This window comes from Devosia pacifica (assembly GCF_014652635.1).
In the GTDB taxonomy this organism is placed as follows: Bacteria; Pseudomonadota; Alphaproteobacteria; order Rhizobiales; family Devosiaceae; genus Devosia; species Devosia pacifica.
Genome location: NZ_BMZE01000002.1, coordinates 735,223 through 792,442 on the forward strand (window position 1 = coordinate 735,223; position 57,220 = coordinate 792,442).

51 protein-coding genes, 1 tRNA gene and 2 pseudogenes (2 of these 54 running past the window's edge) are annotated in these 57,220 nt (G+C 61.3%); 34 read left to right on the forward strand and 20 right to left on the reverse strand.

All coding sequences use genetic code 11. From position 1 onward, the window contains the following. From treS to IE127_RS10710, 6 genes are all read left to right on the forward strand, one after another. On the forward strand, window positions 1-3,138 hold the 3' portion of the coding sequence (gene treS, locus IE127_RS10685) for a maltose alpha-D-glucosyltransferase (protein WP_210310501.1). It extends 129 nt beyond the left edge of the window; the window shows 3,138 of its 3,267 coding nt (coding positions 130-3,267); its start codon lies beyond the left edge, outside the window; its stop codon occupies window positions 3,136-3,138. Then, window positions 3,135-5,351, forward strand: coding sequence for a 1,4-alpha-glucan branching protein GlgB (glgB, locus tag IE127_RS10690; protein ID WP_189425658.1), 2,217 nt, complete (start codon window positions 3,135-3,137; stop codon window positions 5,349-5,351). The genes treS and glgB overlap by 4 nt, the downstream gene beginning before the upstream one ends. A gap of 84 nt (window positions 5,352-5,435) precedes the next feature. After that, a complete protein-coding gene (gene malQ / locus IE127_RS10695; protein ID WP_189425659.1) occupies window positions 5,436-7,301 on the forward strand; it encodes a 4-alpha-glucanotransferase in 1,866 nt (621 codons plus the stop codon). Window positions 7,302-7,381: 80 nt separating this feature from the next. Further along, window positions 7,382-8,473, forward strand: a complete 1,092-nt coding sequence (locus IE127_RS10700) for a DNA topoisomerase IB (protein ID WP_189425660.1) — start codon at window positions 7,382-7,384, stop codon at window positions 8,471-8,473. A gap of 74 nt (window positions 8,474-8,547) precedes the next feature. Beyond that, a complete protein-coding gene (locus tag IE127_RS10705; RefSeq protein ID WP_189425661.1) occupies window positions 8,548-8,811 on the forward strand; it encodes a spike base protein, RCAP_Rcc01079 family in 264 nt (87 codons plus the stop codon). After that, window positions 8,811-9,788, forward strand: a complete 978-nt coding sequence (locus IE127_RS10710; protein ID WP_189425662.1) for a phage head spike fiber domain-containing protein — start codon at window positions 8,811-8,813, stop codon at window positions 9,786-9,788. Before IE127_RS10705 ends, IE127_RS10710 begins: the two co-directional genes overlap by 1 nt. Here the strand turns inward: IE127_RS10710 and IE127_RS10715 are convergent. From IE127_RS10715 to IE127_RS10740, 6 genes are all read right to left on the reverse strand, one after another. Further along, a complete protein-coding gene (locus IE127_RS10715; protein ID WP_189425663.1) occupies window positions 9,728-11,086 on the reverse strand; it encodes a hypothetical protein in 1,359 nt (452 codons plus the stop codon). The genes IE127_RS10710 and IE127_RS10715 overlap by 61 nt on opposite strands. Next, window positions 11,083-11,892, reverse strand: a complete 810-nt coding sequence (locus IE127_RS10720) for a glycosyltransferase (RefSeq protein WP_189425664.1) — start codon at window positions 11,890-11,892, stop codon at window positions 11,083-11,085. The genes IE127_RS10715 and IE127_RS10720 overlap by 4 nt, the downstream gene beginning before the upstream one ends. Further along, window positions 11,889-12,950: a glycosyltransferase gene (locus tag IE127_RS10725; RefSeq protein WP_189425665.1), complete on the reverse strand. Its 1,062-nt coding sequence runs from the start codon at window positions 12,948-12,950 to the stop codon at window positions 11,889-11,891. The genes IE127_RS10720 and IE127_RS10725 overlap by 4 nt, the downstream gene beginning before the upstream one ends. Before the next feature lies 1 nt (window position 12,951). Continuing rightward, on the reverse strand, window positions 12,952-13,977 hold the full coding sequence (locus tag IE127_RS10730; RefSeq protein WP_189425666.1) for an SDR family NAD(P)-dependent oxidoreductase: 1,026 nt from the start codon (window positions 13,975-13,977) through the stop codon (window positions 12,952-12,954). Beyond that, window positions 13,974-15,302: a UDP-glucose dehydrogenase family protein gene (locus IE127_RS10735; RefSeq protein WP_189425667.1), complete on the reverse strand. Its 1,329-nt coding sequence runs from the start codon at window positions 15,300-15,302 to the stop codon at window positions 13,974-13,976. The genes IE127_RS10730 and IE127_RS10735 overlap by 4 nt, the downstream gene beginning before the upstream one ends. Window positions 15,303-15,363: 61 nt before the next feature. Beyond that, complete coding sequence (locus IE127_RS10740; RefSeq protein ID WP_189425668.1) at window positions 15,364-16,242, reverse strand: EamA family transporter; 879 nt, start codon at window positions 16,240-16,242, stop codon at window positions 15,364-15,366. Between the two features lie 103 nt (window positions 16,243-16,345). On the opposite strand from IE127_RS10740, the gene IE127_RS10745 reads away from it, so the two are divergent. From IE127_RS10745 to IE127_RS10770, 6 genes and pseudogenes are all read left to right on the forward strand, one after another. After that, window positions 16,346-17,407 (forward strand): aldo/keto reductase, encoded by a 1,062-nt coding sequence (locus IE127_RS10745; RefSeq protein ID WP_189425669.1) that lies wholly within the window; start codon window positions 16,346-16,348, stop codon window positions 17,405-17,407. Continuing rightward, window positions 17,400-18,086, forward strand: coding sequence for a fumarylacetoacetate hydrolase family protein (locus IE127_RS10750; protein ID WP_189425670.1), 687 nt, complete (start codon window positions 17,400-17,402; stop codon window positions 18,084-18,086). Before IE127_RS10745 ends, IE127_RS10750 begins: the two co-directional genes overlap by 8 nt. Further along, window positions 18,086-19,174, forward strand: a complete 1,089-nt coding sequence (locus IE127_RS10755) for an ATP-dependent DNA helicase (protein ID WP_189425671.1) — start codon at window positions 18,086-18,088, stop codon at window positions 19,172-19,174. The genes IE127_RS10750 and IE127_RS10755 overlap by 1 nt, the downstream gene beginning before the upstream one ends. Window positions 19,175-19,363: 189 nt before the next feature. Continuing rightward, window positions 19,364-21,163: pseudogene (locus IE127_RS10760) on the forward strand (cation:proton antiporter domain-containing protein); the annotation flags it as partial. 657 nt (window positions 21,164-21,820) lie between these two features. Next, window positions 21,821-22,249 carry an RrF2 family transcriptional regulator gene (locus IE127_RS10765; protein ID WP_189425673.1) on the forward strand — a complete coding sequence of 143 codons (429 nt, stop codon included), beginning with the start codon at window positions 21,821-21,823 and terminating at the stop codon, window positions 22,247-22,249. Between the two features lie 217 nt (window positions 22,250-22,466). Further along, window positions 22,467-22,607: a hypothetical protein gene (locus IE127_RS10770; protein ID WP_189425674.1), complete on the forward strand. Its 141-nt coding sequence runs from the start codon at window positions 22,467-22,469 to the stop codon at window positions 22,605-22,607. 7 nt (window positions 22,608-22,614) lie between these two features. Here the strand turns inward: IE127_RS10770 and purU are convergent, their stop codons facing one another. The 5 genes from purU to IE127_RS10795 form a co-directional block, all read right to left on the reverse strand. After that, window positions 22,615-23,463 (reverse strand): formyltetrahydrofolate deformylase, encoded by an 849-nt coding sequence (purU, locus tag IE127_RS10775; protein ID WP_189425675.1) that lies wholly within the window; start codon window positions 23,461-23,463, stop codon window positions 22,615-22,617. A gap of 372 nt (window positions 23,464-23,835) precedes the next feature. Next, window positions 23,836-24,642 (reverse strand): ABC transporter permease subunit, encoded by an 807-nt coding sequence (locus IE127_RS10780; RefSeq protein ID WP_189425676.1) that lies wholly within the window; start codon window positions 24,640-24,642, stop codon window positions 23,836-23,838. Then, on the reverse strand, window positions 24,639-25,580 hold the full coding sequence (locus IE127_RS10785; RefSeq protein WP_244640114.1) for an ABC transporter permease subunit: 942 nt from the start codon (window positions 25,578-25,580) through the stop codon (window positions 24,639-24,641). Before IE127_RS10785 ends, IE127_RS10780 begins: the two co-directional genes overlap by 4 nt. Further along, the gene (locus IE127_RS10790; protein ID WP_189425677.1) at window positions 25,577-26,719 is read right to left on the reverse strand and encodes an ABC transporter ATP-binding protein; all 1,143 of its coding nucleotides are present in this window, start codon (window positions 26,717-26,719) and stop codon (window positions 25,577-25,579) included. Before IE127_RS10790 ends, IE127_RS10785 begins: the two co-directional genes overlap by 4 nt. A 57-nt stretch (window positions 26,720-26,776) precedes the next feature. Further along, complete coding sequence (locus tag IE127_RS10795; RefSeq protein ID WP_189425678.1) at window positions 26,777-27,865, reverse strand: polyamine ABC transporter substrate-binding protein; 1,089 nt, start codon at window positions 27,863-27,865, stop codon at window positions 26,777-26,779. Window positions 27,866-28,311: 446 nt separating this feature from the next. Here IE127_RS10795 and IE127_RS10800 point away from each other — a divergent pair, with 446 nt between their 5' ends. Genes IE127_RS10800 through IE127_RS10810 form a run of 3 tightly spaced genes read left to right on the forward strand, consistent with a single transcriptional unit; the run spans window position 28,312 to window position 30,560 of the window. Further along, window positions 28,312-29,247 (forward strand): pseudouridine-5'-phosphate glycosidase, encoded by a 936-nt coding sequence (locus tag IE127_RS10800; RefSeq protein ID WP_189425679.1) that lies wholly within the window; start codon window positions 28,312-28,314, stop codon window positions 29,245-29,247. Next, on the forward strand, window positions 29,247-30,143 hold the full coding sequence (locus tag IE127_RS10805; RefSeq protein ID WP_189425680.1) for a carbohydrate kinase family protein: 897 nt from the start codon (window positions 29,247-29,249) through the stop codon (window positions 30,141-30,143). Before IE127_RS10800 ends, IE127_RS10805 begins: the two co-directional genes overlap by 1 nt. A 36-nt stretch (window positions 30,144-30,179) precedes the next feature. After that, window positions 30,180-30,560 carry a hypothetical protein gene (locus tag IE127_RS10810; protein WP_189425681.1) on the forward strand — a complete coding sequence of 127 codons (381 nt, stop codon included), beginning with the start codon at window positions 30,180-30,182 and terminating at the stop codon, window positions 30,558-30,560. Here the strand turns inward: IE127_RS10810 and IE127_RS10815 are convergent. Then, window positions 30,561-31,976: pseudogene (locus IE127_RS10815) on the reverse strand (M20/M25/M40 family metallo-hydrolase); the annotation flags it as partial. It lies immediately after the preceding gene. Window positions 31,977-32,095: 119 nt separating this feature from the next. Here IE127_RS10815 and IE127_RS10820 point away from each other — a divergent pair. Beyond that, the gene (locus IE127_RS10820; RefSeq protein WP_189425683.1) at window positions 32,096-33,217 is read left to right on the forward strand and encodes a THUMP domain-containing class I SAM-dependent RNA methyltransferase; all 1,122 of its coding nucleotides are present in this window, start codon (window positions 32,096-32,098) and stop codon (window positions 33,215-33,217) included. Window positions 33,218-33,235: 18 nt separating this feature from the next. Here the strand turns inward: IE127_RS10820 and IE127_RS10825 are convergent, their stop codons facing one another. Then, window positions 33,236-34,087 carry an SDR family oxidoreductase gene (locus IE127_RS10825; RefSeq protein WP_189425684.1) on the reverse strand — a complete coding sequence of 284 codons (852 nt, stop codon included), beginning with the start codon at window positions 34,085-34,087 and terminating at the stop codon, window positions 33,236-33,238. Window positions 34,088-34,196: 109 nt separating this feature from the next. Then, window positions 34,197-35,135 carry a CAP domain-containing protein gene (locus IE127_RS10830; protein ID WP_189425685.1) on the reverse strand — a complete coding sequence of 313 codons (939 nt, stop codon included), beginning with the start codon at window positions 35,133-35,135 and terminating at the stop codon, window positions 34,197-34,199. A 186-nt stretch (window positions 35,136-35,321) separates the two neighbouring features. Between IE127_RS10830 and IE127_RS10835 the strand changes: the two genes are divergently transcribed. The 6 genes from IE127_RS10835 (at window position 35,322) to IE127_RS10860 (ending at window position 41,060) form a co-directional block, all read left to right on the forward strand. Beyond that, window positions 35,322-36,581 (forward strand): ABC transporter substrate-binding protein, encoded by a 1,260-nt coding sequence (locus tag IE127_RS10835; protein WP_189425686.1) that lies wholly within the window; start codon window positions 35,322-35,324, stop codon window positions 36,579-36,581. Window positions 36,582-36,646: 65 nt separating this feature from the next. Next, window positions 36,647-37,516, forward strand: a complete 870-nt coding sequence (locus IE127_RS10840) for a carbohydrate ABC transporter permease (protein WP_189425687.1) — start codon at window positions 36,647-36,649, stop codon at window positions 37,514-37,516. After that, window positions 37,506-38,315, forward strand: a complete 810-nt coding sequence (locus tag IE127_RS10845) for a carbohydrate ABC transporter permease (RefSeq protein ID WP_189425688.1) — start codon at window positions 37,506-37,508, stop codon at window positions 38,313-38,315. Before IE127_RS10840 ends, IE127_RS10845 begins: the two co-directional genes overlap by 11 nt. 22 nt (window positions 38,316-38,337) lie before the next feature. Beyond that, the gene (locus IE127_RS10850) at window positions 38,338-39,096 is read left to right on the forward strand and encodes a glycerophosphodiester phosphodiesterase family protein (protein WP_210310475.1); all 759 of its coding nucleotides are present in this window, start codon (window positions 38,338-38,340) and stop codon (window positions 39,094-39,096) included. After that, window positions 39,093-40,124, forward strand: coding sequence for an ABC transporter ATP-binding protein (locus IE127_RS10855; protein WP_189425690.1), 1,032 nt, complete (start codon window positions 39,093-39,095; stop codon window positions 40,122-40,124). The genes IE127_RS10850 and IE127_RS10855 overlap by 4 nt, the downstream gene beginning before the upstream one ends. 48 nt (window positions 40,125-40,172) lie before the next feature. After that, window positions 40,173-41,060 (forward strand): MurR/RpiR family transcriptional regulator, encoded by an 888-nt coding sequence (locus IE127_RS10860; protein ID WP_189425691.1) that lies wholly within the window; start codon window positions 40,173-40,175, stop codon window positions 41,058-41,060. A 7-nt stretch (window positions 41,061-41,067) separates the two neighbouring features. Here IE127_RS10860 and IE127_RS10865 read toward each other — a convergent pair whose 3' ends face one another. From IE127_RS10865 to IE127_RS10880, 4 genes are all read right to left on the reverse strand, one after another. Then, entirely contained in the window at window positions 41,068-42,735 is a 1,668-nt protein-coding gene (locus tag IE127_RS10865; protein WP_189425692.1) for a CehA/McbA family metallohydrolase, read from the reverse strand. Between the two features lie 45 nt (window positions 42,736-42,780). Further along, window positions 42,781-42,856 (reverse strand) — tRNA-Ala (locus IE127_RS10870). 107 nt (window positions 42,857-42,963) lie between these two features. After that, on the reverse strand, window positions 42,964-43,725 hold the full coding sequence (locus tag IE127_RS10875; protein ID WP_189425693.1) for a hypothetical protein: 762 nt from the start codon (window positions 43,723-43,725) through the stop codon (window positions 42,964-42,966). Between the two features lie 132 nt (window positions 43,726-43,857). Beyond that, complete coding sequence (locus tag IE127_RS10880; RefSeq protein ID WP_244640116.1) at window positions 43,858-44,670, reverse strand: siderophore-interacting protein; 813 nt, start codon at window positions 44,668-44,670, stop codon at window positions 43,858-43,860. Between the two features lie 122 nt (window positions 44,671-44,792). On the opposite strand from IE127_RS10880, the gene IE127_RS10885 reads away from it, so the two are divergent. Continuing rightward, entirely contained in the window at window positions 44,793-45,299 is a 507-nt protein-coding gene (locus IE127_RS10885) for an HPP family protein (protein ID WP_189425694.1), read from the forward strand. Here IE127_RS10885 and IE127_RS10890 read toward each other — a convergent pair. Further along, window positions 45,296-46,618, reverse strand: coding sequence for an NAD(P)H-dependent oxidoreductase (locus IE127_RS10890; RefSeq protein ID WP_189425695.1), 1,323 nt, complete (start codon window positions 46,616-46,618; stop codon window positions 45,296-45,298). The two genes, IE127_RS10885 and IE127_RS10890, sit on opposite strands and share 4 nt — an antisense overlap. Window positions 46,619-46,747: 129 nt before the next feature. Between IE127_RS10890 and IE127_RS10895 the strand changes: the two genes are divergently transcribed. The 4 genes from IE127_RS10895 to IE127_RS10910 are packed head-to-tail and all read left to right on the forward strand — an operon-like array spanning window position 46,748 to window position 50,202. Beyond that, on the forward strand, window positions 46,748-47,047 hold the full coding sequence (locus IE127_RS10895; protein ID WP_189425696.1) for an STAS domain-containing protein: 300 nt from the start codon (window positions 46,748-46,750) through the stop codon (window positions 47,045-47,047). Window positions 47,048-47,049: 2 nt separating this feature from the next. Then, the gene (locus IE127_RS10900) at window positions 47,050-47,418 is read left to right on the forward strand and encodes a response regulator (RefSeq protein WP_189425697.1); all 369 of its coding nucleotides are present in this window, start codon (window positions 47,050-47,052) and stop codon (window positions 47,416-47,418) included. A gap of 22 nt (window positions 47,419-47,440) precedes the next feature. Beyond that, window positions 47,441-49,666, forward strand: a complete 2,226-nt coding sequence (locus IE127_RS10905) for a chemotaxis protein CheA (protein ID WP_189425698.1) — start codon at window positions 47,441-47,443, stop codon at window positions 49,664-49,666. Window positions 49,667-49,710: 44 nt separating this feature from the next. Next, complete coding sequence (locus IE127_RS10910) at window positions 49,711-50,202, forward strand: chemotaxis protein CheW (protein WP_189425699.1); 492 nt, start codon at window positions 49,711-49,713, stop codon at window positions 50,200-50,202. A 164-nt stretch (window positions 50,203-50,366) separates the two neighbouring features. On the opposite strand, the gene IE127_RS10915 is transcribed toward IE127_RS10910, so the two are convergent. After that, complete coding sequence (locus IE127_RS10915; RefSeq protein ID WP_189425700.1) at window positions 50,367-50,693, reverse strand: hypothetical protein; 327 nt, start codon at window positions 50,691-50,693, stop codon at window positions 50,367-50,369. Window positions 50,694-50,874: 181 nt separating this feature from the next. On the opposite strand from IE127_RS10915, the gene IE127_RS10920 reads away from it, so the two are divergent. From IE127_RS10920 to IE127_RS19815, 7 genes are all read left to right on the forward strand, one after another. Then, window positions 50,875-51,465 (forward strand): chemotaxis protein CheD, encoded by a 591-nt coding sequence (locus IE127_RS10920; RefSeq protein WP_189425701.1) that lies wholly within the window; start codon window positions 50,875-50,877, stop codon window positions 51,463-51,465. A 71-nt stretch (window positions 51,466-51,536) separates the two neighbouring features. Then, a complete protein-coding gene (locus IE127_RS10925) occupies window positions 51,537-52,382 on the forward strand; it encodes a CheR family methyltransferase (protein WP_189425702.1) in 846 nt (281 codons plus the stop codon). Then, window positions 52,379-53,425, forward strand: a complete 1,047-nt coding sequence (locus tag IE127_RS10930; protein ID WP_189425703.1) for a protein-glutamate methylesterase/protein-glutamine glutaminase — start codon at window positions 52,379-52,381, stop codon at window positions 53,423-53,425. The genes IE127_RS10925 and IE127_RS10930 overlap by 4 nt, the downstream gene beginning before the upstream one ends. 101 nt (window positions 53,426-53,526) lie before the next feature. After that, window positions 53,527-53,916: a response regulator gene (locus tag IE127_RS10935; protein WP_189425704.1), complete on the forward strand. Its 390-nt coding sequence runs from the start codon at window positions 53,527-53,529 to the stop codon at window positions 53,914-53,916. Window positions 53,917-54,092: 176 nt separating this feature from the next. After that, on the forward strand, window positions 54,093-54,695 hold the full coding sequence (locus IE127_RS10940; protein WP_210310477.1) for a hypothetical protein: 603 nt from the start codon (window positions 54,093-54,095) through the stop codon (window positions 54,693-54,695). Window positions 54,696-54,710: 15 nt separating this feature from the next. Continuing rightward, window positions 54,711-56,672, forward strand: coding sequence for a methyl-accepting chemotaxis protein (locus IE127_RS10945; RefSeq protein ID WP_244640119.1), 1,962 nt, complete (start codon window positions 54,711-54,713; stop codon window positions 56,670-56,672). Between the two features lie 89 nt (window positions 56,673-56,761). Further along, window positions 56,762-57,220, forward strand: the 5' end (the start) of a protein-coding gene (locus IE127_RS19815) for a methyl-accepting chemotaxis protein (protein ID WP_189425705.1). It continues 1,248 nt past the right edge of the window; 459 of the gene's 1,707 nt are visible here — the first part of the coding sequence; its start codon is at window positions 56,762-56,764; its stop codon lies off the right edge, out of view.

Genomic DNA, 57,220 nt, shown 5'->3' on the forward strand with positions numbered 1-57,220 from the left:
GTGCAGGAGCTCGGCGTCACCGCCATCTGGCTGCTGCCGTTCTACCCTTCGCCCCTGCGTGACGATGGGTACGACATCTCGAGCTATCGTGAGGTCAATCAATCTTACGGCACCATGCGCGACTTCAAGGCGTTCGTCGCAGAAGCGCACCGCCGCGGTTTGCGGGTGATTACCGAACTCGTCATCAACCACACCTCGGACCAGCACCCGTGGTTCCAAAAGGCCCGCCACGCCAAGAAAGGCTCGGCGGCCAGGGATTTTTACGTCTGGAGCGATACCGACGAGAAATTCCCGGAAACGCGGATCATTTTCACCGATACGGAAAAGTCCAACTGGACCTGGGATCCGGTCGCGGGCCAATTTTTCTGGCACCGTTTTTATTCGCACCAGCCAGACCTCAACTTCGATAATCCCCGCGTGCTGCAGGAAGTGCTCAAGGTCATGCGCTTCTGGCTCGATATGGGCGTTGACGGGCTGCGGCTCGATGCGATCCCTTATCTGATTGAGCGTGAAGGCACGAACAACGAGAATCTTCCCGAGACGCACGACGTCTTGAAGAAGATCCGCGCCGAGCTCGACAAGCATTATCCCGATCGTATGCTGCTGGCCGAGGCCAATCAGTGGCCGGAAGATACGCGTCCTTATTTCGGCGATGGCGACGAATGCCACATGGGGTTTCACTTCCCGCTAATGCCGCGCATGTACATGTCGCTGGCCCAGGAAGACCGTCACCCGATCACCGATATCATCAGGCAGACGCCCGACATTCCGGAAGGCTGCCAGTGGGGCATTTTCCTGCGCAACCATGACGAGTTGACGCTGGAAATGGTGACCGATCAGGAGCGCGACTATCTGTGGCGCACCTATGCTGAGGACCGGCGCGCCCGGATCAATCTGGGGATCCGTCGGCGTCTTGCTCCCTTGATGCAGAACGACCGCCGCAAGATTGAGCTCTTGCATTCGTTGCTGCTGTCGATGCCCGGCACGCCAATTCTCTATTATGGCGACGAAATCGGCATGGGAGACAACTATTATCTCGGCGACCGGGACGGCGTTCGCACGCCGATGCAGTGGTCTGCCGACCGCAACGGCGATTTCTCGCGCGCCAACCCGCAGCAATTGTACCTACCGGCAATTCTTGACCCGGTTTATGGCTATCAGGCGATCAATGTCGAAAGCCAGCAGGCTGATCCGTCGTCGCGTCTGAACTGGACACGCCGCATGGTCGCGGTGCGCAAGCAGCACCAGGCCTTCGGTCGTGGGACGATGACCCTGCTCTATCCGCGCAACCGCAAGGTCCTGGCCTATGTGCGCGAGTATGAGGGTGAGCGCCTGCTGTGCGTTGCGAACCTGTCGCGTACGGCGCAGGCGGTCGAGATCGACCTGTCGCGGTTCAAGGGCGCGGTCCCGATCGAGCTGACCGGCCGGTCGCCATTTCCGCCGATCGGCGATCTGCCATATCTCATTACAATGCCAGCCTATGGCTTTTACTGGTTCCTTCTCGCCGAAGAGGCGGAAGCGCCGCTCTGGCATGAGCAGATGCCTGAGATCCTGCCGGAATTCCTGACGCTGACAACGCGAGACGGCAAGCTGATGACAGCGCTCAATGGCCGCGAGAAAACACAGCTTGAGCGCGATGTGCTGCCGAACTTCCTGCCGCTGCAGCGTTGGTTCGGTGCCAAGGATGACGCGATCGGTCAGGTCTCGATGACACCGCTGGCCGAACTTGCGGATGGCGAGCACGCTCTGGTGGTCATCGATGTCGAGACGGGCGGAGAAACCCAGCGTTACTTCCTGCCGATGAGCGCGCGTTGGGGCGAGGAAAACCTGCAGCAGGGCGCGGCCAAGCTTTCCTATACGCTTGCGAAAGTGAGGCGTGGCCCGCGCGTCGGCGCTCTGGTCGATGGCGTGTTCGACGAGCGCTTCGCCGAAACAATGCTTGACGCGATGCGCGCCGCACGCAGCTTCAAGGCGCCGGATGGCGAGATTACCTTCCATGGCGGCGAACTGCTCTCGCAGATAGAAGAATTGGGCGAGCCGCGCCCGCTCGCTGTCGAGCAGAGCAATGTCTCGATCGCCTATGGCGATAGACTGATCCTCAAGCTCTACCGGCGGCTTCGCGCCGGGGAACAGCCCGATGTTGAAGTGGCGCGGTTCCTCACTGAGGTGGCCAAGTTCGAGAACACGCCGGCATTTATGGGGTCTATCGAACACCGGCCTGACAGCGGCGAGCCAACGACGCTCGCGGCGGCGTTCGCTTTCGTGCCGAACCAGGGCGATGCCTGGAGTGTCGTCACCGACGCGCTGCTGCGTGATCTCGAGGAGCACGCACTTCATACCGAGCACGAGGAAGAGGACGAAGGCGGTGTCTTTGGCGTCTCGCTCGATATCGGTGCGCTCTTGGGCCGGCGAACGGCGGAGATGCACCAGGCCCTCGCGACGCCAAGCGATGATCCGGCCTTTGCGACATCCGCGATCGGCAAAGGCGAAGTCGATGCCTGGACATCAGAAGCAGTCGATGAGGCCGAGGCCATGCTCAAGCGGCTCTCGTCTCTAAAGAGTGGCCTCGACGAAGAAACGCGCGATCTCGCGCAACGTGTTGTTGATGGCCGCGATGCGCTGTTGTCTCGCCTGAAAGCCGGCGCCGGCATGCAGCCTTCCGGTGAGATTTCGCGCATTCATGGCGATTATCACCTGGGCCAGGTGCTGGTGGCGCAAGATGATCTGATGATCATCGATTTCGAGGGCGAACCGAAGCGCTCGCTGGAGGAACGGCGTACACGCTCGACACCTTTGCGTGACGTTGCGGGCATGATCCGCTCCTTCCACTACGCTTCGGTGACGGCGCTCAATAGCCACGAAGCGGCTGCGGGCGTGATGTCGGAAGAGGTTCGTGAACGCGCCGAGCGCTGGCGGCAGGATACAACCCGTGAGTTCCTCGAGGCCTACCGTGAACAGATCTCCGGTTCGGCGGGTTACCCCACTGATCCAGCCTTCGCCAAGGCACTGACCGATCTGTTCACGCTCCACAAGGCGATTTACGAGATCGGCTATGAACTCGCCAACAGGCCGGACTGGCTGCGGATTCCGTTGAGCGGCGTCCTCGCAATCCTCGAGGAAGAAAGTTCTGAATCATGAGTACTATCGACACACTACGGCCGGCCGCCTATCCGGCCGATATCGAAGCGATCGTACGCGGTCGTCATGGCAATCCGTTTGTCACCCTCGGCATGCATGGCGGTGATGGAGAACCGGTTGCTGTCAACGTCTTTGCGCCGCAGGCCGGTGAGGTCACCGTCATCGATACCGCGACTGGTGAATCGGCCGGTACCCTCGAGCGGGTCCATCCGGAAGGCTTCTTTTCGGCCTTTTTGCCAAAGCGCACCGAGCGATTCCGTTATCGCCTTCATATGCAGGCCGGCGAGTTCTCCTGGGACCACGAGGACCCTTACAGGTTCGGTCCGGTTCTCGGCGAGCTCGATGACTATCTGATGGGCGAAGGGCGCCATCTCGAGCAATACAAGAAGCTCGGCGCTCACCCGATGGAAATTGACGGCGTCGAAGGTGTCAGCTTTGCCGTGTGGGCACCGAACGCGCAGCGCGTCAGCGTTGTCGGGGAATTTAACGCGTGGGACGGTCGTCGGCACCCGATGCGCCGCCGCCTCGGCACGGGTGTCTGGGAATTGTTTATTCCAGAACTGGAGCGCGGTACCGTCTATAAGTATGAGCTGCTTGGCGCCCATGGTGAACGTTTGCCTTTAAAGGCCGACCCGTTTGCCTTCTCTCAGGAGAAGCCACCCGCGACGGCGTCTATCGTCACCGGTCTTGTCGAACATGATTGGCAGGATGGCGACTGGATGGACAGGCGCGCACAGCATCAAGCGCTTGATGCGCCGGTCTCGATATACGAGATGCATCTTGGCTCCTGGCGGACTGGCGGCGATGGCGAATTGCTGGACTACGACTCCATCGCTGATCAGCTGGTACCCTATCTTCAGGAACTTGGCTTCACCCACGTCGAACTGATGCCGGTAACAGAGCATCCGTTTACCGGGTCTTGGGGATATCAGCCGATTGGCATGTTTGCGCCGACATCGCGCTTCGGCGACCCCAACGCTTTTGCGCGCTTCGTCGACCGGCTGCACGCCGCCGGCATTGGCGTTCTTGTCGACTGGGTCCCTGCGCACTTTCCATCGGACGCGCATGGCCTGGTGCAGTTCGACGGGACCGCGCTTTATGAACATTCGGATCCGCGGCTCGGCTTCCATAAGGACTGGAACACGCTAATCTACAATTTCGGGCGCAACGAGGTCGCCAACTTCCTGCTTTCGAGTGCGTTGTTCTGGCTCGAGCGTTTTCACATCGATGCCTTGCGGGTCGATGCCGTGGCCTCGATGCTCTATCTCGACTATAGCCGTCAGCCGGGCGAGTGGGTTCCAAACCGGAACGGCGGTAATGAGAACCTCGAGGCAATCAGCTTCCTGCGGGAAATGAATATCCGCGTGTTCGAGCGCAATCCTGGCGCTCAGACGATCGCCGAGGAATCCACTTCATGGCCGCAAGTCAGTCGTCCAGTCGACATGGGCGGGCTGGGGTTCGGCTATAAGTGGAACATGGGCTGGATGCACGACACGTTGAGCTATATGAGCCTCGACCCCATCCATCGCCAGCACCATCAGTCGCAGATGACGTTCGGGCTGCACTACGCGTTCTCGGAAAACTTCGTACTCCCCCTCAGCCACGACGAAGTGGTGCATGGCAAGGGTTCGATGATCGGCAAGATGCCTGGGGATCGCTGGCAGAAATTCGCCAATCTGCGGGCATATTACGCGTTCATGTGGACGCATCCCGGCAAGAAGCTGCTGTTCATGGGCTGCGAGTTCGGTCAGGAGCGGGAGTGGAACCACGATCAGTCGCTCGATTGGCACCTGCTCGATGACCCACTGCACAAGGGTGTGCAGTCATTGATCGGCGATCTCAACCGGATCTATCGCGATCTTCCGGCTCTCCATCAGCTTGATTGTGACCCGGACGGATTCGAGTGGATCGATGCCAGCGATACGGCCAACAGCGTGTTTCTTTACATGCGCAAGGGCCGCGATGGTGTGCCGCCGGTCGTTGTTGCCTGCAACATGACGCCAGTCGTGCGCCCTGACTACAGGGTTGGCGTGCCGAGTGGTGGCCGCTGGCGCGAAGTGTTCAATTCCGATGCCGAGCATTATGGGGGTTCGAACGTTGGTAATGGTGGGTATCTGAACGCCGAGGATCAGTCCTGGCATGGCCGTGAAGCGTCCCTGCGACTGACCCTTCCACCGCTTGCCACGATCCTTCTTGTGCCTGACGACGCCTGAAAGGATAACGGGGACGCGGCGACGAGTGGTTGCCGCGCCTCGATTGAGAACCACCCCGTCGCGCCTTCCAGCCGGACTACAGCAATGACGCAACTCGACGAACTTTGTCACCGGCACGGTGTTATGGTGCGCTATCACGGGCTTGACGGCACGCCACATGAGGTGCCGGACGAGACCAAGCGTGTCGTTCTGCGCGCCATGGGTGTCGCCGCAGACGATGATGCTGCGATTTCACTCAGTCTCGAGCACGCACCGCATCGCGGCGAGACCCGCATGGAGGCGCCGCAAGGGACGCATTGCCATCTGCCACACTGGCTGCAGCACAGCCGCGCCTGGGGCATTTCCGTACAGGTCTATTCCCTGCGCTCGCGTCGCAACTGGGGCATGGGCGATTTTGCGGATCTCGCGGCCTTTGCGACGATCGCTGCTGAAGCTGGCGCGGATTTCGTCGGCACGAACCCGCTGCATGCGCCATTTCTGGCGACGCCAGAGCGCCGCAGTCCGTTTTCACCGTCCAACCGGCGGTTTTTCAACCCGCTCTATATTGCCCCCGACGCGGTCCCCGGATTCTCGCGCGACTTGGCTGATGAAGCGCGTCTTGCCGAATTACGTCAGACTGAACTGGTGGACTATCAGGCGGTCACCGAGACCAAGCTTGCGGCATTGCGGCGTATCTGGCCGGTCTGGCAGGATCTCGCAGATATGCCCGAGCCTTATGGTCAGGCCGCGTTCGCGCAATTCTGTGCAGATGGTGGTGAGCCGCTGCGCCTTCATGCCCTGTTCGAGGCGATCTCTGCAGATCAGGTCAAGAGCGGCGGGGCCCCCGGCTGGCGCGACTGGCCGGAAGACCTTCACGACCCTAAAGGCCAGGGTGCGCGCATATTCGCTGCCGAGAACGAGGACGAAATCGCGTTTCAGTGCTGGCTGCAATGGCTCGCCAGCGTTCAGCTTGAGGAAGCCTCGGACGCGGCGAAGGCCGCCGGCCTGAGGATTGGGCTCTATCTCGATATTGCTGTCGGCGAAGCGCCGGACGGGTCCGCCAGCTGGAGTGACCCCGGTCTTGCCATGCGCGGGCTCGAAATCGGCGCGCCACCGGACTATTTCGCCGTCGACGGACAAAACTGGGGCCTCGCCGCGCTTTCGCCCAGCGCACTGGTCGAGCGTTCAATGCAGCCCTTCACCGATATGCTTGATGCAGCGATGGTTTCCGGCGGTGCTGTGCGCATCGACCACGCAATGGCGATCTGGCAGTTGTTCTTGCTGCCGGAGGGCGAGCTGCCGAGCAGCGGCACCTATGTGCGCTATCCGATCGGTGGCATGGCCGAGGCGCTTGCCGCACGGTCCAACCAGCATCAATCGATCGTCGTCGGCGAGGATCTTGGCAACGTCCCGGAAGGCTTTCGCGAGCTGATGGGGGCGATCGGCATGCTGAGTTATCGCATCCTTTATTTCGAGCGGCATCATCACGGCTTCCTGCCGCCCGATGCTTATCCCGAACTCGCGCTTGCGTGCCTGTCGACCCACGACCTGCCGACCATTCAGGGCTGGTGGGACGGCAATGATGTCGAACTGCGGCTCTCGCATGATCTCATCGATCAGCAAGGCGCCGCGCATCAGGCGGGCGAGCGCGGAAACGAACGCCGCCAGCTTCTTGGCGCCCTCGAACATGCAGGGCTGCTCGAGCGCGTCGGCGAAGAAAGCGAAATCGCATTGACGGCGCGCATGGTCGCGGCCATTCATCGCTATGTCGCGCGCACGCCGTCGAAGCTTTTTGTTGCCCGGGTTGAGGACATGACGGCCGAGACCGAGCCCACCAATCTGCCCGGAACCATCGACAGCTATCCGAACTGGAAGCGCAAGCTCACCTACGCGATCGAGGATATCTCCAAGCACGAGGTTTTCCGGGCCGTAGCGCAGGGCCTCGCGGAGGAGCGTCCGAAGCAGCACTGATGTGGTGTCGGTGAGAGAGTTGTGAAGGAACCGGCGGGCCTGCTCGGCGCTTTGCTATCCGATAATGCAAGGAGCGGCCGATGCGCCTCGAAACCGCCTGGTGGGGTCCGACCCCGGTTTATGATCGCATGCGCCTCGATGAGCATTCGGCGCTTCCCGCAGATCTGGTCTATGCCCATGACGAGGCACCCGGCATTTCGCGCCGCAAGCACGGCACCGGTTTCTCCTACACCGATGCCGATGGTCAGCGGATCACCGACAGGGCCGAGATCGAACGTATCAATGCGCTCGCTATACCCCCGGCATGGTCTGACGTGTGGGTCTCGCCTGACCCGAACGGGCACCTTCAGGCGACCGGGCGTGACCAGAAGGGGCGCAAGCAATATCGCTATCATGCCCAGTGGTCCGCGTGCCGCGATGCGGTCAAGTACTCAAGCCTTGAATCCTTCGGGCGGTCGCTGACGGCACTGCGCGAGCAGGTGGATGCCGATATGCGCCGGCGCAATCTCGGTTATGAGCGCGTCGCGGCATCCGTCGTCTGGCTGCTCGATCACACGATGATCCGCGTCGGCAACAGCGCCTATGCGCGCGACAACAAGAGTTTCGGGCTGACCACGCTACGCAACCGGCACGTCGATGTTGAAGGCGAGCGGCTGCGTTTCCACTTCAAGGGAAAATCCGGCAAGCAGTGGCAGCTCGGGCTTGTCGACCGGCGCGTGGCGCGGCTGGTGCGTTCGGTCCAGGATCTGCCGGGGCAGAACCTTTTCCAGTATCTCGATGCCGACGATAACCGGCACTCAATCAGCTCCAGCGACATCAATGCTTATATCCAGTCAGCGATCGGGCGAGAGTACAGCTCCAAGCACTTTCGCACCTGGGGCGGCACCGTTCGGGCGCTGACCCTTTTTTCGGAGGCGCCGCTTCCCGAAACCAAGACGGCGCGTAATCGCACTGCCAACACTCTGATTGATGCTGTCGCCTCGCGCCTTGGCAATACCCGTGCGGTCTGCCGGCGGTGCTATATTCACCCGCAGGTCTTCAACTCATGGGAGGAGGGGACCCTGCGCCAGGAACTCGCTGGCCTGCGTCAGCGTGGGCAAAGCTATGAGTTGCTCGATGAAGAAGAAGGCCGCGCCCTTGGCTGGCTGGCGCGGACATCGCGACAAAACTAGCCCGCTAGTCCGTCTTCTCCACATCAGCAGCAGGCGCTGGATGATGGCGTGACCGCAATATGGGAGTCACAGCCATGAAAGACCGTTTTCAGTTTCGCACACCAAGTCTCGAGGGTCCCGCAAGCGATGCCTTCGCCATCACCCCGGACGATGCCGCCGACCTGCCGGAAGCAACCCGCGCTCTATACGTGGGCAGGACAGGCGACATCGCTCTTCTGACGATCTCAGGAACCTCGGCCAGCTTCATCGGCGTTCCGGCGGGCAGTATCTTGCCGATCCGCGCCAGCCGTGTCTTCGCCACCGGCACCGATGCCGGAGATCTCGTGGGGCTGGTCTGATGATCGGCCTCTCTCTTGTTCATTCGTCCCCGCAGACCGCTTGGTGGGGAGACGATGTTGTCTTCGCCCTCGACCTCGTGGCGGGACGTGCGATCTCGAATGGTGCGCAGCGGTCGCTTGCTGCTGCAACCGCTTTCGCGCGGACCACGCCAAAACTCACAGGCGACCCGCAGAATGGCTGGCATCACATCGAGGCCGGTCAGCTCGCGCGATCGTCGCGCGGCGCGCATATCGAGCCGGCCGCAACCAATTCCCTTCCAAACGCGACGCTTGCTGGCGCCATCGTTGGTGCTCCGGGTACGCTTCCTGACGGTTGGGGCGTCTTCGCCGGCGGTGGCATAAGCCTGTCGGTTGTCGGCAAGGGGAGTGCCGATGGTATTCCCTTCATCGACGTGCGCATTGCCGGAACCTCGTCAAGCAGCAGCGGGGTGGCGCTTTATCTCTCGCAGCCCTCGACCATACCAGTCACCGCCGGTCAGACCTGGACCATTGCCGGCGATGTCCGCCTTGTCGGCGGAAATCTTGAAGGCTTCAACACGGTGCGGCTCAATCTGAGGGAATACGGCTCAGGCGGATCCGGGCTCGACGTGCGTTATGGCGAGGATATCAGGTCGGTCCTCTCTGGCACGCCACGGCGATTTTCGAGCACGCTCGCAGTGATTGGCCCGAGCGCGGCGTTTGTTCGGCCAATGCTGGAACTTACATTCGGTGCCGCAAAGGTTCTCGATGTGGTGCTTCGGCTGCAATTGCCGCAACTCGAACAGTCGCTGACGGCGAGTTCCCCTATCCTCACCGGGGCCGAGCCGGCAAGTCGTGCGGCGGATGCGCTGACGCTTCACCTTCCCGCCGGGGCGCACGATTTGCGGCTGACATTCGATGACGGCGCGGAGATCCAGATCGAGAACGCAGCGGGCGACTATGCGCTCGAGGCGGCAGCGTTGCCCGGAAGATGGTTGCGCAGTGTGCGCGTGGCCTGAGGAGTCTTCTGGTATTCGCGGGCCACGCACAGGCTCGCGAATACCACGGCTAGCCAAAGATGCGGCACCCGCACGCTACCAATGCTGAAGCCGATGGCAAGAAAGCTCATCAGCAGGCTGACAGACAGCGCAAAAAGCCGCTGCCCCTCGTCGTCCTCGCTCTTTTGACCGATCCGGAACAGGCGCGAAGCCGCGGTCGCAATGCTCAAGGCGATCAGAATGTAGCCAAACGGTCCGAACTCGCCAAAGGTCCGTGCGTACCACGAGAACAGCGGCGGTAGTTCGCCGAAGCGATCGCCGAGATAGAAGCGCTGGAGTTCTGAGCTCATCTCGACGGCGTAGCCGACTTTATCGACGACGGCATAGCCGACCTGGCCGAACCCTTGTCCGATTGGCGACGTAAGCCCGGTTTCGAATGCCGCATTCATCAGATAGGCGCGGGTGATGTTTGAAAGGGGCTGATCAGGTCCCAGCAGCATCGGAGCAAAGGCCGGCAATACGAGGCCTGCTGAAAACGCTGAGATGACGAGGATAAAGCCGTAACTTCCGGCGGGGATGATGCCGCGACGCGCTCCGCGCACGGCGAGCCAGCCGAGGGCCATTGCCAGAAGCCCGAAATAGGCGGTGCGGGCACCCGACATCAGGCAGAACACTATCAGTGCGGTTGCCAGCAATGGCCGCTTTTCCGGTGCTGTCGTGGCAAAGCCCAGGCACAGCAGCAGCACGAACGCATTGAACGATGGCTCGAGTGACAGGCCAAACAGCCGGCCTGTCTCGGCGGGCGCGCTTGTCGCCAGTTTTCGCAACAGTCCGAATGCGCTCTCTGCCGCCGGCAGCGCCCAACCAATGACTTCGAGGCTTGAGACACAGATCAGCAGAACACTGAGCCAGAAAAAAGCCTGGCGAGCGCGCTTGAGGAAAGCGTCGATGCCAATGACGCGCGCATGCAGCATCATCACTCCGGCAAGTCCGAAGAAGTATGCATAAGTAGAAAGGCTCAGCAGATAGCGGCTAAGCCCGGCGCGGCCGCCATAGTCGTTGGCGAGCATCATCGTCAGATGCACCGGCAGGCTTATGAGGATCAGGCCAAGATACATCCAGTGCCAGCGCAGGATCGGCGTCAGGTCGGCAAACGACAGCCGGGTTGCTACAATCGGCAGCATTGCAGCGAGATAGAGCAGGGAAGCATAGAAAAACCCTTCCTGGCTGAGTTCGCCAAATCCAACGAGCGGCCTGACACCATTGAATGGCAGTGCCAGCACCATGACGGTGAAAGCAGAATTCGCGAACTGCTTCATGCCGGCCGCTTCTTCATGGCCCAATTGCGCTGAGACAGCCTTGCGGCAAGAGCCGCCGGAACAGCCAGTGTGGCCAGCGTTCTCAGCATGCCTCCTGCGCTCGGCCCATCAAATGATTTGTGCTGCCACTGCGCCTTCAGCCGCATGCGCAACTGGGTTTGCCGATGCCTTGCCGAAAGCCCGGTGGCACTCTGCTCATAGTCGATCAAGACAGTATCGAGGCAATCGACACCCAGGTGCTGCGACAGGCGCAGCGCCAATTCGTAATCCTGCGCCAGGCGATAGCGCGTGTCGTAATTGCCGTACCGGCGCAGCGCCTCCGCACTCAGCATGAAGCTTGAATGCTTGAAGGCGGCATTGCGCTTGAGATAAGCGGCGACGGCGTCCGGGCCACCGGTGACACCATGGATGAAGAGGGTTTTGCCCGTTTCGTCGTGCACGCGTGCGCGGCATCCCAAAAGGCCAAGGTGCGGGTTGGCCTGCATGTGGATCAATTGCCGCGCCATTCGCTCTGGATAGGCGATATCACCAACATCAAGGCGGGCGACATGGCCATAGCCACGCCTCAACGCCTCTTCCACACCACGGCTGAGTGCCCTGGTGATGCCGCCATTGTTCTCAAGCCGCAGGATCTCGACGCCTGCGAGAGACCCGTGGAGCCTTTCGATCGGTTCGGGTGAACCGTCATCGATGAGCATGATATCGGTCGGCTGTGTCTGGCGTAAAAGGGAGGCTAGGCTGGCTTCAAGCGCCAGTCGGTCGGGCTTATAGGCTGGAACGAGACAAAGCACCGGCGCCAGTGTCATGGTCGGGATACGCCATTGCGATAGATCGCATCAAGCTGTGCAAAGACTCGTTCCGCCCGATAGGCACTCTCGAATTTCTCACGTGCACGCACACCCATCTCTGCCAGGTCATACTGGCGCAATCGACGAATGGTCTCGGCAAGGCTGCGGCTTTCGGGGCGTGCGACGAGCCCGGTGACACCGTCCTCGACAAGTTCGGGCAACCCGCCGACATCGCTGCAAACGACTGGCCGTCCGGCCCGCATCGCCTCGACCGCCACGAGTCCGAAGCCCTCCCAGCGCGAGGGTACGATCACCGCATCGGCCGCCGCCATGGCTTGCTGAATGTCCTCGCCGGTTTGCCATCCCCTATCGATGACTCCCGCGGGGAGGGCTTCGGGCCGAACGCTGTGGCCGATGACATTGCCGCCGATCATCGTCAGTGTGAAACCGTCCTCGGCCAGCATCGGCATCGCCTCGAGCAGCAGGTCTAGGCCCTTCTGGCGGTCATAGCGGCCAACAAACAGCAGCGCCTTGGCCTTGCGGTTCGGCGGAAGTGGCGTGCAGGCGGCATCACGCAGACCGTTCGCCACCTGCACGCATCGCGCACCCGGCAGGCCCCAACTGGCTGCCAGCCGGGTTTCGCTCTCAGAGATGTTGACGATGGCGTCGGTCGAGAGCGCCAGAGCCCGTTCCGCAAGGGCATAGAGCAGCGCGCCGCGACGCCCGGCCTCACCCGCGAACGCCCAGCCATGGGCGCAGTAGACGAGACGGGCAGCGGGCCGCGTCACCAGGCGCCCGATGGCACCGGCAAAGCTCGAGTGCAGATGCACCACATCATAGGCCGTCGAGCGCAGATGATGGCGCCAGCCATTGGCCAGCGCCACAAGACCAGACAGCGTACGTCCGCCGCCCTGAATGCCGACGACTTCCACCCCCGCGCTATCGATCAGGTGGCGCTGGTCCTCCGGACACAGCACGACGACACGCTGATAGGCGTTGCTCTGCAGCCCGAGCACTTCGTTCAAATAGGTACCGGTGCCGCCATAAAGCGTCTCGGCAAAGTGCAGTACCCGCATGTCAGCGATCCGCCGCGATATCGGCGTAATGGCCGAGATACCAATCGACGAACGCCTTCACGCCTTCTGTGACGGAGGTGGTCGGCTTGTAGCCTATAAGGGCTTCGAGCAGTGCCGGATCGGCCCCGGTTTCAACCACGTCGCCCGGCTGCATCGGCAGCATCACCTTCTCGGCACTCTTGCCCAGCGCAGCTTCAATCGCGGCAATGAATGCCATCAGTTCGCTAGGCTGGCCGCCGGCAATATTCACACTGCGCCAGGGTGCTGCCGGTGAAAGCGAGTCTTCGCCGCGCGGCACGTCGACCGGCATGCCGATCCGTGGCGGACTACCCATCAGTCTGGTGATCGCTTCTACAAGATCATCGACATAGGTAAAATCACGCCGCATCCGGCCTTCGCCATAGACCTCGATCGCCTGATTGCGCGTCATCGCTTCAACGAATTTGAACAGCGCCATGTCGGGTCGGCCCCATGGCCCGTAAACCGTGAAGAACCTGAAGCAGGTCGTCGGAATGGCGAACAGATGCGCATAGGAATGGCTCATCGCCTCGCAAGCCTTCTTGGTCGCGGCATAGAGTGAGACAGGCCAGTCGGTGCGGTCGGTTTCCGAAAACGGCAAGTCCTCGTTGGCGCCGTAGACGGAGGAGGTTGAGGCAATCAGCAAGTGCCTCGGCGGCGCCCGCCTCAGCGCCTCGAGCAGGTTGAACGTGCCGACGAGGTTCGTCGCCACATAGTCTCCAGGCTGTTCGAGGCTGTAGCGCACGCCGGCCTGCGCGGCGAGGTGAACGACGATCTCTGGCTCTATAGAGTCCACCAGGGCGTCGATCGCTGTTTTGTCCTCGAGCCGCATCTGGTGATGGGTGAAGCGCTGATCGGCGCGGAGCAGGTCCAGCCGCTGCTCCTTCAGGCGCGGATCATAATATGGGGTCATCGCGTCGAGCCCGGTGACGCTATGCCCATCTGCAAGCAATCGTTTTGTCGTGTGGTATCCGATGAAGCCGGCAGCCCCGGTGACAAGGATCCTCATTCGGCCGCGCGCATGCTGGGGGTATCGACATCCAGCGCCGGGCGACCAATGCCGCGATACTCAAAGCCAAGTGCCCGCATGGTCCGTGCGTCAAACAGGTTGCGCAGATCAACGATCACTGGTTGCGCCATGATGTCTCTGATCCGCGCCATGTCGAGCGCCCGGAACTCGCGCCATTCTGTCGCCAGCACCAGGCAGTCTGCGCCGGTCGCTGCCGCATAGGCGTCTTCGCTTAGTGCGAGCCCCGCAAGGCCAGCCGCCGCTTGCGGATCATATGCCGAGATGCGCGCTCCAGCTCTGATAAGCGCCTCTGCGATGCCCAGCGCCGGGGACTCGCGCATGTCATCAGTGCCAGGTTTGAAGGTGAGTCCGAGCAGCGCAATCCGCCTGCCCTCGACACTGCCGCCACAGGCCTCGACAATCCGGCGCGCCATCCTGGTGAAGCGCTCGGCATTCACCGCAATCGTTGCCTCGACCAACCGCTGCGGTGCTTCATAGCGCCTTCCCATGGCCGCGAGCGCGCGCGTGTCCTTCGGAAAACATGAGCCGCCATAGCCGGGGCCGGCTTCGAGAAATTTCGGGCCTATGCGGCTGTCGAGGCCGATCCCGCGCGCAACGTCGGCAATGTCGCCGCCCGCTTTTTCACACAGATCCGCCATCTCATTGATGAAGCTGATCTTCATCGCGAGAAAAGCGTTGGCTGCGTACTTCAGGAGTTCGGCGCTGCGCCGCGTCGTCATGAACAGCGCCGTGCCGCGCTGCGTCAGGGGACGATAAAGCTCCGACATCAGGGCGCGCGCGCGTTCGGTTTCAGCACCCACGACGATCCGTTCGGGCTGGCAGAAATCCTTGATCGCCGCGCCCTCGCGCAAAAATTCCGGGTTGGAGACGACATCAAACACTGCGTCCGGCCTCGCTGCATGGATTGCCGAAGCAACCGCGTCGCCGGTCCCGACAGGCACGGTGGACTTGGTGACGACGAGCGTGAAGCCGTCAAGCGCCAGTCCGATCGACTTGGCAGCCGCATGAACGCTCGAAAGATCCGCCTCGTCATTGTCGGAGGCAGGCGTTCCGACGGCGATCACGACGATGTCTGCTGCTGCGACTGCCTGGTCAAGCCGGGTATCGAAGCGCAGCCGCCCTTCCGCGACATTCGCTGCGATCAACTCGGCAAGCCCCGGTTCGTAGATCGGCACGAGACCCGAGCGCAGTTCGGCGATGCGGTGTTCGTCGCGGTCGATGCAGGTGATGTCGTGGCCAAAATCGGCGAGACAGGCGCCGCTGACCAGCCCTACATATCCCGACCCCACAATCGCCACGCGCATCGCAGTTCACTCCCCCAAGTGCTGCTACCATATACACAGTTTCATGACAGGAAAACCAAGGCTAGTCAGCAACATCGCTGCTTCTTGCCGGCGCCGGCCCGACCGTCGCGGTGCTGCCGAGCGAGGCGATGACAATGGCAGCGATGCCGATGACCTGCCAGATGGCCAGTGCCTCGCCGAGGATCAGCAGCCCCGAAAGCGCCGCGAGGGCCGGCTGGCCGCTCATCAGGATACCGAAGGTTCTGGCCGGAAGCCGGGGCAGGGCGAGCATGTCGAGGCTATAGGGAATGGCGCTCGACAGCAGCGCCACACCGAGAGCCGCCGGCAGCAGCACGGGATCGAGCATGCTCGCCCCGGCTGTTGCCACGCCGAACGGCAGCGCGAGGCACGCGGCGGTGCTGATGCCGAGCGCCGCGATCTCGGCGCCGCCGCCACCGCCCGCCCGCTGGCCGAACAGGATATATCCGGCCCAGCAAATACCCGCCGCAAGCGCAAAGCCAACGCCTGCGGGATCGAGTCCTGCGGCAGCATCGCCGAGCGGCAGCAGCACCCACAACCCGAACACTGCCAGTATGATCCAGAAGTAATCGATCGGCCGGCGCGATCCGGCGAGTGCCACCGCCAGCGGCCCGAGAAACTCGAGCGCCACCGCCACGCCCAGCGGAATGGTCGAGATCGCCTGGTAGAACAGCATGTTCATGGCGCCCATCGCCAGCCCGTAAACGAGGATGACCCGGCGTTGCCCCGGTTTCGGCCACCTCCGCCACGGCCTAAACACCATCAGCATGACGATCGCCGCCAGCACCAGGCGCATGGTCACCGTGCCCATGGTGCCGACCAGCGGAAACAGCATCTTGGCAAAGGATGAGCCGGTCTGCGTCGCGATCATGCCAAGGGTCACCAGCAGGACCGGCACCGCCACCGTTTTGAAATTTTGCATGTAACCTTCGGGATGCGAGGGAGAAAACACCGAACCGCGGCGTTGACCCGCCGGGGCGCGCAGATTAGCCCTTAGTTGCTTTTCACATAAGGAGGAACGGGTGATGGAGTACCGCTATCTTGGACGGTCGGGCCTGCGGGTGTCGACAATGACCATGGGCACGATGACGTTCGGCGGCTCCGAGCGGATTGGCAATACCGATCAGGCAGCTGCCGACCGGCAGGTCGATCTGTGCCTCGATCATGGCGTCAATTTCTTCGATACGGCGAATGTCTACAATGCCGGCGTCTCCGAAGAAATCCTCGGGCAGGCGCTGACATCGCCGACGCGCCGCGAGAAAGCGCTGGTGGCCTCGAAGGTGCGCTTCCCGATGGGGCAGGACCCCAATGAGCGCGGGCTTTCGCGGCATCACATCATCGCGCAGTGCGAGGCCAGCCTGAAGCGGCTCAAGCGCGATCATATCGATCTTTATCAGGTGCATGAGTGGGATGGGCGCACACCGCTCGAGGAGACGCTGGCGGCCCTCAATACGTTGGTCGAACACGGCAAGGTCCGCTATATCGGTGCCTCGAACTATTCCGGCTGGCACCTGATGAAGGCGCTCGGCATCTCCGATGCGCGCAACCAGCACCGCTTCGTTTCCCAGCAGATCCACTATTCGCTGCACACGCGCGATGCTGAAAACGAGCTGGTGCCGATCTCGCTCGATCAGGGCCTCGGCATTCTGGTGTGGAGCCCGCTTGCGGGTGGTTTGCTCTCCGGCAAGTACCGCCGGGACAGCAAGCCGGAAAGCGGCCGGCAGACGCAGGAATTCCGCGAGCCGCCGGTCTATAGCTGGGATGCGCTGTACGACATTATCGATGTGCTGGTCGATGTGGCCAGCGCCCACAATGTTTCGGGCGCGCAAGTGGCGCTCGCCTGGCTGCTTGGCCGTCCCGGCGTCACGTCGGTGATCATCGGTGGACGCAACGAAGACCAGTTCAAGGACAATCTCGCAGCGGCCGACCTCAAGCTCACCGAAGAGGAACGCGCCCGGCTCGATGCGGTCAGCCAGCCAAATCTGATGTATCCCTATTGGCATCAGATGCTCACGGCCAGCGACCGCCTCGGCGATGCCGACCTGACGCTGATCGGGCCGCATCTCGAGGCTGAAAAGCGTGGCTAGTTTCGTTATTCCGCGCCCGGCGCCGGTCTCCGTGCCGGTTGCCGGCGGTGGTCTTTTTCCGGTCCGGCGCATCTATTGCGTCGGCCGCAATTACGCCGAGCACGCGCGCGAAATGGGCAACGACCCCGATCGCGAGCCGCCATTCTTTTTTGGCAAGCCCGCCGATACCCTTGTTATCGGCGGCGGTGACGTACCGTATCCGCCGCAGACGGCGGATTTGCACCATGAGATCGAACTGGTGGTCGCCATCGGGCGCGATGGCTTCGGGATCGAGCCCGACATGGCGCTCGGGCATGTGTTCGGCTATGCCGCCGGGATCGATCTGACGCGCCGCGACCTGCAGGCGGAGGCCAAGAAAATGGGACGCCCATGGGATATGGCCAAGGGCTTCGACCATTCGGCTCCGATTGGGGAGATTGCGCCGGCCTCGCAGATCGGTCATCCAAACGCTGGTGCCATCGGTCTGTCGGTCAATGGCGAAGCCCGCCAGAAGGGCGATCTTGCCGACCAGATCTGGCCCGTGGGCGATACGATTGCCTACCTCTCACGTTTCGTTGCGCTCAAGGCCGGTGATCTGATCTTTACAGGGACACCGGCGGGCGTCGCTGCGGTTCAACAGGGAGACCTTGTTGAAGGCACGATCGAGGGGGTCGGGAGCGTCACGGCCAGACTAGTCTGATGGTCGTGTGGTCGAACCAGCAGGACGAGGCGCTGCAGGCGGTCTCGGCCTGGCTCAAGGACAAGGACGGACCGCAGGTGTTCCGGCTCTTCGGCTGGGCCGGAACCGGCAAGTCGACGCTCGCGCGGCACCTCGCCGAAGGGGTCAAGACTGTCAAATATGCGGCGTTCACCGGCAAGGCGGCACTGGTGATGCGCAAGCGCGGCTGCAAGGGCGCGCAGACCATCCATTCGCTGATCTATTCGCTGGTCAGCGAGAAAGAAGGTGAGCCACGCTTCGTCCTTGATCCGGAAAGTCCGGCCTCCGAGGCGGACCTCATCGTCATCGACGAGGTCTCGATGGTCGATGAGCAACTCGGCAAGGATCTGCTGAGTTTCGGCGTCAAGGTCTTGGTGCTTGGCGATCCATTCCAGCTGCCGCCGGTTCAGGGCGCAGGCTTCTTCACCGCCGAGGAGCCCGATGTGATGCTCACCGAGATTCACCGCCAGGCTGCCGATAATCCCATCATCCGGCTTTCGATGGATATTCGTGAGGGCGGCTATCTCGAGCACGGACGCTATGGTGAAAGCCTTGTCGTCGGGCGCGATGCGGTCGATCGCGAGGCGGTGCTCGAGGCAGACCAGGTGCTTGTCGGGCGCAACAAGACGCGGCTGATGTACAATGACCGCTTGCGCGAGTTGAAGGGCCTGCCGTTCCACGAGCCGGTACTGGGCGACCGCATGGTGTGCCTGCGCAACAACCCGCGCAAGCGCCTGCTCAATGGCCAGATCTGGATCGTCACCGAGGTCAACCGGAAGAATGCCGGCAAGTATCAGCTGCTGCTGGGTGCCGAGGAGGGGCGCGGGGAAGCGAAGGTGCTGACCCACAAGGCATTCTTTGCCGGAGAAGAAGACAATCTGAGTTGGCCGGAACGTCGCCAGTTCGACGAGTTCACGTTCGGCTATTGCCTGACCGTCCATAAGGCGCAGGGCAGTCAGTGGGAGAACGTCTACCTGTTCGACGAGAGTTTCGTGTTTCGCGAGGAACGTGCGCGCTGGCTCTATACCGGAATAACGCGCGCGAGCGAGCGTATCACCGTGGTAAGCTGACGAAGTTCGCCCGCCGCGCCATACTGCGGTCACAGTCGAACAGCTGTATCATCAATATGTTAGCCGGCTCGGCATGCGTATTGTGCAGCAGCGGCAGTCTGCTGCGCACTTGCACCATGTGCCGGCATGTTTCATTTTGCGGATGTAGCCCGTTGGCGCGGCGCACACCATACCGGCACGGAGTCTTACATGCATCACGACACCCCACTGATCACCACGATCGTCGCGGGTCTCGTGTTGGCATTCATCTTCGGGACAATAGCCAACAGGTTCCGGTTGCCGCCACTGGTCGGCTACCTGTTCGCGGGCGTGCTCGTCGGCCCACACACCCCCGGTTTCGTGGCCGACCAGGAGCTTGGTGCGGAACTCGCGGAACTCGGCGTCATCTTGCTGATGTTCGGCGTGGGTTTGCACTTTTCCCTGCGCGACCTGATGAGCGTGCGTGCGCTCGCCATCCCGGGCGCCGTCGCACAAATGGGTTTTGCCACCCTGCTCGGGCTTGGCCTCGGGCTGTTGATGGGTTGGGGGGTCGGCGGCGGTCTCGTCTTCGGGCTGGCCCTGTCGGTCGCATCGACCGTTGTCCTTCTCAAAGCACTGCAGGACCGGCGGTTGATCGAGACCGAACGCGGTCGTATCGCCGTCGGCTGGCTGATCGTCGAAGACATGGCGATGATCCTGGCGCTGGTGCTGATTCCGGCGATCGCCAGCATTGGTGGTGTTGAAACCGGTATTCACGATCCGTTCGTCTCGTTCGTGGAGCGCGTGTTCCGCACTGAGATCGGTGTGGTCGGCGTGATGGGGCTGACGATTCTCAAGGTCGCAGCCTTTGTCGGGTTCATGCTGATCGTCGGGCGCCGGGTCATCCCGTGGGCGCTGCATGCCACGGCGCATACCGGTTCGCGTGAGCTGTTCCGGCTGGCCGTTCTGGCCATCGCGCTCGGCGTTGCGCTCGGTTCGTCCGTTCTGTTCGGTGTTTCGCTGGCGCTCGGTGCGTTCTTTGCCGGCATGATCCTTGCGGAAAGCGAGCTGTCGCAACGCGCTGCGCAGGAAACCCTGCCGCTGCGCGACGCCTTTGCGGTCTTGTTCTTCGTGTCGGTCGGCATGCTGTTCGACCCTATGATCGTCATCACCGATCCATTGCCGCTGCTGGCGACGGTATTCATCATCATCGTCGGCAAGTCGGTCGCCTCCTTTGCCATCGTCATGCTGTTCCGTCGGCCGTTGTCGACGGCACTGACAATTTCGGCAAGCCTCGCGCAGATCGGCGAGTTTTCCTTCATTCTCGCCTCGATGGGCGTCACGCTGGCGCTGATGCCGAGCGAGGCACAGGATCTCATCCTTGCCGGTGCGCTGATCTCGATCATCCTCAACCCGGTGGTGTTCTGGGGAGTCGAGCGTGTGCGTCCAAAGCTCGAGCAGCGCGCCGCCCGCAAGGCGCCGCGCCCGGCAGAACTCGAAGAGCCTTTTGATGGTCCGCTGATGCCGGATCCGGCAAAAGCCGGGGTTGACGTGATGAGCGAGTTTGCCGCTGCCGCACCCGGTGCCGCTGAGGAAGCGCCTGCGCCGCTTGATGATGATGACGATGTTCCGCAGCCATCGACTAAGACGGGGCATACCGTGCTGGTCGGTTTCGGCCGCGTCGGCAGTGTCGTCGGCGAGGGCCTCCACGCGGCCGGCGCGCCACTGGTCGTCCTCGAGGATGCCGATACCTCGATCAGCGCGGCGCGTGGCATGGGGATAGAGGTTATCGTCGGCAACGCGTCGAGCGTCGATACGATGAAGCTCGCCAATATCGAGCAGGCGCGGTCCCTGCTGATTGCGATCCCAAGTTCATTCGAAGCCGGGCAGGTTGTGGAGCAGGGGCGCAAGCTCAATCCCGGCATACACATCATCGCGCGCGCGCACTCCAACGAGGAGGAAAGCTATCTCGCCAATCTCGGTGCCGATACCGTGATCATGGGCGAGCGCGAGATCGGGCTCGGCATGCTGGCCTGGGTGCGCGGCGACCGCGAGTCGACTGCCGCTGCTGCAGCGCAGGCCATTCGCATGGCCCCGACGTCCAACATTATCGATGAGACCTCCAATCCCGCCGAGGCGGCAAACGCCGTTGCGCTGAACGACGATGGCACGGAGAGCACCGAAGCCGAACGGGTGCCGCCACGGCCGGCTGGCGATACGCTGCCAGACGAGCCGATCGCCGCGCCGCCTGCTGGCGCTGATACGCTCGACAATACCGAAGCGGACACAGTCAAGATTGCTGATAAGGGGCCTCTGGCCGAAAGCGAGCCCGCTGAGCCCGACGCGCCGATTGCCGATGAAGGCGTAAAACCGCAGCCATCCGACGACGAAAATTCCGATGACCGGGCCATTGCTTCCGAGCCCGCTGCAACTTTTGAGCCCGCGCCCGACGCGGATCCTGTCGCGATCGAGGACGCCGGACCGAACAGCGAAGTCTCGGAGAGCTCAGAAAAGCCCGAGCCCGAGGCTGAGCCAGCTAAAGATGCGGCCAGTGCCGAGACCGACTCCAGCAGCGAAAACGAGCACGGTGTGGTAGAGGACGACACATTCGATGCGCCGCGCGTGCCGCCCGTCAAGCCGGAAAAGCGCGACTAGAAAACTCCTAACGAAACAAAGGACCGCCTGCCCATGATGTCGCAAAAAGCCAAGTACGCGCTACGTGCCCTGGTGGCCCTGGCGCGCTCGGATGGCGGCGGCACGATGATGATCGGCCAGATCTCGCGCGAGCAGGCGATCCCCAAGAAGTTTCTCGAGCAGATACTGCTTGAGTTGAAGCGCGCCGATATCGTTCTGAGCCAGCGCGGCCGCAGCGGCGGCTATGCGCTGAAGCGCCTTCCCTCGGAAGTGACCTTTGGTGAAGTGATGCGGCTGATCGATGGACCGATCGCGCCGCTGCCATGCCTGTCGAAAATCGCTTATCGCAAATGCGATGACTGCCAAGACGAGCAGGCCTGTGAAATCCGGCACGTTTTCGAGCGTGTGACGCTCGCGACGCGGGCTGTTCTCGACAGCACGACACTGGCCGACGCCATCACCCTCGAGGACATTCCGGTCTAGCTGGCACGAGGGCCGACGTTAACGTGGTGTTAGCATCTCGGAACCAAGTTGCGTCAAATTCGCGGTTTGCAGGAGTGCCGTGCGCTAGATGCATATTCATGACAGAACTGTAAGAAAACTATTCCCCGGCGACTGCGCGGCGTGGATTCGCCGTGCTTGCTATTCCCTACCAAACCGATAGAGTATTGAGCGTAAACCTTCTGTCCCGGAGACAGGAATGCAGCGAATAGCTACGGTTCTCGCCTATGTCGCCCTTGTGGCCTCTCTCGGTCTGGGCTTTCTGGTCGTGACGGCTCATGCCGATACCAACCACCTGGTGATCAGCCAGCATTATCAAGTATCTACAGAGGTCAACTGAACCCCGGTTAGCCGAACACCACGGTCTTGCGGCCGTTGAGCATCACCCGGTTTTCGAGGTGCAGCTTGACGGCGCGGGCAAGCACGCGGCTTTCGATATCGCGGCCAGCGGCAACGAGATCCTCGGGGCTCATGGCGTGGGTAACACGCTCGGTTTCCTGCTCGATGATCGGACCTTCATCGAGATCGGGGGTCACATAGTGCGCCGTTGCGCCGATGATCTTGACGCCACGCTCATGTGCCTGGTGGTACGGCTTGGCGCCCTTGAAGCTCGGCAGGAACGAGTGGTGGATATTGATCACCTGGCCGAATAGCCGGGTCGACAACTGGTCCGACAGGACCTGCATGTAGCGTGCCAGAACCACCAGCTCAGCCCCGGTCGACTTGACGATCTCGAGGATCTGGCGTTCCTGCTCGCTCTTGGTCTCGCGCGTGACGGGCAGGTGATGATAGGGGATGCCCTCATAATCAGCCGTCTTGCGCGATGCATCGTGATTGGAGACGATCGCCGCAACCTCCGCGTCGAGCCAACCGACACGGATCTGGTAGAGCAGGTGCAGCAGCGCATGGTCGAACTTCGAGACCATGATGACGATCCGTTTGCGCCGACCCGCCTCGACGAGGCTGGTCTTCATAGAGAACCGTTCGATCGCCGGCTTGAGGCTGCGCTCGATGGTGTCTCGGTCGGCAGTCTGTGGCGCGGTGAACGCCAGCCGCATGAAGAACCGTCCAGTCTCGCGGTCCCAGAACTGGTTGGATTCGGCGATATTGGCATCAAGGCTTGCAAGTTCGGTCGTCACTGCCGCGACGATTCCCGGACGGTCGGCGCAGGAAAGCGTTAGAATGAAATCTGCCACGGCGCGGCTCCCAAAAAGTCTTGGGCGCGGGTATCGAATGGGAGCGGCGATGCGTCAAGCTATTGATATGCAAAATGCGTCTGTGGGTACCCCAAGGACCTGCGGTCATAAAAAAGGGGCCGTCCCGAAGGACGACCCCGCATGAGTAACGGCTTCATGGAGCCTGGCTGCTCTAAGCGGCAGCCGAAAGGACGTCAGGTGCTGGCTAGCGGAGGGCTACCTCCGACAAGAACACCCCAAATCCAAGCCCCTTCCGAGCCGTAATCTCATGAGACATTGGATCACCTCCTTTCGCTAGTTGAACATGAGGGAAGTGTGCGCCGGTTTTTTCGATCTGGCAAGTCCTCACAAAAATTGTGAGCAGGGGGCTCATCAGCTGCTCTTGCGGGCGCTGCGGCGCATCTGCAGGAGGGTTGCGGCGAGCACGCCTACGGTGACGATGGCGATGATAATCGTCGCGAGTGCATTGACGTCCGGAGAAACGCCCAGCCGGATCTTGGAATAGATCACCATCGGCAATGTCGAGGAGCCTGGGCCGGACACAAAGCTTGCGATCACCAGATCATCGAGCGACAGCGTGAACGCAAGGAGCCAGCCGGAGACAAGCGCCGGCGAGATGATCGGCAGGGTGATGTCGAAGAACACGCGCACAGGCGTGGCCCCGAGATCCATTGCCGCTTCCTCGAGGCTGAGGTCGAGATCCGACAGGCGCGACCGCACGACGACGGTTATGTAGGCGATGCAGAAGGTGGTATGCGCAATGATAATGGTGCCGACGCCACGGCCCGCCGGCCAGCCGATCAGGCTCTCCATCGAAACGAACAGAAGCAATAGCGACAAACCGGTGATCACGTCCGGCATCACCAGCGGCGCCGAGGCCATGCCGGCGAGAGCGGTGCGGCCGCGGAAGCGCCTGAAGCGCACGAGCGCGACAGAACATAGGGTTCCGAGAACGAGCGCGATGCTGGCGCTCGCCACGGCAATCCAGAAGCTCAGCCAGGCAGCATCGAGGATCTGTGTGTCGGCGAACAGTTCGGCGTACCATCGGGTCGAAAAGCCCGACCAGACGGTAACCAGCCGGTTGTCGTTGAACGAAAAGATGATCAGCGAAAGGATCGGCCCATAAAGGAACGCGAAGCCGAACACGGTGAGACTGAGGATCAGCCAGTTCCGCCTCATCGCGTACGCCCCTCAACCACCGCGTCCTGCGCCCGCTGCATCAGCATGATCGGCACGACGACGATCAACAGCATGGCGACGGCGACCGCCGAGGCGCGCGGCCAGTTGGTATTTGAGAAGAACTCGTCCCACAGCACGCGCCCAATCATCAGCGTTGACGGTCCGCCGAGAAGTGAGGGAATAACGAACTCGCCGATTGCGGGGATAAAGACCAGCATCGAGCCAGCAGCGATACCCGGCAAGGACAGCGGCAGGGTGATCGACCAGAACGTCTGCCATGGCTTTGCGCCGAGATCCGCGGACGCTTCGAGCAGCGATACGTCGAGCTTGACGAGCGTTGTGAACAGCGGCAGCACCATGAATGGCAGATAGGTGTAGACGATGCCGACATAGACGGCGAAATCGGTCTGCATCATCTGGATCGGCTCGATCCCGAAGATGCCCAACAGCCCGTTGATGACGCCATTGCCGCGCATGAAGCCGGACAGCGCATAAACGCGCAAAAGAAACGAGGTCCAGAACGGCAGGATCACCAGCATCAACAGCACGTTGCGCCACGGATCGCGCGCACGCGCGATAAAATAGGCCATCGGATAGCCGATCAGCAGCGCAACGATTGTCGAGATGGCGGCGATGCGGATGGAGCTGAGATAGGCGGTGACATAGAGCGGATCGGTGATGATCCGCAAATAGTTCGAGAGGTGGAGGGTCAGTTGGACCGTGCCGCCTTCACCTACCGTCAAAAGGTCGGAATAAGGCGGGCGTCCAAACTCCTTGATCGCCAGCGAAATGCCGAACACCACCGCCAGTGGCACGACAAAGAATACAGTCAGCCAGGCGACGGGCGCAAAGATGACGAGCGCTCGGCCGGATGCTGCGCCGGGGCCGAAGAGCTTGGTGTACCAGCGCGTACGCAAGGGTGTTTCGGATTGACTCACGATGTCAGCACCGAACCGGAAAAGCCGCCCCAGCTGGCATAGACCTGTTCATCCCAGGTGATGCCGTCCGGGTCGCTGCGGTGGAGGTTTGGCCGTGTCACCGTCAGGCGCTTTCCGCTTTCCAGCAATACACGATAAACGCTCATATCGCCGAGATAGGCGATATCTTCCACGGTGCCCTTGGTGACGTTCGCGTCACCCTCGGGCGGTTCGCGCGTCAGCGTGATCTTTTCCGGTCGGATCGCCCACCACAGGATCTGCTCGGGGGCACAGTCGACACCGTGGCTGACATAGATGTCGCAGCCGAGCTCTGCAGAGCGGATGCGCACGTGATCGTCCTCGTCTTCGGTCACCACGCCTTCAACGAGATTGACCGAGCCGATAAAGCCGGCGACGAACCGCGAATTGGGAAACTCGTAAATATCCTGCGGTTCGCCGATCATCGCGATGCGGCCCTCGTTCATCACGCCGATGCGGGTTGCAAGGCTCATCGCCTCTTCCTGATCGTGGGTGACCACGATGAAGGTGACGCCAAGCGTTTCCTGAATCTTGACTAGCTCGAACTGGGTCTGCTCGCGCAGCTTCTTGTCCAGCGCCCCGAGCGGTTCGTCGAGCAGCAACAGCTTCGGGCGACGCGCCAGCGAGCGCGCCAAGGCAACGCGCTGACGCTGACCGCCAGAGAGCTGATCGGGCCTGCGTTTGCCGTAGCCTTCAAGCCGCACCAGCGACAATAATTCATCGACACGCTCAGTGATTGCCGTGCGGTCCAGGCCGTCGCGCTTGAGCCCATAGGCGACATTTTGTGCCACGCTCATGTGCGGGAACAAGGCATAGGACTGGAACATCATGTTGACCGGACGCCGATATGGCGGCACGCCCGCCATATCCTGCCCGTCTATGGCGATGCTGCCGACCGTCGGCTCCTCGAAACCGGCGAGCATGCGCAACAGGGTCGACTTCCCCGAACCAGAGCCGCCGAGAAGGCAGAACAGTTCACCCTTGTAGATATCGAGCGACACGTCATCGACGGCGTATATATCGCCGAATTTCTTTGTGACGCCCGAAATCCGTACGAATGGCTGCGCATCCGGATCGCGCCATGGGCGGGTTTCAGCGGCTATCTGAGGCTTCTTGGCCATGGCGGTCCCAAGCTGGAGTCCGGGAGCCGGACTGACCGGCTCCCTTCTATTGGTGCTTTATTGCCCGAGTTTGACGCGGGTCCAGCTCGAGGTGAGCATTTCGTCGTATTGCGGGGTGTGGGCGTTGAGGGTGAACAGGTTCTCCGAGACTTCCGGCGTCGGATAGATCGCCGGATCGGACTTGACCTCCTCGTCGATCAGTTCAAGAGCCGCTTCGTTGCCCGAGGCATAATAGACATAGTTGGTATTGGCAGCAGCGATGTCGGCACGCAGCATGAAGTTGATGAATTCATGCGCGGCCTCGGGGTGCGGCGCATCGGCCGGGATCGCGAACATGTCGAACCACTTGAGAGCGCCTTCCTCGGGAATGGTGTAGGCGATCTCGATACCCTGGCCCGCCTCTTCAGCTGCAGCCTCGGCAATGAACACATCGCCGGAATATCCCATGGCGAGGCAGATCTCGCCATTCGCGAGATCGTCGATGTACTGCGAGGAATGATAATAGCGGATATAGGGACGAACGGAGGCCAGAAGCTCTTCGGCCGCCGCGAGGTCTTCTTCCGTCTCGGAATTGGGATCGAGACCAAGATAGTTGAGAGCCGCCGCGTAGGCTTCCGCCGGAGCGTCGAGCATTGTGACGCCGCAATCGGCGAGTTTTTCGACGGTTGCGGGGTCGAACAGCAGATCCCAGGTGTCGAGTGCGGCATCTTCGCCTAGCCGCTCGGTAAGTTCGGCAACGTTGTAGCCGAGCCCGGTGGTGCCCCACATATAGTCGACGCCATATTCGTTGCCTGGATCGTGCGAGGCGGTCGACTCCATCACCTCGGGATCCATGTTCTCGAGGTTGGGCAGGGCAGACTTGTCGAGCGGCTGGAACAGGCCGGCTGCGATCTGACGCTCGAGGAAAAAGCCAGAGGGCACGACGACATCATAGCCGGAATTGCCCGCAAGCAGCTTGGCTTCCACCAATTCGTTGGAATCAAAGACATCGTAGTTCACCGTGATGCCTGTTTCCTCGGTGAACCGGTCGAGCGTGTCCTCGGCGATGTAGTCCGACCAGTTATAGACATTGACCACCTGATCCTGAGCCAGAACAGGCGTTGCGAGACTGAGCCCTGCAAGGGCAAGTGCGAGCGGCGTCTTCATCTCGAAGTCCTTTGCGAAAGTGAGAAGCGAGGGTGCGAAGGGGGCGCGCGAAGCGGCCCCGGGAGGGGTTACATTCCAGTGCGCTCGGCCATTGGCAGCATCAAGCCGCATGGCAGAGAATTCCCACAATGAACAATTGAGCTGACAGTCGTGATATAGCGTGTGCCAGCCGCGGCGCGGCAAGAGCTACGCACCGTCGACAGATCAGGCCTCGAACACTCAAGGGCAGGCGAATTTTCGTCCGCGGCCCGAGTGAGATCAACCAAGTTGGCGTGCAGTTGACTTCCACCCGTCGGTCAAGCGTTAGCGCGAAAACGCTAGCGGCAAATCCGATGTCTCGCAAGAGGATCAAAGGATGCCGTGCGCATTTTGCTTGATCCGCTTGACGCGATCGTTAGCTGGCGCAATAGGACCTCGAAATCCGGGTTTCGCGAAGTGGAGCATGCATGCACGCACAGGCCTATCTGTCGATCACTGACGAGATTGCCGCGGCCATCGCAGATAAACAGGCGGTGGTGGCGCTCGAGTCGACCATCATCACCCACGGCATGCCGTATCCGCAAAACCTCGAAATGGCGCGCGGTGTCGAGACCGTTGTGCGCGAGGCCGGCGCAATTCCCGCCACGATCGCGATCATGGGCGGACAGCTGAAGGTCGGGTTGACTGATCAGGATCTCGAGGAGCTGGCGCGCTCGGGTGGATCGGCGGAAAAGGCTTCGCGCCGGGATGTCGCGGCTCTCTTGGTGTCGGGCGCGATGGCCGGGACGACCGTGGCGACCACGATGCAGATCGCGGCTCTCGCCGGCATCAAGATCTTTGCGACTGGCGGCATTGGCGGCGTTCACCGCGGTGCCGAAGAGAGCTTTGATGTGTCGGCAGATCTCGAGGAGTTGTCGCGAACTCCGGTGACGGTCGTCTGCGCCGGCGCCAAGTCAATTCTTGATATCGCCAAGACACTCGAGGTGCTCGAAACAAAGGGCGTCCCTGTGATCGGATACGGCACAGATTCCTTTCCGGCGTTCTGGGCGCGGGAAAGCGGCCATGGCGTCGATCACCGCGTCGACGACCCGACGGCGCTGGCCCGCCTGATCGCCATACAGTCGGAACTCGGCAATGGCGGCATGCTGGTGGCCAATCCGATCCCGGAAGCTGACGCCTATGCGCCCGAAGAAATTGAGAGCTACATCACGAAGGCGCTCGAGGATGCCTCTTTGGCTGGCGTGAGCCGCAAGGGCCTCACCCCGTTTCTGTTGCAGCGCATTTTTGAGCTCACAGGCGGGCGGTCGCTCGAAGCGAACATCGCGCTGGTTCGCAACAATGCGCGGGTTGCCGCAGAGGCGGCCGTGGCCCTGGCGCAGATCACCGGCTCCCAGAAGCGCTGATGACACTCTCTGCCCTCGTTGTCGGGGATGTGATGACTGATGTCATCGTACGTCCGCATGGGCCGATGGTCATCGGCTCCGACAGGGCCGCGACCATTCGCAGCCATCCTGGCGGCTCCGGTGCCAATCAGGCCGAGTGGCTGGCGGCACTTGGCGTGCCGACGCGGTTCGCGGCGCGTGTCGGCGCCGGCGATCAGGAGACGCTGGCGACGAGCTTTAGGGCGCGGGGGGTCGAGGCCGTTCTGGCGGCCGATCCTGCGCTGCCGACAGGGGTTCTGGTCACCCTGCTCGATGAATCGGGTGAGCGCAGCTTTCTGACCGATCGCGGCGCCAATGTCAGCCTGTCTGCCACCGACCTGCCGACTGACCTCCTCGACGACGTCGGCGTCGTTCTTGTGTCCGGCTATAGTCTTTTTGCCGATGGTCCGCGCGCGGCGGTACTTGCGCTTCTGGCATCGGCACGGGAGCGTGGCATAGAGACCGCGATCGATGCTGCCTCGACCGGTTTTCTTGCCGAAGTGGGGCCGGATCGATTTCTGGAATGGGCTACGGGGACTAGCCTGTTGTTAGCCAACGCTGCTGAAGCGGCGCTGTTGGCCGGCAGTGACGAGCCGCAGAGTCAATGTGCACGCCTTGGCGAACGATGCGAAACCATCATCCTCAAGCAGGGCGCCGCCGGGGCGTCAGTCGGAACGCGGCAGGGAATCTCTGCATCGGCAGAGGGCCTTCCGGCTGATGTGGTCGACAGCACCGGGGCAGGGGATGCCTTTGCTGCCGGGTTCCTTGCGGCGCGTCTTGCGGCACTTCCGCTCGAAGAGCAATTGGCGCGAGGCATTGCAGCGGGGGCGCGGGCGGTCGCGCGGCTTGGTGGGAGACCGGACTCGACGCCGAACTAGGGCCATGCGAGGTTGAACGCGACGGAGGATGTCATCGTGCGCAGGCTCGTCGCCACACTGTTCATGGTTTTTTGCTGTACGCCGCAGCTTGCTGCCGCGCCAGCACCCACCGACCATGTCTTTGGTCGGGCTGCTGAAATTCTCCTGCAGCGCCTCGTCGTTGCCAATGTTGCAGGCATGAACTGTGAAGACTTCGCGCTGACCGACGCGGAGTGGCTGCTGATCGTTGATACCGCCGATCAACTAGCCGATCAGATGCAGCTGACGGTCGAGCGCTATGATGCCGACTATTACGGTCCCGCCTTCCATGCGCTCGATGTCACCGGGTTCTGCGCCAATGAGGGCCCGAAGATCGCTGGCCTCATCAAGGAATTGATGAAGCGCGGCGGGACCCTTGAGGACGTGACGTTCGACTAGCTAGTCGGCGAGTGCCGCGAGGATGCGCACCCAGCTCCGGATTCCCTTGTGAAAGCTCTGCAGATCGTATTTCTCGTTCGGCGAATGGATGCGGTCGTCGTTCTGGGCAAAGCCGATGAAGAGCGTATCGAGGCCAAGCGTGCGCTTGAACTCACCGCCAACCGGAATCGAGCCCCCTGACCCGGTGATCACCGCATCGTTCGGCCACTCGGCGCTCAAGGCGCCGAGCGCTTTTTGCAACATCGGCCCGTCAGCGGGAACATTGAGGGCCGGCGCCGCGCCGTGATCGTGAAATTCGGCGCTGCAATCGTCCGGCAGGCGGGCACGGACGTGGCGGCGGAAAGCGTCGCGCACTTTTTGCGGGTCCATGTCGGCCACAAGCCGAAACGAGATCTTGGCGCTGGCCTTAGCCGGAATAACCGTCTTGAACCCGGCGCCGGTATAGCCGCCGGATAGTCCGTTGATCTCGCAGGTCGGACGGCTCCACAGCTGCTCAAGCACGCTCCGATCGTTTTCGCCTGCGGGAATGCTGAGGCCGGCAGAGCCGAGAAACGCCTGCTCATCGAAGCCGAGGGTTTGCCATTGTTCGCGCACGGTATCGGGCAGTTCGGCCACATCGTCATAAAAGCCATCGACGGTGACGCGGCCATTCTCGTCGCGCAGTGACGCGATGATGTCGGCCAGCACCTGATTGGCATTGCGCGCGGCATTGCCGAACATGCCGGAATGCAGATCCTTGTTGGCGCAGGTGATGACAATTTCCTCGCCGACAAGGCCGCGCAACATCGTGGTGATCGAAGGGGTATCGCGGTTCCACATATCGGTATCGCAAACCAGCGCGATATCGGCCTTCAGCGCCTGCTTGTAAGCCGAGATGAAAGGCGGCAGGTTCTTGCCGCCGCTCTCTTCTTCGCCTTCGAGCAACAGAGTGACGCCGATCGGCATGCTGCCGGTTTCTGCCTTGAAGGCGCGACACGCTTCGATGAAGGTCATCAACTGACCCTTGTCGTCGGACGAGCCGCGCCCGACGATGATCCGGGTGCCATCCTCCGCCTCACGGATTTCCGGGGAGAATGGATCCGTATCCCACAGCTCTAGGGGGTCAACAGGCTGCACATCGTAGTGCCCGTAAAACAGAACGCGCGGACCATCGGCGCTGTGATCACGTCCAAGAACCAGCGGGTGTCCTTCGGTCTGGTGGAGATCCGCCGCAAATCCGATTTCGTCGAGAGCACCGCGCAGCCAGCTCGCCGCGGCCTGGCATTCGCCGGCGTATTCCGGATCTGTCGAGATCGAGCGGATACGCATCAGCTCCATCAGCCGCTCAAGACTGTCATCGAGCCCCGCATCGACACGGGCCAGAACTGCATCTGTGGTTGTGCTGGAAACTGGCATTCGTCGCGACTCCCTTTGTGCTGGCGCGCGACAGTGGCCAAATACAGCCCGCCTGTCTACCGGCGCTGAGCGTTCTGGCTGGTAGCACGCGGCATGCGCACATGCTAACGCAAGCGCATTGCAACCGTGTCAGTAGGCAGATGACATCCACCAACGCGTTTGAAATCTATCTGGTGGCTGTACCCGGCCTCGAGCCGGCTCTTCTCGAAGAGGCTGTCGAAGCAGGGTTTGTCGACGCACGCCAAGTCGAGGGCGGTGTGGCATTCGACGGCACCTGGGTCGATGTATGGCGCGCGAACCTTGTGTTGCGCGGAGCGACACGCGTGCTGGCACGCATTGGCGAATTTCGGGCAATGCATCTGGCGCAGCTGGACAAGCGCGCCCGCAAGATCGCGTGGGGCGAGGTGTTGCGTGCGCATGTGCCGATAAAGGTCGAGGCGGCGTGCAAACGCTCGCGGATTTATCATGCGGGCGCCGCAGCAGAGCGGGTGGCGACGGCGATAACTGAGACGCTCGGCGCGCCGCAATCGCAGGAGGCGCAGGTGCGGGTGATGGTGCGGATCGAAGACGATCTTGTCACGCTGAGCATCGATACCAGCGGCGAGTCGCTGCATAAGCGCGGTTTCAAGCAGGCGCTCAACCGGGCGCCCATGCGCGAAACGATGGCAGCTTTGTTCCTGCGCCAGTGCGGGTACCAGCCGGGCGAAACGCTGCTCGATCCGATGTGCGGTTCGGGAACATTCGTTATCGAAGCTGCTGAAATCAGCGCCGGCCTGCTCCCGGGGCGAGGGCGTGATTTCGCATTCGAGCAGCTATCGAGCTTCGATAAAACCAGATGGGCGGAGCTGCGTGCTGCCGCCTTATCTTCAGTCGACGAGCCGCAAGCAGTTTCAGCGTTCGGCAGCGATCGCGATCCGGGTGCCGTGCGCATGAGCGGTGAGAACGCTGAACGTGCGGGCGTCGCCGGGTTAACGCAGTTCAGCGTCACCAGCATCGATGCGCTCGAGCCGCCAGACAGAAAAACGGGGCTTGTGATCGTCAACCCGCCTTATGGCACCCGCATCGGCAACAAGGCGCCGCTTGTCGCGTTGCATCGACGCCTCGGCGAAGTGCTGAAGAGCCGCTTTGGCGGCTGGCGGGTTGGCATCATCACTGCCGATCGTGATCTTGCGAAAGCCACACGGCTTCCGTTCCTGCCGACCGCAGCGCCGGTCCAGCATGGCGGCATCCGCGTGACGCTCTACCAGACCGGCCGGCTCTGAAGCGGGCGTTCGGTAGCGCTAGGATGTGCGCAAGCCCTCGGCGATTGAGGTCGAGTAGGGCGTTGTGGGCCGACCGATCAGCCGACTCAGGGTCTTGCTGTCGTCATGAAGCGCACCTTTCGCGATGCCCGCGTCACCATCTGCCAGCATGGAGGCGACCGGCGCCGGAAGCCCGGCCTGCTGCAACGCATCGGCATACGCGCTTTCGCTCATATCCTTATAGGGGATGTCGCGTCCGGTCTGACGGCTGATTTCGGCCGCCAGTTCGCTCATAGTAAAGCTGGTGTCGCCACCGAGCTCGAAGACGCCGGTCTCGCCGTTTGCCAGCACTGTGGCTGCGGCCTCTGCGTAGTCGGCCCGGGTTGCTGCGGAGATACGTCCGTCTCCCGCTGCGCCAATCATTACGCCATGTTCGAGCGTCGTCGGCAGCCCTGCGAGATAATTCTCGAAGTACCAGCTGTTGCGCAGCATTGCGTGGCTGATCCCGGATTCGCGGATTGCCGCCTCGGTATCGCGGTGAGTCTCGGCAAGGCCGATCGGCGAGGTGTCAGCCTTGAGAATACTGGTATAGGCGATAAACGCGACCCCGGCGGACTTTGCCGCCTCGATCACGTCGCGGTGCTGACGTTGCCGGCTCTGCAGATCGTTCGAGGAGATCAGCAACAGGTGGGTCACCCCATCAAGCGCAGGCGCAAGCGTTGCCGGCTGATCGTAATCGGCGATGCGTATCTCGACGCCTTCCGGCAAGACGTCGGCGGCCTTGTCGGCGCTACGCACGATCGCAACAATCTGATCGGGTGAGGTCTTTTTCGCCAAGGCGGCGACGGCGAGGCGTCCGAGTTCGCCTGTTGCTCCTGTCACTGCGTACATGGTGGCTTTTCCTTTCTTTGGCCTAAGCTCACGCTTCACCTAGGCTTGGCGCCCCGCCGCGATAAGTACGCACATCGCTGTAACCAGGCTGAATTTCGTCAGCATCTGATCAACGGCCGATGATCGCGATGCCGATCTTCTGGCCCTCACCATCAGCACGCATGGCAAATCCGACATCGCCTGCCGCTGCCTCCAGCAGGATCGAGCGGTACTCGTCACTGTCCATCCACTGCTCGACGAACGCCTCGATATCCTGAGCTGTCGGCTTGGTGCCGCAGCCACCGCAGGTCGAGGACAGTATCTGGAGCTGCCGCCACTCTGAGCGCTGCTGTTGCGGCAGCAGGTCGAACAGGCCCTCGTTCGGTATTGCCATGCCTTCGGAGAGGGGATCCGGCAGCAGCTCTTGCGCGGCAGCCGACAGCGCTGACGCCGGGGATAGCGGCTCGCCGTCTTCGCGTAGCCGGTTCACAATCTCTGCCAGGCGCTCGCCCATTTCGTCTGGCGGCAGCGCTTGCGCCTGTTCATCGTCATCGAGGCCGCGCGATGTTCCCGCGCCTGAAAACATCTGTACGGCGAAGACCTCACCGGCCTCGCCCGAAACGCCGAAACCGAAACTGTCGAGCCCCTCCGCCAGAATGTTTTCGCGGTGGTCAGGACTATTCATCCAGCCTTGCTGGAAGGAGCGCAAACGCTCTTCCTGCGGTGGCACCGGGCAATTTGCGCAACGAGCGATGTTTTCTCTCACGACCCGCCACTGGTTCCCTCCCGCCTCGAGATATCGATCCATGGGCGTCGTCCCATTGGGACTGACATGGGCGTAAAAGTCGTCCGCCAGCATGTGGGCGGCGTGGCCTTGCGCCGCCTCATTGAGCGTTGGTGTAAGGGACAGGCTCTCAAGCCCATTTTCCTCGCGGACCTGATTGACCAGGTCGAGCGCCTCCTGGCGCAAAGCATCAAGTTCGTCGGTGCCCAGTTCCGTCGCCGCCACGCTCGGCACCAGCGACAGCGCGGCAAAAAGACCGAACACAAGGCTTTGTATTTTCATCATCTGACCTCCGGCTCTTGGAGAACGGGTGACGATGAACTTTGCTCCCCCATCCACGGGAATGAGGATGACAGCAGCGTTTCTTCCGCGATGGGCCGCCGAGTTCATAGAACCGTCATGGCTTGTTCAAGCAGCTGTCGTGCATGCGGAGTAGATGACCGTGCAATCGTAATTGCAGGGGAAGCAAATATGACATCGAAATTGCAATCGACGCTCGCCATCAGCGCATTCGCACTTCTGGCGTCCGCCACATCGGCTTCGGCTCAAGTCACGGTCGAGTTCTGGCACAGCTTCGGCGGCTCGTCCGGAGAAGCGCTGGCCCAGATCATCGAGAACTTCGAGGCCGCCAATCCGGACATCACCATCGAAGCCGAGCATGTCGGCAACTATGAGGATATCGTCACCCAGCTTCAGGCAGCGATCCCGGCCGGGCGCGAACCCGATGCCGTGATCATGGAAGTGACCCGCTACGGTCTGTTCGCAGAACGCGGCATCCTTACCGACCTCACAGCCTATCTCGAGGCCGATCCGCTCAGGGACGAACTCTATGATTTCGCCCGGGAAATCGGCGTTTATAACGGCAAGAACTACATCATTCCGTTCAACTCCTCGACGCCGGTCGTCTACTACAACAAGGACATCTTCGATCGCGCAGGCTTTGCCGAAGAGCCGTCTCTTGAAACGTTCGACGACATCCTGGCTGCTGCACAGCAGATCACCGATGAGCTCGGCGATGAAGGCGTGTTCGGCATCGCGGCGCCCGGCCAGTTCGCCCGTTGGGGCCTGGTGATGAGCAATGACAGCAACCTCATCGATCCGCAAAGCGGCGAGGTTCTGCTCGATGCACCGAACACCATCGAGGCGTATGAATGGATGGCGTCACTGGTGCACGAGCACGAGGTCGCCTCGGTCGACAACGTGACCGACGAGGATACCGGGGGCGATGCATTCCTCGCCGGCCGCGTCGGCATCAATTTCGCTTCGACCGGCAATTACGGCAGCGCCCGTGAAGCGCTGGGCGAAAATCTCGTGGTGCGGCCGATGCCGTGCAACAAGGTGTGCTCCGTGCCAATCGGCGGTGCAGGCATCGGCATTCTCGAAAGTGCTGACCAGGACGTGAAGGACGCGGCCTACCAGTTCATGAGCTTCGCCGCGAACCCAGAGTCCAACGCCATCTGGTTCTCGGCGACCGGTTACATGCCGATCAACCGTTCAACCGCTGAACAGCCTCTGGCAGCGGACGCGCTCGAAAGCAAGCCGGGCATCGACGTGGCGATCAACCAGCTCGACTTCGCACAGGGCCGCCCGCGTCCGCCGGTCGTCACCTGGATGCGTTCCAGCGAGTACGACCTCTGGCAGGCCATGGCACTGGGACAGCGCACTGTCGAAGACACGCTGACCGAGTTCGCCGCACGCACGCGCGACGAGGCCGACCGGCTCGCTCGTTAATCGCAACGTCTCGATAGGGCGAGCCCGGAACTTTCGGGCTCGCCGACCTGTCCGGAAACGCCACAATGCTTCGCAAGCTCACCCCCTATCTTCTCGCCTTGCCGTTGATGGCGTTCATCGCGGTCTTCACTTACATCCCGATCCTGACGAGTCTCGACCTGAGCTTTCGGGAGTGGGACTTCATGTCGCCCGACCGGCCGTTTGTCGGCCTCGACAATTACACGCAGCTGCTCAATACCCACGAATTCTGGAACGCGCTGAGAGTTACCGCGCTTTTCGCGGTCATTTCGGTGCCGATCAGGCTGCTGCTGGCAATCGGGATCGCAAGCTTTCTCGTGCGCGAAACCGCAGCATCGCGGTTACTGCGCGGTGCGCTCTTTCTGCCTTCGGTGACTTCGACAGTCTCGATCGCGGTGGTGTTCTCCTGGGTGTTCGCGACAGACTACGGAATGGCGAACGCCCTCCTGTCGCTGTTTGGGCTGCCAAAGATCACGTGGCTGCAAAGCCCGACACTGGCGCTTTGGGTGATCATCATCGTCAACACCTGGAAGCAGCTCGGATATGACATCATCATCTATATCGCGGGGCTCCAAGCCGTGCCGACGGAGCTCTACGACGCAGCGGCTGTCGATGGCGGCCGGCGCTTTCACGTCTTTCGGCGGATAACGGTGCCGCTGGTGATGCCGACGACCTATTTCCTGCTGGTTGTCTCGGTGATCGAGGCCTTTCAGATCTTCACCATCGTCGATGTGATGACGCAGGGTGGGCCGGCGGGATCCACCAACATGCTGGTCAACATGCTCTACCGGATCGGCTTTACGCTGTTCGACATCGGGCAGGGGTCGGCGCTGGCGGTCATGCTGTTCGTGCTGCTGATCGTTCTTGCCGTGATCAAGTCACGCGTTCTCGGACGCAAGGTGCACTATGAAGCCTGACAATCGTTTGCTCACCATCCTGGCACTGCTGGCGGGGCTGCTTTTTCTCTCGCCAGTCCTTTATTCGATCTGGATGTCGTTCCAGACGGCGACCGCGTATTATACGGGCGGCTTCGAGTTTACCCTCGACAATTACGGCCGGGCCATAGGGCAGTACAATTTCGCGCGCTATTTGTTCAACAGCCTGCTGGTATCGGGCCTCGTGACGCTGATCGGCATCACGGTCGCAACAATGGCCGCCTTCGCCTTTGCGCGTTTCGACTTTCCCGGCGGCAATCTGATGTTCGGGGCGGTCGTCGCCACGCTCATGATCCCGAGCCATATCAGCCTGATCCCGAATTACCTGACGCTTGCCGGGGTCGGGCTGCTCGATACCTATGCCGGGTTGATTCTGCCGGCGATTTCCAACGGTTTTGCGGCCTTCTTCCTGCGTCAGTATATCCGCGGTATCCCGCGTGCGCTCGATGAGGCGGCCTACATGGATGGCGCAACGCCCCTAAAGGTGCTCTGGCGGGTAATCGTGCCGCTGGCGCGCCCAGCCATTCTGTCGATGGGGCTCTACATCTTCATTACTGAGTGGAACAGCTACATCTGGCCCTTGGTCGCTGTCGGCGATCAGGACCTTTATACCCTGCAGGTAGGGCTCGCCCGGCTCTATCGGATTAATCCTGGGGAAGGGCCGATCGATTGGCCGCTGGTCATGGCGGCGTCCACCATCACGCTTCTGCCGGTCATCGCCGGCTTCGTCCTGGTGGAACGGCACCTGGTGCGTGGCATCACCATGGGTGCGGTGAAGTAGCTAGAATATGAAAGAAACAGATTTGACACGCATTGCATCTCATCGGGGTGGCACGCTCGAGTTTGGCGACAGCACGCCAGCCGGTTTTTCCGCAACTGCCGCGATGGCGCTGGAAGAGGTCGAGTTCGACGTCCACCCGACTGCCGATGGCGCAATCATCGTTCATCACGATCCGACGCTCGACCGCACGACAGATCGCTCCGGTATCATCGCCGAAATGACGAGCACCGACGTGCGCGCCGCCACGATCGATTATTCCGGCGGCAGCCACCCGCTGACCCTTGAGGAGCTGTGCGCGCTGTTTGAAAACAGCCCCGTTGCTTTCCGTTGCGAGTTCAAGCCGGGAGCTGCTGGGCACGGCTACCGGGACTTTGTGCCCCGTGTCATCGAGACGCTTGCAGCGAACGGCAGGCTCGAAACGACCGTGTTCTCTTCTTTTCTTCTCGAGACGCTGATCGCATTGCAACAGAGCAGCGACCAGCCCTTCTTGTGGCTCGTCAGTCCGCCGGTCCTTCACCAGCTGGGTGTCAAGGCGATGATATCCGTTGCAAGGCAATACAACGTGCCGGAAATCGGGCTCAACATCGACACGGCGACGCCGGAGATTCGTGACGCACTGGTTTCAGAGGGCATCGCGTTCGGGTGCTGGGCCGCCCATTCCGCACAGCAGATCGAAAAAGCGCTCGCACTTGGCGCCAAGGTTTTCACCACCGATCGCCCCAGCCTGGCGATCGCGGTGCGCGAGGCGTGGCGCCTGAGGAACCAGGAGATATCAGCATGAGCGGGATCGAACTGCGCGATATTCGCAAGTCCTATGCCGGCGGGCCGGAAGTGCTTCACGGCGTGAGCATGCGTATCGAGCCGGGCGAGTTCATCGTCATTGTCGGGCCGTCGGGGTGCGGGAAATCGACCTTGTTGCGCCTGATTGCCGGGCTCGAAAGCTGCCGCGAAGGAGATATCCTGATCGACGGCAAGCGCGCGAACCAGCTTGCACCGCAAGACCGCGACATCGCGATGATCTTCCAGAACTATGCGCTTTATCCGCACATGACGGTGCGCGAGAACATTGCCTTCGGACTCGAACTGCGCGGCATGCCCAAGGCGCAGCGCCATGCACGCGCCGACAGCGTTGCGGCGACGCTGCAACTCACCCCTTACCTCGGCCGCAAGCCGGGCGCTTTGTCCGGCGGACAGCGCCAGCGCGTTGCCATGGGACGTGCCATGGCACGCAATAGTTCGACGTTTCTCATGGACGAGCCGCTATCCAATCTCGACAACGCCTTGCGTGTCGCCATGCGCACCGAGATCAAGGATTTGCATCGCCAGCTCGGTGCCACGATGATCTATGTGACGCACGACCAGACCGAGGCGCTGTCGCTCGCCGACCGGATCGCGGTGATGAAAGACGGACATCTGCAACAGTTCGATACGCCGGAAGCGATCTATGACCGTCCGCAAAACCGGTTTGTCGCAAGTTTTCTCGGCATGCCGACGATGAACTTCCTGCCCGCTGAAAAGCTCTCCGAGCGTTTGGGCAATAGTACGCGGCTGGTGGGGCTTCGTCCCGAGATGCTGCATGTCGAGCTCGACAAGCCGCTCGGGCCCGCTCTACCTGCGAAAATCGTGCTTTCGGAAATGACCGGATCCGACATCATCGTTCATTGCGAGACGCCCGCCGGCAGGGTTACGGTTGTCACCGCGCGCAAACACTTGCCTCGAGGTACGGGAGACTGCTGGATCAGTTATGACCTTGATGATGCTCTGTTCTTCGATGGCGAGACCGGCAACCGGGTCGAGGCGGCTGCATAGTGCCCGAGGGGCTGCCGGGCGATCTGCGGTGACAACGGCAACCGTACGATGACTGAGCAGCACGAACTGCCAAGGTTTCTTGGCGATCTGATCGCGCACAACGCCGCGCGGCTGACGGAGGCCGACGCCCGTCTTCTTGACGTTTTGGTGCGCGATCCCATTCGCGGCGCCATGGAGAACGGCAAGGAGGTCTCATCGCGTGCCGGTGTGCATCCTGCTTCGGCCGTGCGGCTGGCACGACGGCTCGGCTTTTCCGGCTATCCGGAGTTCAGAACGTTCCTTCAGGCCAATCTGGTTGATAGCGTAGCAGGCGACTTCGAGAACCCGGCAGCGCGCATGGCCGCGCGGCTGGTGCGCGCCGAGGAGGGAGACGTCCTCTCTTCTATCCTCGACAGCGAAATTGCCGCGCTACAGCACGTGCGCACAACGGTTCGAGACGCCGATATCCGTGCGTTCTCGACTGCGCTGATGAAGGCGCGCAAGATCTTCGTTCTGGGTAGAAGCCATGCAGCGACCCTGTCCGCACTCATCGCCTTGAGGTTGCGGCGCTCAGGGTATGACTCGATCGATCTTGCGGGCCAGATGCATCAACTTCCCGAGGTGCTGACCGGCATGACGGACCAGGACGTGCTGTGGCTCCTGACGTTCCGGAAACCCGCCCAGGTAGTGCTCGATGTTCGCGCCATTGCTGCCGAGACGGCCACAACCACATTGGCCCTGAGTGACCTGACCGGCACCCGCATCGATCCGGCCCCCGATCATCAGATCTCCGTGTCGCGTGGCGGTGTCGGCCAATCGCAATCGCTGGTGGTGCCGATGACGATCGCCAACGCGGTCATTCTGGATCTCGCGGCGATTGATGGCGGCAACTCGTTGCGTGCGCTCGACACGTTCAAGTCGTTTCGCGCCGGCCTGCCGACACGCCTCGGGCGGTGAGTGCCGATCACTCTCGTTCCGGCACGCCCACGAAGATCGGATTGGTAAGGGCGTAGAGAGCGCCGCGATGATCACGAAGTTCAAGCGTGAACCAGTCGCCGTTCTTGGCGCCGAGCGACGACTGCGCTTCGGATGTTTCGGCGCAGTCCCAGGTTTCGATTATTTCGCCGCGGCAGATGAGCCGCGCGGTCAGCCCAGTTAGGTCGGAGGCCGGGGTTTCGGCGCGCCAACTCATCTCAAGGCACAGCGTGCCTTGATCCGCTACCTCTCCCATTTGAGCGCTGAGCCCATCGTGTGTTGTCGCCGAAAACGAGACGAAAGGCCCGCTGGAGACGAAGCTGCGGCCGGAAGAAATGGCCGCCAGGAGCGCAGCCTCTGTATTGTCTTCGGCATAGACGTAGTTCGCTGCGAGCCGAGCGCTCTCAGGACTGGGACGATGCGTATCGGTGCCGGCGGTCGCAACCATCCGGTAGCCCTCGTTAAGCCAGCGGTAGAACACGCCGATCGCCTGTTCGTTACCGGCGCAGGGTCGCCACTCCCGGTTCCAAATTTCGACATGGCGCGCGGGGCCTGGAAGCATGTCCGAATAGGCCCAGCGGCAACCGGTGCAGAACGGGTGCCCTTCCGCTTTGGGGTGGGCGATGATGAACAGTTTCCCATCGCGCGCCACCTCTGCAGCGCGCGCGCTCATCGTTTCCTTGTCGCGAATGCGCCAGTCCACGAGGTCTCGCGTGCTCAGCACAAGGGCGTGCCCGTGAAACGTCGTCAACTCGGTGCCGCCAATAATGGTGATGGCATTGCCGGCGCGTGCTTCAAGCTCCCTTATGCCGGAGACCGTGTTGTGATCGGTCAGGGCGACAAAATCGAAGCCACGCGACAGCGCCAGTTCAAGATAGTCGCTGACCTCCAGATCGGCGTCGGAATGAATCGTATGGCCGTGCAAGTCTCCCTTGTACCAGCCGGGGCCGCGCTTCTTCTGACCGGATTGCGGTGTGATGGTCTTTTCGGCGATTGCCTCTCCCTCGTCAGTCATCACGTCGATCGTGTAGGACACATCACCAGGCGGCAGCAGGCGGTGAACATCGATCTCGACCCGCCAAGTCCCGGGTTCGATCGGGCCCGCGAGATATCCGGGTGAGGCAAACCCCGTCGATATGACTGGGCTCTGGTCGGCGTTGTTATGCCGCGTCCCGCGCGGGCCATTGGGGCCGTAGACCGAGATGCTGAGCTGGTGCGGAATGTCGCCGACGCCAGGATGACGCGGGTCGTGCTCAAACCGGAGCCTCAAGGTTCCCGTGCCTTCGGGCACCTCGAACTCGTGCCCGACATGGCTGGCCATTTGCGCCACGCTCAGGCGCCCCTCAAACTGCTGCCGCATCGGCTTTTTATCCGCGAAAATAGATTGGGAAGGCAGTGGGATTGTGTGCTGCCATTCGTCAGTAGGAATTGTCAGGCGGGTTAGGACACCGGTCTGCGCGACGAGCCTCAGTTCATCCCCGGCAGCGCCCTTGGCGGCAATAAAGAGTTCGACGCCGGTGGAAGATGCAGCAATGCCGCCCATCGGGGCTTCCCCAATGGCGATCTCGAGGTGGGGCCCATCCGGGGAGTCGGTGATATAGACGTGGCCACGGCGCAAGGCTTTGATGATGCCGTCGCGGGTCTCTGCAAAAACCACAGTTGTCGGTCGGCCAATAATAGGAAAATTTTTAAATGGTCGGAATGGTGGAGCTGAGGGGAATCGAACCCCTGACCTCATCATTGCGAACGATGCGCTCTCCCAACTGAGCTACAGCCCCGCTCCATCAGGCGATATAGCAAATTGGCTGAGACAGAAAAGCCCCTTTGACGTTTGAACGTTTGCCGGCGACAGACAATAGCAAGACTGTCATCGGGGTCAGGCTGATCAGTCGTACTTGCCGCGGTGCTTGTCGAGTGTTTTCGAAACGTCTTCCAATGCATGCAGGATCTCATCGCGCCAACCATCCTGCGATAGCTTGCGGGTAGAGTTGTGTGCTGCGCACACGAGCGGTGTGCCGGCCCACCGCGCGGCCAGGTCTTGAGCCCATTCGGCGTATGCGTCGGCCGCGCCAGGGCGCGGTTGCAGCGCCTTTCCCAGCATTGGGTGGAATTTCAACCGTGACTCCGGCAGCACCTTGCCGAGCAGTCCTGGCGGGTCGAGCACATTCAGGGTGTCGTCCACATGCACGATCCCGCTTGCCTTATGTCTCACCAACACTGATCCAGCGTGGACGCTATTGTCTTCAGTCACCAGATCGACGCCTGCAGGGAGGGAAAACTCGAGATCTTCGGAAAATTCCGCTTGCGTCTTTTCTTCCTCGATCAGGCCGCTTTCCCAAGGCAGATCGGGTGCCTGCTGGCGATGCCGCCGGGTGCCGAACAGCCTTGCAGAAGGCGCCAATTCATGTGCTGCGCGGCAATGCAGCGTATGGAAGGGGTGAACGTTCAGGATTGCATCAACCGCTGTACCGTTGTCGGTAAGGCGAAGCAGATGAGCGCGGGATTCTTCGGATACATCGTAGCTGTCGAGCAGAATGAACCGGCCATTGGCGCGTCGTACCAGCGACATGTGCGTACCCATGTCGACCACTTTGGCCAGCTTCATGGTGCCGCGAATATTCCAGAAGTTCTCTGAAAGCTGTTGCATATGCCCTGCGCCTCGCCAGTGTAACGGGATTGGTATGTCTCTGAGGCAATGAGCCGACTTTGCAGCGGTTCCCTTATGCATGCGCCGCTGCCGATGAGGATCGAGGCTATCCACGCGTTTCGGCGAAATGCGCTAATGAGGCTCCTGCGCGTCGGCGACGCCGTGCAGCCAGTAGCCGGCGGCCTTGACCCATTCGGGGTTGAACTCGCGGCTGTCGACAAGATGCGCTTTTGCGGCGCGCGACGCGTTGGCCTCGCTCGCAATGAAGGCATAGGCATCGCCCTTCGGAAACTCGAGTTCCGTCAGCTTCTGGCTGATCAGCCGGGTGGTGCCCGGTGCGGCGCCGTTTCGATGGACCCAATGCAGAGCGAGATCCGCCTGGGTCTCGAAAACCTGCTCCTCTGCAGCGTCTGCAACCTCGAGGACTGCGATGACCGGCGCCCCGCTGGGAAGCTCTTCTAGACGCCGGGCAATGGCCGGCAAGCCGGTCTCATCACCAGCCAGGAGATACCAATCGAATGTCATCGGCACGATCAGCGAGCCCCGCGGCCCGGCAATCACCGCCTTTTGGCCGATACGCGCCTGGCTGGCCCAGGCACTCGCCGGACCTTCGTCCCCGTGAAGAACGAAATCGATGTCGAGCCGGAGACGTTGGGCGTCGAACGCGCGTGGAGTGTAGTCGCGCATCTGCGGGCGCTGACCTTCGGGAAACGCGAGGCCCTGCGGGCCCGCTTCCGGCAGGATGGGATTGTCCGGATCGGGGGAAAAGAACATCTTGATGTGATCGGCGTGGCCGGGGCTGTCAAAGCCTTCAAGATCGGGGCCAGCAAGGGTGATGCGCCGCATTTTAGGCGTCAGATCCTCGATCGCCGCCACGTCGAGCTGGCGAACGCGAATGTCGTGACGCAAACGCTTGAGCGTGCGGTCGGGAGCGGCGGCGGGCATTGGCAAACTCATATCCTGATAATCTGTGTCAGGAAATAGACCGGCTTTCATTGCCAGATCAAGTGCAGGTTTCCATTTGCCGTCAAAGGCTGGTATGCCGGTCCAATCTCGATTGCATGACCATGTTGCCACCTGTCTCAAGATATCTTGTCCGTCACGACCCACGTGCCAGTTGGCGCCTGCATCTGAAGTCAACGCTGGGCGCGGTGGTGGGTGTCTCGCTCGTCGGCGGGTTGTCGGCGTGGAGCGGGCTGCCGATGCTGATGGCCCCGCTCGGACCAACGGCATTGCTGATTTTCGCGCAGCCGGGCAGTCCGACGGCGCAGCCGATCTCCGTTTTTGGCGGCTATTTCATCGGCGCGGTGGTCGCGAGCATCCTTGAAGTGATGTTTCCCGGCCTGTGGTGGGTTGCGACCATTTCCGTCGGCATTGTCATGCTGGCAATGCTGATGCTGAGGGTGACGCATCCGCCTGCGGCTGCGGTGCCATTGGTGGTGTTTTCGGGGCCGATCCCGCCGATCGTGCTGTTCGGCGTCATGCTGGCGGCGTGCGTGGTGCTGACCGCGCTTGCCATTCTCTGGCATGCATTGCCACCACGAATTGCCTACCCGAAGTGGCTCGAGGACTAGAGTTCGCCCGCCGCGAAGAGTTCATCCTGGCGTTGGCGCAGCTGAAACAGGCGCGTCGAGGTATCCGGCCGGGCGTTCTTTGCCGTCAGCAGCTCGCCCTTGCGCACCGGCGCCGTCACCGTGCCCCCTTCGAGCAGGCCAACCGGCAAGGCTTGTGCTTCGCGCGCATCGCCCACCGTCATGGCATAGCTTCGGTAGCAGGTCTCGCCGATGGCATCGAGCGGCGTGCCGGCTGCGAGATCGCGCTTGGCGACCGCGCAAACTTCCGCCACGGGGCGCGGCAGCGGCACCATGTCGGGCTTGCCGTAAAGCGCAATCCGGGCGCAGGTCAACGGCACTTCGAGACTGGTCAGGTGATAGGGGCGGAAGAACGCATAGTACGGACCGTGCCCGATATGCAGGTCATCCATGCGCTCGATGATGCGCGGATGCTCGGCCTTGACGATAACGAACACGCCTGGGGCCACCCCCTTGCCGATCGTGTAATCGACGACCCCGGTGCGACCGAGTATGCCGCCGTCTTCTCGTGGGATCAGCACCTTTGCCATATCGTCGCGATCGGCCCGCGGCCCGTGCATTCCGGGAATGTCGGGGACGAGGCCCGTGGCATTGGCGATCGCTGTCATCTCGACTGCGGTCTTCGAGCCGTCGACGAACTCCACCAGCATGCGTGGGTTCATATTGCGGCGCGATGCCTCATCCCGGTATTCGTCCGGCACCGCATCGTGGCGCAACGGGTTGTTCTTGCCCTTGCCGGCGGCGACGATTGGCAGGCCGAGCGCTGAGACGAACTCGATCAGTTCCATGCATGACGATGGCTCATCGCCGGCGCCGATGGTGTAAACGACGCCAAGCCGGTCGGCTTCGCGCTTGAGATAAGGGCCAATGGTCACGTCGGCTTCGACATTCATCATCACCACGTGCTTGCCGTGCTCCATGGCCATGAGGTCGTAATCGGCAGCGACACCCGGTTTTCCGGTGGCATCAATAACGATGTCGATCTGTCCTGCCATGACCATAGCCTCGGCGGAGGTAATGGCGATCTTGCCGTCTGATATGGCCGCTTCGACCGAAGCGGCAGTTTCGGCCTCTCGCGCACGCGCCTCATCGCCATAGGCGATGGTGATTGCATCGCGCGCGGTCTGCGGGCGGCGGGTCGCGATGGCGACGATATCAAGGCCCCGCATCAGCGCGCTTTGTGTGACAAGGTCGGTTCCCATTTCGCCGGAGCCGATGACGCCGACACGGATCGTCTTGCCGCTTTCGGCGCGCAGGGCGAGGTCGCGGGCAAGTCCGGTCAGGCTGACATTGGCAGGCATGGGCGTTTTCCAGTTTCGGTGAGGCTGCTCCTACCACCGGTCAGGTGTCTTGAAAACCAAAGCTTTCCGCGTTCCCCGCATTAGCATTTCTTCAATACTCAAGTGAAACACTAAGGGCGAAGAAGTCTAGTGAGCCTGCACCAAGTGGAAGATACATCCGTACAGTCGATAAGCTTGCCCGCGATAATGGATCTCGATGCCCTTGAGGGTGTTCGTGAGACGCTGATCGAGGCTTGCGATATCGGTGCCGTGAGCATCGATGCAGGCGCTGTCGAGCGGGTGGCAACCAATGGGCTGTTTCTGTTGCTTAGTGCGGCAGAGAGTGCACGCGCCCACGCGGTCAGCTTCGCAATACACAATCCAAGCAGCGTACTGCTTGCGGCCATCGACCGACTGGGTCTGGCTGAACGTTTCAAGGGCCTGATTTGACAATGAGCGGACTGCGCGTTCTTACCGTCGACGACTCTCGCACGATTCTGGCGATGCTGAATCACACCCTCTCGAGCGCCGGCTTCGAGGTTCTGCAAGCCAGCGATGGGCGCGAGGGTCTTGATGTGCTGACCCGAGAGGCGGTCGATGTCGTCATCACAGACATCAACATGCCGGTGATGGATGGCATTGAGTTCATCCGGCAGGTCCGAGGCACTGGCAGCTTCAACAGTCTGCCTATTCTGATCCTGACGACAGAAACCAGCCAGGACAAGCGCGAGCAGGGCAAGGCTGCTGGCGGCACCGGCTGGATCGTCAAACCATTCGACCCCCAGAAGCTGATCAGCGTCATCAACCGGGTCGTGCATTGACCGGCGGGCAAGCAGGACGATCATGAGCGAACTCGACGAATTCAAAGCCACCTATTTTGACGAATGCTCCGAGTTGCTGAACGAACTCGAGGAGCAGTTCGCCGCGATAGAAGGCGGAGACCGCGGAGCCGACCGGCTCAACGCGGTGTTTCGCGCGATCCACTCCATCAAGGGCGGCGGCGGCGCGTTTGGCTTTGCCGACCTCGTCGGCTTTGCGCATGCCTATGAGTCGCTTCTCGATCAGGTTCGCGACGGCCGCGTTGCGTTGACCAACGAAGTCGTTGCGTTGTGTATCCGGGCGAACGACATCGTCGCGGATCATATCGAGGCGGCGCGCAGTGATTCGCCTCTCGACGCGGGCTATGGCCAGGCCGAAAAGGAACGGTTCGAGAGTCTTTGCCACGGTGAAGGCAATGGCGACGACGAGGGAATGGAGGAGTTCGATATCGACTTCACTCCGGTCCGGGTAGACCTCGAGGCGGTGGAAGATGCCGAACCGGTGCTCGAGACCCTCGCCGATACCGACACCTTCGGTGAAGCGACGATCGAGGAGCCGTCAGAGTTGAAGGCATGGCGCGTAACGTTCCAGCCGCACCGCGATCTTTATGCGCGGGCAAACGATCCGCTCCTGCTTTTGCGCGAACTTTCGACGCTCGGCGAAGCCAAGGTCACAGCCCATCTTGGTGAGGTTCCGGCGCTCTCGGGGTTTGATCCCTTTGCAGTCTATTGTCACTGGACGATCGATCTGGTGTCGGGCACGGCTGGCGAGACCGAGATTCGTGAGGTCTTCGAATTCGTCGAGGGCGATTGCGATATCACCGTCGAACCGCTCGACAGCCAGGCAGAGGATGCACCTTCGGCACCGGCCGCCGAGTCGACCGATTCCATAGAGGCGTTCGATCAGGGGTTTGGCGATCTGCTTGCGGAAGCTGAACTTGACCCGCCGAAATCGCTGAGCCTGGTTGAGGAAACCCAGGCGGATGAAGCGCTGTCTGCAGAAGCGCAAAAGGCCGCGCCGCCACAGGCCCCAGTGGCGTCTGGTGTGAGCGAGGATTCCGGACGCGGGGCCGGCATGCAGTCGATCCGCGTCGATCTCGACAAGGTCGACCGTGTGGTCAACATGGTCGGGGAACTCGTCATCACCCAATCGATGCTGACCCAGCAGATGGATGAGACCTTGCGTGCCCGATACACCGAGTTGGTGCGCGGCCTCGAGGTTCTGGCGCAGACAACGCGCGGCCTGCAGGACTCGGTGATGGCGATCCGCGCCCAGCCGGTGAAGTCGGTGTTCTCACGGATGCCGCGGCTCGTGCGCGAACTCGCCACAAAGACCGGCAAGAAAATTCGGCTCGAGACGATCGGCGAGCAGACCGAGATCGACAAGACCGTCATCGAGCAGCTTTCCGATCCGCTGACCCACATGATCCGCAACTCCGCGGATCACGGCATTGAGCAGGCCGAAAAACGCCTCGCCAAGGGCAAGTCCGAAACGGGCACTATCCGCCTTTCGGCAGAACAGGCGGGCGGCAACATTCTGATCATCGTCGAAGACGACGGCGCCGGCATCAACCGCGAACGTGTTCTCAACATCGCGCGTGAAAAGGGCATCGTTGCGCCTGAGCAGCAAATGTCGGACGAGCAGATCGACCAGCTGATTTTCGCGCCCGGCTTCTCGACGGCGGAAGCCGTCAGCGATATTTCGGGCCGTGGTGTCGGCATGGACGTCGTTCTCGCCAACATCAAGAAGATTGGCGGGTCCGTGCATGTTCGTTCATGGCCGGGGCAGGGCACACGCATGACCTTGCGCTTGCCGCTGACACTGGCCGTGCTCGACGTCATGCTGGTGCGACTTGGCGGCAGCCCCTATGTCGTGCCGCTGTCCTCGATCGTTGAAACCATGCAGTGTGCTCGAATTGCTTTTGAACGCACGCCGACCGGTGGGCAGGTGATGCAGGTGCGTGGCGACTACGTTCAGGTCATCGATCTCGCAAAACGGTTCGACATGCCTACCGACGTTGCGCCCGAAAGCCGTTTCGTCGTGCTTTGCGAGGCCGAAGGCGGGGTCAAGGTGGCTTTGGTCGTCGATGACATCATCGGTCAGCAGCAGGTCGTCATCAAGAGCCTCGAAGAGAACTTCGAGCGCGTGGAGGGCATCGCCGGCGGTACGATCCTTGGCGATGGCAACGTCGCGCTGATTGTCGACGTGCAGGGCCTTCGGGGCAATTTCACACATCAGAACGCCGCCTGACCGCGATAGCGGGTCGCGGACAGGACTAGAGAAGGAACCGTCACATGGAATCCCTGGCACTTAGAGACGATGCCATCGATAACGGCGCCACGATTGTGGGCCAGAACGCCTTGCAGTTGATCGCCTTTTCCATCGGCGAGCAGACCTATGGCGTTGAGATAACGACAGTACGCGAAATCCGCGCATGGAATGGCGCGACGCCGCTGCCCAATACGCGTGAATTCGTCCGCGGCGTCATCAATTTGCGCGGCACCATCGTGCCGATCTTTGATCTGCGTGCGCGCTTCGGCGATGGCCAGACCACTCCGACCAAGACGCACGTGGTCGTGGTCCTCAGCGTCGGCGACAAGTGGGTCGGCATTCTCGTTGACGCAGTGAGCGATATTCTCACGGTCTCACGTGACGAAATCCACGTCGTGCCGGAAGGCAACGCCATCGATGCGGAACTGCTCAATGGCATCGTCACGCATGACTCGCGCATGGTGGGTCTGATCGATCTCAATGCGGTGATTTCCGGTACACGGCTTGACGCCTGACCGCAGCTAGACATCGCGGCCGGGAGCATCACTCCATCTATCCTGACAATTGAAAAAGGCGCTCGCCATCGCGGCGGGCGCCTTATCCGTTCCTGCTTTCGCCGGCGAGCGGCTGCCTATCGCCCCCGATAAAAGGCTAAGCAAGCGCTCTTACGGCTACACTATTAGAACAGGTCCGGCTCTCCGTGGCCTTCCTGAGCTGCTGCGCCGGATAATTCGGCGAGCCTTAATTCGTCAAGCGTGAGTTGAGACCACACATCCTCGTAGTCGCTATCGTCGTTGCGTGCAGGCAACATCGCGAAATGCCGCGCAGCATGAGCAAGATTTTTGCAACGCTGCTCAATCCGGTCCTGACCCTGCAGCGTCGAGACGATCATGCTCGTCGCCTGCTGCCGGGCGGCCTCAGGATTCTCGCTGCCGCTGGCCAGTATTTGAAGAGCATTTGTAATGCCGTCAACAAGTTCCGCACTCTGGCGTGCGGTTTCGTCCAACTCGTTTGCAAGTCTATATAGAGTCATGGCTCACCCGAAAATTCGCCGTCACTATGAACGAGAAAATCTAAACCGGTGCTTGAAAGCATTGTGAAATGTTACGCATGCGTAGGGCGTGGTTAGCGTTTCCCTAACCTGTTGATCGTAGCCTTTGCGCGAAGACCAGTATTTAGGCGAGCGCATGTCTGCTGCACAATCTTTGCCATCAGAGTTCGATCGCGGCATCGTCACGACTGTGCATCAGGGCGATTGTGCCGTCTCCGGCGACGCGGGACTGACCTATTCCACCGTCCTGGGTTCGTGCATCTCCGCGTGCATTTATGACCCGGTGGCGCGTGTCGGCGGGATGAACCACTTCCTGCTCGGTATGCAGTCCGGTACGGCGAAAGACCGCTACGGGGCCTCGGCGCGCTACGGGGCGTTCGCCATGGAACAATTGATCAACCTTGTTTTGTCACGTGGCAGCGGACGCAAGTCCAATCTCAGCATCAAGGTATTTGGCGGCGGCAAGATCAGTGCTGCACTCGATGATGTCGGGGCCAAGAACGTCGAGTTTGTGCGCGAATTCCTGGCGGCCGAAGGTTATGCCATCGCGAGCAGCGATCTCGGCGGCAATTTCGCGCGGCGCGTCTTGTTCAAGCCGGTGAGTGGCAAAGCGTTCGTCAAGCGCCTCGACAGCAGCGCGGAGGCTGGCGTCGCCCGCGAGGAAATCGCCATCGTCCGGCGCGGGCCCGTCGTGGCACCGGTCGACAACGATATCGAATTGTTCTGATAAGAGCCGTCCCGCACGGTTGAAGAGTAAGCTTAGTGCGCAGGCAGTTGCGCCTCGGGGAGTGACACGAAATGGAGCATCAGGAGTTGGCGCTCAGCGACAAGGAGTTCGCGCGGATCAAGGCACGCGTTTACGACCTGGCTGGAATATCACTGTCGGACTCCAAGCGCACTCTGGTGATCTCGCGGTTATCGAAGATCATCCGCGCGCTCGGACTCGAGACGTTCGAGGCGTATGTCGAGCGGCTTGAACGCGGCGCGTCGAGCGCCGACACTCAGGCTTTCGTCAACGCCCTGACCACCAACCTCACCCGGTTTTACCGTGAGGACCACCATTTCGCGCATCTGAGCGAACATGTGGGGCGCCTGATATCGTCGCGTCCGCGTGGCCAGCGCCTGCGCATCTGGTCGGCTGGATGCTCGACGGGACAGGAAGCCTACACGGTCGCGCTTGATCTGCTGGCCAACCATCCGGAGTTGAAGCGCTGGGATTTTCGCATCCTCGCCACCGACATCGATACGGCGGTTCTGGAGCGCGCCGCAGAAGGTCGCTATCCAGCATCGGAATTGTCGGGACTTTCGGCGAGCCGTGCCGGCCTGTTCGAAAAGGCGGCAGATGGCAGCATTGTCATTCCGTCGGCTGCGCGCCAGCTGATCGCCTTCAAGCCGCTCAACCTCATGACTGACTGGCCGATGAAAGGGCCGTTCGACGCGATCTTCTGCCGAAACGTGGCGATTTACTTCGACAAGCCGACGCAGGCCCGTTTGTTTGCTCGTCTTGGCGAAATGCTGGCGCCAGACGCTTTTCTTTACATTGGTCACTCCGAGAATGTCGGCTCCAGCTCGTCGGGTCTGCGGCTTGTCGGCAAGACGATCTATCAGTCCCGCCAGGGCGTTAATGGGCAGGTGGCAGCATGAGCATCAGGGTTCTTGTCGTCGACGATTCCGCGCTTATTCGTGACGTTCTCAAGAAAATGCTCGAACGCGAAGGCGACATCACCGTTGTCGGTACCGCGCGCGACCCGATGGAGGCACGCGAGAAGATCAAGGCCCTCGATCCTGACGTCGTGACACTCGACATCGAGATGCCCAACATGAATGGCCTCGCCTTTCTCGAGCGGCTTATGCGCTTGCGGCCGACGCCGGTGGTGATGGTCTCGACGCTGACAACGAAGGGGGCGAGCGAGACCTTGCTTGCGCTCGAACTGGGGGCCGTCGACTTCGTAGCCAAGCCGAATGCCGATCTCAGTGGCGGGCTCGAGACGTTCGGCATCGGCTTGCGCGAGCGGATACGGGCGGCAGCCCGTGCCGACGTGCGCGCGCGCTCGCAGCGTGAAACTGGTACACAAGCGCCGTTGAAGTGGGCGGGATCCCCGTCGGGGGCCCTGATCGCAATCGGCGCGTCAACCGGCGGGGTCGAGGCGATCCGTGCTGTGCTCACGAGGTTGCCGGCCGATGCGCCCCCGATCGCCATCGCCCAGCACATGCCGGCCGGGTTCACCAGCCGCTTTGCCGCGCGCCTCAACGAATTGTGCCCGCATACCGTCGTTGAAGCAGAAGACCGAATGCAAATGCGCGCCGGCCACGTTTATATCGCGCCTGGCGACTATCATCTGAGGATAGAGCGCAGCTCAGGCATCCTGAAGTGTCGCGTTGAGCACGATGAGCTGACGAGCGGGCATCGCCCAAGCGTCGATGTGCTGTTTTCTTCGGTAGCCAAAGCCTTGGGCTCTCTGGCTGTTGGCGTGCTGCTGACCGGCATGGGCCGTGACGGAGCAACCGGCCTTGGCGAGATGCGGAAAGCCGGAGCGCACACGATCGGCCAGAACCAGGCGAGCGCGCTGGTTTACGGAATGCCGCGTGTTGCCTTCGAGGAAGGCGCGGTCGTTGAGCAGGCGCCGATCGACGCCGTGGCAGAGCGGGTGGTCCATGCGCTCACACGACTGCGTAAGGCGGCGTGACGAATGCCGAGCCGTCGGTTGATAGATTTGTAACTCTTGTTTTCTAACGTGGAGTGGCCGGGCCTGGAGCGCGGCTATTCTGTTCAGGTGGATGCTAAGACATGCCCAAGGCTAGCGCGCTCAGCGTTATGATTGTCGACGACCAGCAGTCGATGCGCGGTATCTGTAAGTATATTCTCACGCAGCTTGGCTTCAAAGACATCGTGGAAGCCAAGAGCGGGCGCGACGCGTTGGGTAAGCTGGAGAAGGGGAATGTCGACCTGATCATTTCCGACTGGAACATGGACGATATTGACGGACTGACCTTGCTCAAGGTGATCCGTAAGCATCCGCGCACCCAGGCCATGCCATTCATCATGGCGACTGGCCGCTCCGATAAGGAACAGGTCAAGGAAGCGATTTCGTTCGGTGTCAATAACTACATCATTAAACCGTTCGATGCCTCGACAATGAAAAAACGTATCGAGGCGGTGATCGGCGCGCTAACCTGATTGTCCAGCCATGCGGCACATATAGTCGCGGCAGACTATACGATCACAGAATTCTCGAAACTACTCGATGGGCGGCAGTTCCACTGCCGCCTTATTCGTGTTTTTCTACTCGAATTAATCCGACATTAAGCGGGCTCCATATATTCTGTCGTGGACTTTATTCCATGGAGCAAGCGATGGCAGGACTGTTCTATACATTCAGGCGATGTTCGACCCTTATTCTTGCCGGTGCTTCGTGCCTGATGGTTCCTGTATCTGCGGGGGCGCATGAGTTTACCGCAGCGCTGGAGCAGATGGCCCACGATCACATCGCTCACATTGCCAGCGACCCAGATATTGTTCGCGCCGTAAAAGAGCAGAACCTGCAAACGGCGCTGCTTGGCGATGCGGAAATCGAAGCTCTTGATCAGACCTGGCGCGCGGAAGTCGACGCTGTCGATCAACCTTTCATCTCTGAAGTCATGGGCAAACCCGGCTCAACCCTCCTGTTCAACTATCAGGAACAGGCAGAAGGCCTTTTTACCGAGATGTTCGTCACCGACGCACGTGGTCTCAATGTTGTGCAGAGCACGATGACTTCGGACTATTGGCAAGGGGACGAAGACAAGTGGCAGCAAAGCTTCGGACAAGGTCCAGGCGCCATTCACATCAGCGACATCGAGTATGACGACTCGAGCCAGGTCTTCCAAAGCCAGGTCAGTATTCCTGTCGTTGATTCCATCACCAATGAAGCGATCGGTGCCATCACAGTTGGCGTCGACTTGTGGTACCTCGAATAATCTGGGGCTGAACAGATGAAGCTTTCACTTGCACAAAAGATCACCGGACTTGTCAGTCTCGTCACGATTGTCCTGGTCATCACAGTTACTTTGCTCGGCAACTGGTTGTCTCTGCAGTTCACCACCAAGGAACTCATTCAATCTGAAAATCAACTGATTGAACTTCTGGGACGGCAGTCGGCTGGCTTCATCCGGTTCGGCAAGAGCGAAAGCCTGAGCCAGCAATTCGAAGAGTTCCAGGCTGACGCGGCGATCGATTTTGCCGCTGGTGCCGCGTTCGGGCTCGATGGCAGCGTGCTGAGCGAAAGCCGCGCACCTGACCAAGCCGGGCTGGACCTTGCGTCCCCTGCGGCAGAGGCGATGCAATCGGGCACGACCATCTCCTACGTTTATGGGCAAACCCATGTCACAGCCACGCCGGTCTATTTCGGCATCAGTCAGAAGCTGGCGGGCGCGCTCGTGATTGCCTGGGACATGACCGGCAGCACCAATGCGGCAATCGGCAATGCTGTCACGGTCACCCTGACAGCGCTGGGCATCCTCGCTGTGGGCCTCGTCGGATTGGCGTTGTTTCTCAACCGCTTCCTCTCCCGTCCGATCCGCGCGCTGACAAAGGTCTCGACCCGTATCGCCAATAACGAGTTCGACGTCGGGATCGACGGCACCGAGCGCAAGGACGAGCTTGGCGAGATGGCGCGCGCCATTGAAGTGTTCCGGCAGAATGGCCTCAAGGTCTATGAAATGACGGAGGCGGAGGCTGCCCGCGTACTGTCGGCCGAAAAGGAGCGCCGGGCCATGATGAGCCAATTGCAGGGCGCGTTCGGCGAGGTGGTCGATGCTGCCGGTAGCGGCGACTTCACGCGGCGCGTCGAGGTAGAATTTCCTGACGCGGAACTGAATACACTCGCTGCGGGGGTCAATCGGCTGGTGGCCAGCGTCGATGAAGGCTTGACTGCCACCGGCCAGGTGCTGACCGCCTTGGCGCAGACCGACCTGACGGTGCGCATGGAAGGATCTTTTGAGGGCAGCTTCGCGCGGTTGCAATCGGATACCAACTCCGTGGCTGAAACGCTCACCACGCTCGTCGAGCGGATCAAGACCACCTCGCGTGCACTCAAGACGGCTACGGGCGAAATCCTTGCGGGCGCCAATGATTTGTCGGAGCGGACCACGCGTCAGGCGGCGACCATTGAGGAAACGTCAGCCGCGATGGAGCAACTTGCCAATACGGTGCTGCAGAATGCGGAGCGCGCCAAGGAAGCGAACGGCAATGCTGCAGCGGTGGCAAAGACCGCAGAAGACGGTGGCGAAGTGATGAGCCGCGCAACCCTTGCGATGGACAAGATCACGCAGTCCTCCGCCAAGATCTCCAACATCATCGGCATGATCGACGACATCGCTTTCCAGACGAACCTTCTGGCGCTCAACGCCTCGGTTGAGGCTGCCCGCGCCGGCGAGGCCGGCAAGGGCTTCGCTGTCGTGGCAGTCGAAGTGCGGCGCCTGGCGCAGTCTGCGGCGCAGGCCTCCTCCGAGGTTAAGGTGCTGATCGAGCAGTCGGCGGACGAGGTCGCAAGTGGCTCGAAGCTGGTGACGGAGGCCTCGACGAAGCTCGAGGCAATGCTGGAAGCTGCGCGCGCCAACAACACACTGATCGAAGGCATCGCACGCGAAAGCCGCAGCCAGGCCTCAGCCATCGACGAAGTGAACGTTGCGGTCCGCCAGATGGACGAGATGACTCAGCACAATGCGGCGCTGGTCGAACAAACAAACGCGGCCATCGAGCAAACGGAATCGCGTGCAAGCGAGCTCGATACCATCGTCGAGGTCTTCCGTACCAACAGCAGCCCTGGCGGCAATGTTGTTGCAACGATCTCGCCTTCGGAACCGGCACCCGCGCGCGGCAAGCCACGGCAGGCGGCCAAGGCCTATCTCACCGACGGCAACGCTGCTATTTCCGACGACTGGAACGAATTCTAGCGTAGATTTACGAGGTCTCGACCTCGCCCCAAATTAAGCGGAGCGACGGACACTATACTGTGTTCGTCGCTTTTGCATTTGAGGGGCAAATGTTGTTTTCTCGTCGTCGCGCCTATGAAGACAAGTCCAAGATTGATGCAATTTCGCGCTCTCAGGCGGTGATAGAGTTCTCGCTGGACGGCAACGTCCTCTCGGCCAACGAGAACTTCCTGAAGACATTGGGCTATGAGAGCGCGGAGATCCTTGGCAAGCATCACAGGATGTTTGTAGCCGATGATCATGCGAAGTCTCCTGAATATACGGAGTTCTGGCGATCGCTTGCTGCTGGAGAGTTTGTCTCAGGCGCCTTCAAGCGGATTGCCAAGGGCGGGCGAGAAATCTGGATCCAGGCCTCGTACAATCCGATTTTCGACAAAGCCGGGCGGCCGGTAAAGGTGATCAAGTTCGCAACGGACATCACCGAGCAGACCCGCCGCGCGCTGGATAGCGCCGGAAAGATGGCGGCAATCTCTCGTTCTCAGGCTGTGATCGAGTTCAATCTCGATGGC

Excerpts from the sequence above, each read along its gene's own strand:
- IE127_RS10710 (WP_189425662.1), top strand. The coding sequence starts at position 8,811 with ATGATCGGCCTCTCTCTTGTTCATTCGTCCCCGCAGACCGCTTGGTGG.
- IE127_RS10735 (WP_189425667.1), bottom strand. The coding sequence starts at position 15,302 with ATGCGCGTGGCGATTGTGGGGTCGGGATATGTAGGGCTGGTCAGCGGC.
- IE127_RS10905 (WP_189425698.1), top strand. The coding sequence starts at position 47,441 with ATGAGCGAACTCGACGAATTCAAAGCCACCTATTTTGACGAATGCTCC.
- IE127_RS10705 (WP_189425661.1), top strand. The coding sequence starts at position 8,548 with ATGAAAGACCGTTTTCAGTTTCGCACACCAAGTCTCGAGGGTCCCGCA.
- IE127_RS10770 (WP_189425674.1), top strand. The coding sequence starts at position 22,467 with ATGCAGCGAATAGCTACGGTTCTCGCCTATGTCGCCCTTGTGGCCTCT.
- IE127_RS10860 (WP_189425691.1), top strand. The coding sequence starts at position 40,173 with ATGACTGAGCAGCACGAACTGCCAAGGTTTCTTGGCGATCTGATCGCG.
- IE127_RS10885 (WP_189425694.1), top strand. The coding sequence starts at position 44,793 with ATGTTGCCACCTGTCTCAAGATATCTTGTCCGTCACGACCCACGTGCC.
- IE127_RS10805 (WP_189425680.1), top strand. The coding sequence starts at position 29,247 with ATGACACTCTCTGCCCTCGTTGTCGGGGATGTGATGACTGATGTCATC.
- IE127_RS10755 (WP_189425671.1), top strand. The coding sequence starts at position 18,086 with ATGGTCGTGTGGTCGAACCAGCAGGACGAGGCGCTGCAGGCGGTCTCG.
- IE127_RS10825 (WP_189425684.1), bottom strand. The coding sequence starts at position 34,087 with ATGTACGCAGTGACAGGAGCAACAGGCGAACTCGGACGCCTCGCCGTC.
- IE127_RS10935 (WP_189425704.1), top strand. The coding sequence starts at position 53,527 with ATGCCCAAGGCTAGCGCGCTCAGCGTTATGATTGTCGACGACCAGCAG.
- IE127_RS10790 (WP_189425677.1), bottom strand. The coding sequence starts at position 26,719 with ATGGCCAAGAAGCCTCAGATAGCCGCTGAAACCCGCCCATGGCGCGAT.
- IE127_RS10700 (WP_189425660.1), top strand. The coding sequence starts at position 7,382 with ATGCGCCTCGAAACCGCCTGGTGGGGTCCGACCCCGGTTTATGATCGC.
- IE127_RS10715 (WP_189425663.1), bottom strand. The coding sequence starts at position 11,086 with ATGAAGCAGTTCGCGAATTCTGCTTTCACCGTCATGGTGCTGGCACTG.
- IE127_RS10765 (WP_189425673.1), top strand. The coding sequence starts at position 21,821 with ATGATGTCGCAAAAAGCCAAGTACGCGCTACGTGCCCTGGTGGCCCTG.
- IE127_RS10945 (WP_244640119.1), top strand. The coding sequence starts at position 54,711 with ATGAAGCTTTCACTTGCACAAAAGATCACCGGACTTGTCAGTCTCGTC.
- glgB (WP_189425658.1), top strand. The coding sequence starts at position 3,135 with ATGAGTACTATCGACACACTACGGCCGGCCGCCTATCCGGCCGATATC.
- IE127_RS10730 (WP_189425666.1), bottom strand. The coding sequence starts at position 13,977 with ATGAGGATCCTTGTCACCGGGGCTGCCGGCTTCATCGGATACCACACG.
- IE127_RS10835 (WP_189425686.1), top strand. The coding sequence starts at position 35,322 with ATGACATCGAAATTGCAATCGACGCTCGCCATCAGCGCATTCGCACTT.
- IE127_RS10920 (WP_189425701.1), top strand. The coding sequence starts at position 50,875 with ATGTCTGCTGCACAATCTTTGCCATCAGAGTTCGATCGCGGCATCGTC.
- IE127_RS10820 (WP_189425683.1), top strand. The coding sequence starts at position 32,096 with ATGACATCCACCAACGCGTTTGAAATCTATCTGGTGGCTGTACCCGGC.
- IE127_RS10940 (WP_210310477.1), top strand. The coding sequence starts at position 54,093 with ATGGCAGGACTGTTCTATACATTCAGGCGATGTTCGACCCTTATTCTT.
- IE127_RS10725 (WP_189425665.1), bottom strand. The coding sequence starts at position 12,950 with ATGCGGGTACTGCACTTTGCCGAGACGCTTTATGGCGGCACCGGTACC.
- IE127_RS10855 (WP_189425690.1), top strand. The coding sequence starts at position 39,093 with ATGAGCGGGATCGAACTGCGCGATATTCGCAAGTCCTATGCCGGCGGG.
- IE127_RS10900 (WP_189425697.1), top strand. The coding sequence starts at position 47,050 with ATGAGCGGACTGCGCGTTCTTACCGTCGACGACTCTCGCACGATTCTG.
- IE127_RS10795 (WP_189425678.1), bottom strand. The coding sequence starts at position 27,865 with ATGAAGACGCCGCTCGCACTTGCCCTTGCAGGGCTCAGTCTCGCAACG.
- IE127_RS10720 (WP_189425664.1), bottom strand. The coding sequence starts at position 11,892 with ATGACACTGGCGCCGGTGCTTTGTCTCGTTCCAGCCTATAAGCCCGAC.
- malQ (WP_189425659.1), top strand. The coding sequence starts at position 5,436 with ATGACGCAACTCGACGAACTTTGTCACCGGCACGGTGTTATGGTGCGC.
- IE127_RS10930 (WP_189425703.1), top strand. The coding sequence starts at position 52,379 with ATGAGCATCAGGGTTCTTGTCGTCGACGATTCCGCGCTTATTCGTGAC.
- IE127_RS10880 (WP_244640116.1), bottom strand. The coding sequence starts at position 44,670 with ATGCCCGCCGCCGCTCCCGACCGCACGCTCAAGCGTTTGCGTCACGAC.
- IE127_RS10890 (WP_189425695.1), bottom strand. The coding sequence starts at position 46,618 with ATGCCTGCCAATGTCAGCCTGACCGGACTTGCCCGCGACCTCGCCCTG.
- IE127_RS10780 (WP_189425676.1), bottom strand. The coding sequence starts at position 24,642 with ATGAGGCGGAACTGGCTGATCCTCAGTCTCACCGTGTTCGGCTTCGCG.
- IE127_RS10845 (WP_189425688.1), top strand. The coding sequence starts at position 37,506 with ATGAAGCCTGACAATCGTTTGCTCACCATCCTGGCACTGCTGGCGGGG.
- IE127_RS10800 (WP_189425679.1), top strand. The coding sequence starts at position 28,312 with ATGCACGCACAGGCCTATCTGTCGATCACTGACGAGATTGCCGCGGCC.
- IE127_RS10875 (WP_189425693.1), bottom strand. The coding sequence starts at position 43,725 with ATGCAACAGCTTTCAGAGAACTTCTGGAATATTCGCGGCACCATGAAG.
- IE127_RS10830 (WP_189425685.1), bottom strand. The coding sequence starts at position 35,135 with ATGATGAAAATACAAAGCCTTGTGTTCGGTCTTTTTGCCGCGCTGTCG.
- IE127_RS10740 (WP_189425668.1), bottom strand. The coding sequence starts at position 16,242 with ATGCAAAATTTCAAAACGGTGGCGGTGCCGGTCCTGCTGGTGACCCTT.
- IE127_RS10745 (WP_189425669.1), top strand. The coding sequence starts at position 16,346 with ATGGAGTACCGCTATCTTGGACGGTCGGGCCTGCGGGTGTCGACAATG.
- IE127_RS10925 (WP_189425702.1), top strand. The coding sequence starts at position 51,537 with ATGGAGCATCAGGAGTTGGCGCTCAGCGACAAGGAGTTCGCGCGGATC.
- IE127_RS10910 (WP_189425699.1), top strand. The coding sequence starts at position 49,711 with ATGGAATCCCTGGCACTTAGAGACGATGCCATCGATAACGGCGCCACG.
- IE127_RS10840 (WP_189425687.1), top strand. The coding sequence starts at position 36,647 with ATGCTTCGCAAGCTCACCCCCTATCTTCTCGCCTTGCCGTTGATGGCG.